Raw genomic sequence first — 42,384 nt, forward strand, 5'->3', positions numbered from 1 at the left:
CCCGCCCGGCTGGTACGCCCAGCAGGTCCAGCGGTCCGCCTTCCCCGACCGCTACGACGAGCGCATGCCGCAGGCACAGGCGCTCTACGACCGCCTCGTCGCGGCCGCACCCGATCCCGCCCGAGACGACGCGAACGGAGTCGCCGTGTCCCCCGCACCCGCCTACAGCGAACTGGACCGGATGGGCGACTCGCGCTCGTCGCGCAACGGCGCCGTGATCCGGAACTTCCTCCTGCACACCGAGGAGGGGAACAGCACCGCGGAGCGGCTCGCCGCATACTGCAACGACGCCGCGCACAGCGCCAGCTACCACTACACGGTGCGGGACGGCGTCGTCTGCGACGTCGTCGACACCGACTTCGCCTCGTGGAGCGTCCTCGCCGCGAATCCGTACACCATCAACCTGTGCTTCGCGGGCAGTCACGCCGGCTGGACCCGCGCGGACTGGCTCGAACGCCGCGGGGACATCACGATCGCGGCGTGGCTCGCGGTCGCGGACGCCCGCAAGTACGGCTTCGCCACGACCGTCATCGCGCCGCCGTACCGCGTCACCGACGGCATCAGCGACCACCGGTACGTGACCCGCGCCCTGGGCATCGGGTCGCACACCGACGTCGGCGACGGCTTCCCCTGGGACCTCTTCGCCGCCGACGTCGCCGCGTTCACCGGCGCCGGCGCGCCCGTGGGCGACGCGCAGGCCGACGGTGCCGCCGCTCCGGCCGCCGCGGGTCCGGCGCCCGAGCCCCCACCGATCGCCGCCGCGGCGCGGGCCGAGGCGGCGATCGCCGCGGCCGCCGCCCGGGACGCCGACTGGCTCGGCGCGCGGCAGGACCTCGTCGCGGTCGCCTGCCCGGACGGGCGCGGCTGGTTCGCCGCCTTCCAGGGCGGCGCCGTCTACTGGACCGCCCTCACGGGCGCGCACGCCGTCCCGGCCCGTCTGCTCGAGTCCTATACGACGTACCAGCGGGAGAACGGGCCGCTCGGATACCCGGTCGTCGACCACACCGAGCTGCCCGAAGGTCAGGTCGAAGCCTTCGAGCGGGGCGTGCTGTACCGGCGCCGGGACGCGGTGCAGGGCTTCTTCGTGACGGGCGTCATCGGCGCCCGGTGGGCCCGCGACGGCTACGAGAAGGGTCCCCTGGGATGGCCGATCTCGTCCGAGATGAAACTCGCCGACGGCGGGGTGCGGCAGGACTTCGAGCACGGGCGGCTGTTCTGGTCGCCCGATGGAACCACGGTGGTCGGCGCGGCCGCCGCCGCCGACCCGGGCGGCGCAGTCGGCGCCGCTCCGGCGGCCTGAACGGAAGAGGTGGAGATCATGGAGGAGAACAGGAGTCGGATCCTCCCGCGGAGGATCCCCGATTCGGTCCGGCGCGCGCTGTACGCGACCGCGGGTCCGCTCGTCACGCTGCTGGCCGCGGGCGGCCTCATCCCGGGGAACCGGGCCGCGGCCTGGACCTCGCTGGTGATCGCGGGCGTCACGCTGCTCATCGCGGTCGTCAACTGCGAGTCCCGCTGGCGCAACGCCGTCTACCTCACCACCGCCGCGCTCCAGGCGGTACTGCAGGGGTACGGCATCGGCACCGATGCGATGTGGGCGGCGATCAGCGGCATCGTGGTCTCGCTGCTGGGGATCGGCCTCGCCGCGGCGTTCACCCCGTCGGGCCTGACCGAGGAGAACCGCACCGCACCACCGCGCGCGGTGCCGGTGGGATAGCCGGGGAGGAAACGACGAAGGCCCGGATCGCAGGATCCGGGCCTTCCGTTGTACCCCCGATGGGATTCGAACCCACGCTACCGCCGTGAGAGGGCGGCGTCCTAGGCCGCTAGACGACGGGGGCTAGAACTGCTGCCGATGCGCACGAGACGCCTCGACGATGCCGATGAAGGTAGCACACCTGCACCGAACGTACCCCCGATGGGATTCGAACCCACGCTACCGCCGTGAGAGGGCGGCGTCCTAGGCCGCTAGACGACGGGGGCTAGGACTGCGCCCTCCGCACGCGGAGGGCGCTGTCACGCTGGCCTACCAGGACTCGAACCTAGAATGGCTGAACCAGAATCAGCTGTGTTGCCAATTACACCATAGGCCAATGACTCGTCTCGAGGTCGTTTCCGACCTCGTTTTGAGCCGCGATCCAGCTTACCCAGCCGCACTGGGAACGCCAAATCGCCAGGTCATCCCCTACTGCGGGGCGCCGCCGTCGGCCGGCACCAGCGCGCGGGCGGCCGCGAGGCGGCCCAGGGTCCGCTCGCGGCCGAGCAGCTCCAGCGACTCGAACAGCGGCGGGCTGATGGGCGAGCCCGTGACGCCCACGCGGATCGGGGCGTAGGCCTTGCGCGGCTTGAGCTCCAGCTCGTCGATGAGCCGGCCCTTCAGCGCCCCCTCGACGGCCTCGGTGGTCCAGTCCGTGAGCCCCTCGAGCGCGGCGATGCTCTCGTCGAGCACCTGGCCGGCGTCGGCCTTGATGTTCTTGGCGGCGGCCGCGGGATCGACGGCGAAGTCGGCCTCGTCCACGTACAGGAACTTCAGCAGGTCCCAGGCGTCCGAGAGCACCACGATGCGGGTCTGCACCAGCTCGGCCGCGGTCGCGAACTCGTCACCCAGGCGCGCACCGTCGACGAAGCCCCGCTCGACGAGGAAGGCGCGCAGGCGCCCCTCGAAGTCCGCGGGCGCGAGCAGGCGGATGTGCTCGGCGTTGATCGCATCGGCCTTCTTCTGGTCGAAGCGCGCCGGGTTGGAGTTGACCCGGTGCACGTCGAAAGCGGCGATCATCTCGTCGAGGCTGAAGACGTCGTTGTCCGGCGAGATGCCCCAGCCCAGCAGGGCGAGGTAGTTGAGCAGCCCCTCGGGGATGAAGCCGCGGTCGCGGTGGTGGAAGAGGTTCGACTCGGGGTCGCGCTTGGAGAGCTTCTTGTTCCCCTCCCCCATGACGAACGGGAGGTGCCCGAACTCGGGGGTGCGCTCGGCGACGCCGATCTGCTCCAGCGCCTCGTACAGCGCCAGCTGCCGCGGCGTGGAGCTGAGCAGGTCCTCGCCGCGCAGCACGTGCGTGATCTTCATCATCGCGTCGTCGACGGGGTTGACCAGGGTGTACAGCGGGTCGCCGTTCGCGCGGGTGAGGGCGAAGTCCGGGACGGTGCCCGCAGCGAAGGTGGTCTCGCCGCGCACCATGTCGTTCCAGGTGAAGTCGTGGTCGGGCATGCGCAGCCGCACGACGGGGCTCCGGCCCTCGGCGACGAAGGCCGCCTTCTGCTCGTCGGTGAGGTCACGGTCGAAGTTGTCATAACCGAGCTTCGGGTTGCGGCCGGCGGCGACGTGCCGCGCCTCCACCTCCTCCGGCGTCGAGAAGGCCTCGTAGGCGTGGCCGCCGTCGACGAGGCGCCGCACGACGTCCAGGTGCAGGTCCTTGCGCTCCGACTGGCGGTACGGACCGTAGGGCCCGCCGACCTCGGGCCCCTCGTCCCAGTCGAGTCCGAGCCAGCGCAGCGACTCGAGGATCGCGGCGTAGCTCTCCTCGCTGTCGCGGGCGGCGTCCGTGTCCTCGATGCGGAAGACGAAGGTGCCGCCGGTGTGTCGCGCGTGGGCGAAGTTGAACAGTGCGGTGCGCACCATGCCGACGTGCGGGGTACCGGTGGGCGACGGGCAGAAGCGCACGCGCACGGCCCCGGGCGCGGCGGCGTTCGACGGTGCGGCGGAAGACTCAGTCACGACGTCCAGGGTAGTCGCCGTGCGCGGCGCACCCGCTCACGAGTGCGCCGCGACCAGCGCGCGGATCTTCTCCAGCTGGAGCGCGGAGACCTCATCGGCGCGTTCGTCCTCGGCGAAGACGTTGGAGCAGATGATGGCTTCCTCGCGCGCGAGGAAGCCGGAGGCGCCGAGCTGTGCGAACAGCTGGTCCCAGTCCACGTCACCGTCGCCGATGGTGAGGTGCTGGTGCACGCGCACGGCGTTGCCCGGCGGGTTGGTGATGTACCGCAGGCCGTGCGACCGGTGGTGGTCGAAGGTGTCGGCCGCGTACACGGCGCCGAGCCGCTCCCCCAGCTCCGGGATCAGCGACGCGGCGCGGTCCCCGTAGTGGAAGGTGTGGCTGCCCACGTACACGAAGCCGACGGCGGGGGTGTCCAGCCCGCGGATGATCCGCCAGGCGGCCAGGCCGTCCTCGACGAAATCGTCGGGGTGCGGGTCGATGTTGAGCGTGACGCCCTCCCGTTCGAGGAGCGGGACGAGCTCCTCCATGCTCCGGTAGAAGCCGGCCTCGGACTCCTCTGCGCGCTCGGGCCGTCCGCTGAACTCGGTGTTGATCACCGGGACCTCGAGCTCGGCGGCGATCGCGATGATGCGCCGGAAGTTCCGCACGGCGCTCTCGCGCTGCGGCTCGTCGGGCCACGAGATGCGCTGCACGGGCAGCAGGGAGGTGATCCCGACGCCTGCGTCGGCGGCGCGCTTACGCACCCGCGCGAGCTGCGCCCGGTCCACCCGCGGGTGCGCGAAGAACGGGATGAAATCGGCGTGCGGGGTCAGCTGGATCCACTCGTATCCGGCCTTGGCGGCCACGTCGAAGAAGTCCTCGAAGTCGTGCGTCGAGTGGTACGGCGTGGGATCGAGAGCGATGCGAACCACGGTGCCCCCCCTAGCCGCGCTCGGCGTAGAACGCCGGCATCTCCGGGAGCTCGACGGGCACGGGGCCCGTCGTCTCCAGTGCCTTCACCCCGGCCGCGCAGCACACGGCCACCTTGTAGCCGTCGAACGCCGAGGGGCCGGCGATGGTGCCCGCCTTGGCGGCGTCGACCCAGGCCTGCACCTGTCGGTCGTAGGCCTCGCGGAACCGCGTGGTGAAGTCCGCGTGGTCGGCGACCGAGAACCGGCCCCGCTGCCACATCTGCAGCCCCGCGGGCTCGCCGATGCGGGCGACGCCCTGCTCGAAGACCGCCTCGGTCTCGACCTGGTAGCCGAAGTCGATGGAGACGTTCATCTCGACGTCGACGAGCACGCCGTTGTCGAGCTCCATCAGCACGAGGATCGGCTCGCGCAGGTGCTCGGGGCTCCGCGAGTTGCGGCGCGGGTACTTCACCTCGACCGAGGTGACGACACCACCGGCCAGCCACGGCACCACGTCGAACTCGTGCACCACGGAGTCGTTGATGAGCATGGTCTGCACGTAGCTCTCGGGCACCGACGCGTTGCGGTGGCGGGCGTGCAGCATGACGAGCTCGCCGGCGGGCTTCGCGGCCACCACCTTTCGCAGCTCCTCGTACTCGCGGTCGAAACGCCGCATGAAGCCGACCTGGATCAGCTGCCGGCCACCGGCCATCTCGGCCTCGACCACGCGCCAGGAGGATTCGGGGTCCTGGGTGAGCGGCTTCTCGCACAGCACGGGCAGCCCCGCGGCGAGGACCTTCAGCAACGCCTCCTCGTGGAACTGTCCGGGGGTGGCGACCAGGACGGCGTCGACGACACCCGACGCGAGCGCCGCGTCGAGGTCGGCGAAACCCGCCGCGCCGGGGGCGAGTTCGAGCGCGGCGGCCCGGCGGGCCCCATCGGGCTCGACGACGGCGGAGACGGTCGCCCCCGCGATGGTGGTGGCGATGCGCTGGACGTGATCGGCGCCCATCATCCCGGCGCCCACAACGGCGACGCGAAGGTCAGTGCTCATCTCAGGGCTTCTCTCTGTGTGGATCCTGCGTGGATGTCAGTGCGTGCGGGTGAGCGGGTGGCAGCCGAAGATGTGCTGCCGGGTGCGGGTCGCGATGCCCGCGGGGAGGTCGATGTCGCAGCCGGGCATGTCCTGCTCGACGATGGCGAACAGGTCCGGGTTGATCCGTAGCGCCGCCTCGATGACGGGGGCGAAGTCCGGGATGCCGTTCGGCGGCTCGACCATGATCGCGGACGCCGCGTCGGCGAACGGGGTGTCGTTCTTGAGCACCTCCCAGATCAGCGCCGGGTCGATCTGCTTGAGGTGCAGGTAGCCGATGCGCTCCGGATGACGCTGCATGAGCGCGACGTTGTCACCGCCGTAATAGGCGAAATGGCCGGTGTCCAGGCACAGGTTGAGGTACCGCGGGTCGGTCTCGGCGAGCAGGCGCTCGACCTCGCCGGTGGTGCCGACGTGGCTGTCGGCGTGGGAGTGGAACTGCTGCTTGATCCCGTACTCCTCGGCCAGGGCCTTGCCGAGGCGGTCGTGGCCGGCCGCGAGGGCCTTCCACTGCTCGTCGTCCAGCGTGCGCGCCTCGAGGGCCTCGCCGGTCAGGTCCGAGCGCCACAGGTCGGGGATCACGACGATGTGCTCGGCGCCCAGGGCGCCCACGAGGGTCGCGACGTCGCTCACCTGCTGCCAGGCGCGGTCCCACTGGTCGGCGCCCTTGTGGAAGCCGGTGAAGATGGTGCCACCGGACAGCTCGAGGTCGCGCTTGTCGAGCTCGTCGCGCAGGCGCTCGGGATCCGTCGGCAGGTACCCGTACGGTCCGAGTTCGATGTAGTGGTATCCGGCCTCGGCCACCTCGTCGAGGAAGCGCTCCCACGGTGTCTGCCGCGGGTGGTCGGGGAACCAGACGCCCCACGAATCGGGGGCGGTGCCGATGCGCAGGCCCTCGGTATGGGCGGCGGAGGAGGCGGTGGTGCCCAGGGTGTCGGTCATGGCGGTGGTCCTTACGTCGGATCTGGAAGTGGGTGGAGCGCAGCTCAGCCGAGGAGGGGCCGCTGCGCCTTCTGCTGGTCGAGGTACTCGGCGCGGGCGGTGGCGGTGCTGTCGATCGAGGAGACCTCGGCGACCGGGACGTCCCACCAGCCGTTGCCCTCGGGGGCGTACACGAAGGGGTCGTTGTGGATCTGGATCACGGTCGGCCCCGACGCCGCCTTGGCGGCGCGGACGGCCTCGGTGAGCTCCGCGACGGAACCGGGCCCTGGCGCGATGTCGATCACCCGGGCGCCGTAGCTGCGGGCGTTCGCCGCCAGATCGACGGGCAGGAAGCCGCCGCGCTCGAGATCCGGCGCGGGGACGCCGGTGGACTCGTCCGCCGTGCGGTACCGGGTGCCGAAGCGCTGCGAGCCGACGGTCTCCGAGAGGTGGCCGATCGAGGCGTAGCCCTGGTTCTCGACGATGACGACGATGAGCTTGATGCCCTCGGCGACGGCGGTCACCAACTCGCTGTTGAGCATGAGGTACGAGCCGTCGCCGACCATGACGACGACGTCCCGGTCGTCGCCGAGGGCGAGGAGACCACGCTTGGCCCCGAGGCCGCCGGCGATCTCGTATCCCATGCAGGAGAACGCGTATTCGACGTGGTACCCGAGCGGATCCCGCACGCGCCACAGCTTCTGCAGGTCACCCGGGAGGGAGCCGGCGGCCTGGATGATCACGTCGGCCGGATCCATCGCGGCGTGCACCGCGCCGATGACCTCCGGCTGGCCCGGCAGATCGGCGCCGGTGGGCGCGAGGGCGACGTCGACGACGGCATCCCAGTCGGCCTTGGCCGCAGCGGCCGCGGCGACGGACTCCGGGGGGACGCGGTAGTCGGCGAGCTCCGCGCGCAGCGCGGCGAGGCCCTCGCGGGCATCGGCGATGAGCGGCAACTGGGAGCCGTGCTTGTAGGCGTCGAAGGAGGCGACGTTGAGGTTCACGAAGCGCACCCCGGCGTCCTGGAAGGCCGTCCGGCTCGCGGTGGTGAAATCGCTGTACCGGGTGCCGATGCCGATGATCACGTCGGCCTGCGCCGCGATCGCGTTCGCGGCGGCGGTGCCGGTGGCGCCCACGCCGCCGAGGTTCAGCGGATGGTCCCAGGCCAGCACGCCGCCGCCCGCCTGCGTGGTCCCGACGGGGATCGACGTGGCCTCCGCGAACCGCCGCAGCTCGTCCTCGGCGCCCGCGTAGAGCACGCCGCCGCCCGCGACGATGAGGGGACGCCGCGCGTCGCGGATCGCGGCGGCGGCGCGGGCCAGGGGGCCGCGCTCGGGCAGGGGCCGGCGCAGGTGCCATTCCCGGTCGGCGAGGAACTCCTCGGGCACGTCCACGGCCTCGGCCTGGACGTCCTCGGGCAGCGCGATGGTCACGGCGCCGGTCTCCGCGGGGTCGGTCAGCACGCGCATCGCAGCGAGCGCGATGGAGAACAGCTGCTCGGGCCGCTGCACGCGGTCGAAGAACTTCGACAGGGGACGGAAGGCGTCGGAGACCTGCAGGCCGATGTCGTGCGGATGCTCGAGCTGCTGCAGCACCGGGTCCGCGACGCGGGTGGCGAACGTGTCGGAGACCAGGAGCAGCGCGGGCAGCCGGTTCGCGGTCGCGAGCGCCGCACCGGTGAGCATGTTCGCGGCGCCCGGGCCCACGGAGGCGGTGCACGCGTACGTGCCGCGCCGGCGGTGCATCCGGGCGTAGCCGACGGCCTGGTGCACCATCGCCTGCTCGTTGCGGGCCTGGTGGTAGGGCATGAGGCCGGGGTCGGTCGCGGCGGACTGCAGCAGCGCCTGCCCCACGCCGGCGACGTTCCCGTGGCCGAAGATGCCGAAGGTCGCGGGCACGGTGCGCTCCCGCACGGTACTCACCGTTCCGTCGGCGAGCACCGTCTCGTCCACGGTCCACTGGTGCGCCAGGAACTCGATGAGGGCCTGGCCCACGGTCATCCGCCGGGTGCTCATCGCTCGTCTCCTTCGGTCGGTGCGGCCGCGTAGGGCAGCCGCGGGTCGGGGGCCTGTGCGGGCCAGGTGTCCCGCAGCCATGCCTGGCGCGGGTCGTCGCTGATCAGCCAGACCCGTTCGGGGTCGGGCCCGGCCATGACGTTGAGGTAGTAGAGGTCGTACTCGGGTGCGGCCATCGCGGGGCCGTGGTAGCCGTAGGGCACGAGGGCGATGTCGCCGGTGCGGACGAGCGCGTTGGTGTCGATCTCCCCCGCCGCCGACGAATACGTGACGAAACTGCCGAAGGCGTCGGCGGTCTCGGGCACGGTCCCGGCGGGCAGGCCGCGGGCGGGGGCCGCCTCGAAGTAGTAGATCTCCTCGAGCCGGGACTCGTGGCCGGCGACGTGTTCGTCGTGCTTGTGGGCGGGGTGGCTGCTCCAGTTCCCGCCGGGCGTGATCACCTCGCACACGATGAGTGCGGCCGCGTCGAGCGCGCCGGGCGTGCCGAAGTTGTGCACCTGCCGGGTGTCCCGGCCGGCGCCGCGCACCTCGACGGGCACCTCCCCCGCGGCCACGTGCCGCGTGGGGCGGCGCTGCGAGGTCGGGGCCTCCGCGATCGCCACGCGCGCGGGACCGCGGAGGGTGAACCCGCCACCGGCGCCGACGTACAGGACGTCGGTCGGTCCGTCGAAGACGGAGGCCCGCCCGGGGAGGTCGACGACGGTGCCCCCGTCGAAGCCCGCCGCCGCGGCCGCGTCGAGCTCGACGACGACGCCGCCCGACAGCGGCACGACGATGCGCTCGATGTCACCGCCCGGCAGCGTCATCGGTTCCGCGCCGAGGTCCGCGACGCGGATCCCGGTGTGCGCCCATCCGGGGAGGGAACCATCGACCACGGATTCCCATCCGTCGCGCGCCAGGGCGCCGCGGGGATGGAACCACTCGTTGGGCGTCGTCGCCATCGCCGTCCTCTCTCGTTCACGTCCTCGCGGACGATGTTGCTGCCGGAATGAAGTTCGCGTCAGTCGTTCTGGGGGAATCCCAGGTCGACGCCGCCGTGGCTGGGATCGAGCCACCGGCTGGTGATCGCCTTGAGCTGGGTGAAGAACTTCACGCCCTCGGCGCCGTGCGCTTTGGTGTCGCCGAACATCGAGTCCTTCCAACCGCCGAAGCTGAAGGTGGCCACGGGGACCGGGATCGGCACGTTGATACCCACCATCCCGACGCGGATGTCCTTCTGGAACCGGCGCGCCGCGCCACCGTCGTTGGTGAAGATCGCGGTGCCGTTGCCGAACGCGCCGGCGTTGATGAGGTCCACCCCCTCCTCGTACGAGGCGACGCGGACGATCGCGAGCACGGGCCCGAAGATCTCCTCGGTGTACACGCGCGAGGTGGTGGGCACCCGGTCGATCAGGGTGGGGCCCAACCAGAAGCCGCTCGCGTCGCCGTCGGGGTTCACCTCCCGGCCGTCGACGACGACGTCCGCGCCGTCCTCGAGCGCGACGTCGATGTACGAGGCGACCTTGTCCCGGTGCGCTTCGGTGACCAGGGGCCCCATGTCGCAACCGCGGCGGCCGTCACCGATCCGAAGACCGGCCATGCGGGAGGTGATCTCCGCGATCAGGGCGTCCGCGACGGGCTCGACGGCGACGACGACCGAGATGGCCATGCAGCGCTCACCGGCCGAACCGAAGCCGGCGTTGATGGCGGCGTCCGCGGTGAGCGCGAGGTCGGCGTCGGGCAGCACCAGCATGTGATTCTTGGCGCCGCCGAGCGCCTGGACGCGCTTGCCGCGCGCGGTGGCGGTCTCGTAGACGTACCGGGCGATCGGCGTCGAGCCGACGAACGAGACGGCGGCGACGTCCGGGTGGGTCAGTAGGCCGTCGACGGCCTCCTTGTCACCGTTGAGCACGGTGAAGACGCCCTCGGGCAGGCCGGCCTCGCGCCACAGCTCCGCGATCCAGATCGCGGCCGACGGGTCCTTCTCGCTGGGCTTGAGCACGACGGCGTTGCCGGCGGCGATCGCGATCGGGAAGAACCACGCCGGCACCATGGCCGGGAAGTTGAACGGGCTGATCACCGCGACCACGCCGAGGGGCTGGCGGGTGGAGTAGACGTCGATCCCGGTGGAGACCTGCTCGCTGTACTCGCCCTTGAGGTGATCGGCCATCCCGCAGGCGAATTCGACGACCTCCTGGCCGCGGCTGATCTCGCCGAGCGCGTCGGAGAGCACCTTGCCGTGCTCGCTGGTGATGATCTCGGCGAGCTCGCCCTTGCGGGCGTTGAGCAGCTCGCGGAACGCGAACAGCACCGACTGGCGCCTCGCGAGGGAGAGGTCCCCCCAGCTCACCGAGGCCTGCTTGGCGGACGCCACGGCGGCGTCGATCTCGGCGCGGTCGGCAAGGGCGACGCGCTTGGTCACGACACCGAGCGCGGGGTCGTAGACGTCGGCCGTACGGCCGCTGGTGGACGGGTACTCGGCGCCGTCGATCCAGTGCGGGACGACGGTGAGGGTCTCGGTGGTGGTCATGGAGCGGGCTCCTTCGCGGAGTGGTGCGGGTGGTGGGTCAGGCGCCGTGCACGAGGCCGGCGGCGGTGTCGACGGCGGCGGTCACGTCGCCGTCGCGGGGGTAGAGCAGGGTGCGGCCGACGACGAGGCCGTGCACGCCGGGCAGAGCGAGGGCCTTGGCCCACGAGGCGTAGACGGCCGCGGGGTCGCCACCGGGATCGCCGCCCAGGAGCAGCGTGGGCAGCGTGGTCGCCGCCATCACGCGCTCCATGTCGTCGACCACCGGGAGCTTGAGCCAGCTGTACGCGGAGGTGTTGCCGAGCCCGGAGGCGATCGCGACCGAGTTGATGACGGCATCGGTGGAGAGGTCGTTGCCGATCCTCCCGTCGGTGCGCCGACTCATGAAGGGCTCCAGCATGATCGGTAGCTTCGCTGCCGCCGCGGCGTCGACCGCGCGGGCCGTGGCCTCGAGCGTGGCGACGGTGCCGGGGTCCTCGAGGTCGACGCGCACGAGCAGCTTGCCGAAGTCGAGGCCCGCGCGCCGCATCGCGGGCACGTCGTAGGCGGTGTACCGGTCGTCCATCTCGAACGCCGCCCCGCGCAGGCCGCCGCGGTTCATGGAGCCGACCACGATCTTGTCGTCCAGTAGACCCAGTAGGGCGAGGTCCTCGATGACATCGGGGGTGCCGAGCACACCGTCGACCCCGGGCCGGGAGAGCGCGAGCGCCATCCGCTGCAGCAGCTCGTACCGATCGGCCATCGCCATCGCGTCGGAGCCGACGCCCAGGGCGCCGCGGGCGGGGTGGTCCGCGGCCACGATGAGCAGCCTGCGGTCACCGCGCACGAGGGGGCGACGGAGCCGCGCACCCAGTACGTCGGCGATGGCGTCGGGGTTCTCGTGCCGAGCGGCGCGCAGGCGGTCGAAATCGGCTGCGCCGAGCGGACCGGGCGTGGTGACGGTGGGATCAGACATGGTCGGCGCCTCGTTCCTCGATGACGGTCTCCACCTCGGCGGTGGTGGGCATGGCGGTCGAGCATTCGCGCCGCGAGGCGACGATGGCGCCCGCGACGTTGGCGAACCGGAGCACGCGCTCGAGCGGCCAGCCGGCGAGCAGGCCGTGGCAGACGGCGCCGCCGAAGCCGTCGCCTGCGCCGAGGCCGTTGATCACCTCGACGAAGTGCGGGGCGACCTCGACGCGCTCGTCGCGGGTCTTCGCCAGGACGCCCTTCGGCCCCTGCTTGACCACCGCGAGTTCGACGCCGCGCTCGAGCAGGGCGTCGGCGGCGCGATCGGGCTCGGTCTCGCCGACGGCGACCTCGCACTCCTCGCGGTTGCCGATGGCGACGGTGACGTGCTCGAGGGCCTTGCCGACCTCCTGGCTCGCGACCTCGGCGGACTCCCAGAACATCGGCCGGTAGTCGAGGTCGAGCACGGTCAGCGGCGCGCGTCCGCGCGCGTTCCACGCGGTGTGGTGCGCGGAGCGGCTGGGCTCGCGCGACAGGCCGGTCACGGTGGCCCAGAAGATCTTCGCCGACCGGATCGCGTCGAGGTCGAGCGCGTCGTCGTCGAGCATGAGGTCGGGCGCGATCGGGTCGCGGTAGAAGTAGAGCGGGAAGTCGTCGGGCGGGAAGATCTCGCAGAAGGTGACGGGGGTGTTCAGGCCCCGGACCTCGCCGACGTAGCGGTCGTCGACGCCGAGGCGCAGCAGCTCCTGGTGGACGAAGCGTCCGAACGGATCCGCACCGGTCGCCGTGATGACCGCGGACCGTCGGCCGTGGCGGGCGGCGGCGACGGCCACGTTGGTCGCGCTGCCCCCGAGGTACTTGCCGAAGGTCTCGACCAGGTCGAGCCCGACACCGTCCTGCAGCGGGTAGATGTCGACCCCCACCCGCCCGATGGTGATCAGGTCGAACGGCGCACCGTGCGTACCGGCGTCAGTCATGTGGGAGGCCCTCCTTAGCCCTGGTCCCGAACGAGACGTGGATCACTCCCGCTCATTTGTCCTGTCAATCTAACAGAAGATACCGACAATCTTCAATAGGCTCCTAGCTGCGAGAACTCCGCTCTTGTTGCCGACTCGCCCGCTCCGCAGTTGGCCCGGTCGGACGAACATGACCGACATATGTGCGGACATAAGGCGTGTCGTCGGTCAAGGCGCGATTGTACGAACAAACGATGATCAACGTCAGCATTTCCAGCATCGGTGCACTAGACTGCATCGCATGTCGCCTGCCCCGGTCTCGGTCGAACTGGACCGTACGAGTCCCGTACCGCTGTACTACCAGCTGGCACAGGCCCTCGAACGGTCCATCCTGAACGGCGAACTCGTGCCCGGGGACCGGATCGAGAACGAGATCGACCTCGCGAAGCGGCTGACCCTGTCCCGCCCCACGGCGCGGCAGGCCATCCAGGCCCTCGTGGACAAGGGGCTGCTCGTGCGCAAGCGCGGCGTCGGCACGCAGGTGGTGCGCAACGAGGTGCACCGCGCGGTCGAGCTCACGAGCCTCTACGAGGACCTCATCGCCGCGGGCCAGACCCCGTCGACGGAGCTGCTCGACTATCGACTGGGCCGGCCCGACGAGGAGATCGCGGACGAACTGGGCATCGAGCACGACGCGCAGGTGGTCTCGATCCGCCGCCTGCGCAGCGCGGACGACGTGCCCCTGGCGATCCTCACCAACTACATCCCCGCCGAGCTCGCTCCGGCCCCGGACGAACTGCAGAGCAAGGGCCTGTACCAGTGCCTGCGCGGCCGCGGCATCACGATCGCCCAGGCGCAGCAGCGGATCGGCGCGCGGATCTCCGACGACGACGAATCCCGGCTGCTCGACGAGCCCGCGGGCGGCGCCGTGCTCACCATGCAGCGCGTGGCCTTCAACGAGTCCGGCACCGCCATCGAACTGGGCCGGCACGTGTACCGCGCCTCCCGCTACTTCTTCGACGTCTCGGTGTTCAGCCGCTAGCCGTCCACCGCCGCGAGATTGGGCGGCACGACGATCTGGATCGCGGTGGGCCGCGGCCGGTGCGGACCGTCGATCGCGCCGTGGAAGGCCATGATCGCGTGTGCGGCGCCGCGCATGTCCGCCCGCAGATCGTGATGCAGCACCGCCGAGATCCGGCCCGCCAGCAACAGCTCGCGATTCGATTCGGCCAGGTCGTGACCGATGAAGCCGCTGTAGGACCGCCCGGCGTCGTCGAAGGCGCCGATGATCCCGCGGTTCCCGCCTCCGGGCGAGTAGACCGCGGCGATGGCGGGCTCGCGAGCGAGCACCGCCGCCACCTCACGACGGCTCACCGCGTCGAGGCCGCCCGTGTCATCGATACCGACGATCCGCCGCACCGGATCGGTCCGGAGGATCTCAGTGCGGAAACCCGTCTCCCGCTCCTCCTCGCCCCGGAACAGCCGGCCACTGGTGACGACGAGCAGCGCCCCGGTGGACTCCCCCACCCACTGTGTGACGAGGTGCGCCGCCGTTGCGCCGGCTGCACGGTTGTCCATGCCCACGTACGCGATCCGCGTGCTCTGCGGGACGTCGGTGACCACCGTGACGACGGGGATCCGGCGCGCGGTGAGGCGCGCGATCGCCGCCGCGACCGCGGGCGTGTCCGGAGCCTTGAGGACGACGCCGTGGCTGCCGCGGCGCGCGATGCCGTCGAGCTCCCCGATCAGTTCCTCGTGCCCCCAGGACTCGCGCACGTGATAGCGGGCGCGGAAGATCGCGGGGCGCAGGGTGGGGAGCTCGGCCTCCAGCGCGGCGCGGGTGAGATCCGAGAAACGACGCGGCGTCTCCATGACGAGATCGAGCATGAACCGCCGCCCCGACAGCCGCAGCTGCGAGCGCTGCCGGTCGAGGTCCGCGATCGCCTGCCGGACCTGCGCCGCCGTCCCCTCGCGCACCCCGGCACGGCCGTGCAGTACGCGATCGACAGTGGCCTCGCTGACGCCCGCCTGCCGCGCGATCTCGCGGACCGGGTGGGTGTGCGCCACTGCAGACCTCCTCGCGCTGAGGGATTCTTGAGGGATTTCCGGACTATCCGGAACCCCGACAGCTTGCCACGATGAAACCGGGGCCGGGCACCGATTCCCCACTCCCGCTTCACATCGACGTCAGGACGACCGATATGTCAACAACCTCACCACCGCGGTCCGGCGCGCCGGCCGCATCAGCGAGGCCGACTGCCGCCTGGAGGAGTTCACGGCGCAACTCGAGACCGAGACCGACCTCGCCCTCTACCCCTACGCGGACCGGGCGGTGCGCGGGGTCCTCTGCTACGGCGCTGCGGCCATCGAGGCCGCGGGCGATCCGGACGCGCGCGACGAGCTGTCCGACGAACTGGCACGGGCGCTGCTCACGGGCCCCGGCATCGTCGTCTTCGACGGCGCCTTCGACGAACGGCACGGCCTGCACACGTCGACCGAGTTGTTCACCACGATGATCGCCGAGCAGCGTGCGATGGGTTCCGGCGGCGGCGATCACTTCGCCGCGCCGGGCGCCAACGACCGGATCTGGAACGCCCTGCAGAAGCACGCACTGCGCGCCCCGGCGTCCTTCGCCCGCTACTACGCCAACGACGTCCTCGCACTCGTCGCGACCGCGTGGCTGGGCCCGATGTATCAGGTCACCTCGGCGATCAACGTGGTCAACCCCGGCGGGACGGCGCAGTCCCCGCACCGCGACTACCACCTCGGCTTCATGGAGCCCGAGACCGCGAAGCTCTTCCGGCGGCACACGCACCTGCTGTCCCCCGCGCTCACGCTGCAGGGCGCCGTCGCGCAGGTCGATATGCCCGTCTCGTCGGGCCCCACGCTGTACCTGCCGTACTCGCAACGCTACGAGCCCGGCTACCTGGCCTTCAACCTCCCGGAGTTCCGGGAGTACTTCGAGGCGAACCACGTGCAGCTCCCGCTCCGCGCCGGCGACGCGGTGTTCTTCAACCCCGCGCTGTTCCACGCCGCGGGCTCGAACCGGTCGGCGGGCATCCGCCGGATGGCGAACCTGTTGCAGATCAGCTCGGCGTTCGGCCGTGCCATGGACGCCGTGGACCGGTCCGCGATCCTCCGGGCGGTGTACCCGCAACTGCAGACACTCGCCGCGGCCGGAGATTCCCGCGCCGTGGAGAACCTGGTCGCGGCCTCCGCCGAGGGATACGCGTTCCCGTCGAACCTGGACCGGGACCAGCCGCTCGGTGGCATGCACGGCGAGACGCAGGCGGAGCTGACCCGCCGGGCGCTCGACGCCGGCCTCTCGCCGGACGCCTTCGCGGCCGAGCTGGCCGCTCTCGACGAGCGGCACCGCCCGTGACCGCGCGGCCCGCCGATCTGGCGGACAAGGTGGTGCTCGTGTCGGGCGGCACCCGGGGTGTGGGTGCCGCGGTCGTCCGTGAGGCCGCCGCCGCGGGGGCCCGCGTCGCCTTCACCGGGAGGGACGCTGCCGCCGGAGACGCACTGCGCGCCGAACTCGCGGCGGACGGGGTGGAGGCGCTGTTCGTGCGCGCCGACGCCGCCGATCCGGCGCAGGCCACAGGGTCGGTGGACGCGGTCGTCGAGGGGTACGGCCGGATCGACTGCCTGTGCAACGCGGCCGGACTCACCTCGCGCGGCACGCTCACGGAGACCACGCCCGAGCTCTTCGACGAGCACATCGCGATCAATCTCCGGGCGCCCTTCTTCACCATGGCCGCCGCGGTCCGCGACATGCGGGCGCGGCACGCCCCCGGCACCGTCGTGAACATCATCTCGATGTCGGCGCACGGCGGGCAGCCCTACCTTGCCCCGTACGTCGCGGCCAAAGCCGGGCTGATCGGACTCACCAGGAACGCGGCCCACGCGCACCGCTTCGACCGGATCCGGATCAACGGTCTCAACATCGGCTGGACCGAGACGGAGGGCGAGGCCCTGGTGCAGAAGCGGTTCCACGACGCCCCCGATGACTGGGCCGAGCGCGCGGGCCGCGAGCTGCCCGCGGGCCGCCTCGCCTCCGCCGCGGACGCGGCCGCCGCGGTGGCCTTCCTGCTCTCGGATCGCAGCGGCGTGGTCACCGGCTCGGTGATCGACTGGGACCAGCAGGTCTGCGGCGCATACGACTGAAACTTGCACCTCAACAGTATTTGACCGAACATATGGACATGATGCGCTTCGATGTGCGCCTCCGTCGGCGCGAGGCCTCGAGCTTCAGCCGCCCGCTCGCGCTCCTCGTGGCGGGCGCGCTGTTCCTCGAGAACCTCGACGGGACTGTGCTGCAGACCGCCGCGCCGGCGGTCGCCCGCGACTTCGGGCTGACCCCCGCGGGGATCAGCCCCGCGATCGTCGGTTACCTCCTCGCGGTGGCCGTCGCGATCCCCGCCGCGGGGTGGATCGCGGAGCGGTACGGCACGCGGCGCGTCTTCTTCCTGTCGGTCGCCGGCTTCACCGCGGCTTCGGTGGCCTGCGCGCTGGCACCGGACCTGCTGTGGCTGTGCCTTTTCCGCATCGGGCAGGGAGCGGCCGGTGCCCTGATGATCCCCGTCGGCCGGATCGCGGTGCTGCGGTCGGTGCGCGCCACCGATCTGCTCGCGGCGATGGCCTACCTGACGTGGCCGTCCCTCGTCGCGCCGGTGATCGCGCCCTTGCTCGGAGGCGTCATCACCGACGCCCTGGGGTGGCGGTGGATCTTCGTGCTCAACGTGCCGATCGGCGTGGCGCTGGCGATCGGCGGCGCGTTCCTGATCCCGCAGAACGACGCGCCGATCCGGTCCCCGCTCGACCGCTGGGGCTACCTCGCTACCGCGGGCGCGGTCGTGTGTCTGACCGGCGGCGTCGAACTGCTGCACGGCGGGCGGGCGGCGACGGTCGCCGCGCTGCTCGTGGCCGCCGTCGTCCTCGCCGGGACCGCGGCCCGCGGCATGACCCGGCGCGCGCACCCGCTGTTCGACCCCGCGGTGATGCGCATCGCGACCTTCCGCGCCGGCAATGTGAGCGGATCGGTCTATCGGCTCGTGATCACCGGGGCGCCGTTCCTCTTCGTGCTCCTCTTCCAGGCCGGGTTCGGTTGGACCGCCGCCGCGGCGGGCGCGATGGTGACGGCGGTCTTCGTCGGCAACCTCGGGATCAAGCCGCTCACGACGCCGATCATCCGGATGCTGGGATTCCGGCGCACCCTGGTGTGGTCGATCGTCGCGGGCGCGGCCGCGCTGCTCACCTTCGCCGGGATCGGCGCCGCCACACCGACGCCGGTCATCGCCGCGCTCCTGGTGTTCTCCGGGGCCGTCCGGTCCATCGGCTTCAGCGCCTACAACACCGTCATGTTCGCCGACGTTCCCCACGACCTGCTTCCCACGGCGAACAGCCTGTCCGCCACGCTGCAGCAGGTGGGGACGGCCCTGGGCATCGCCGCGGCGGCCGCAGCCGTGCGCCTCGGTACGAGCCTGGCCGGGCCGGACGCCGTCGAACTCGGCTACCGGATCGCGTTCCTGCCCTTCGCCGCCGTGCTCCTCCTGCCCCTCGTCGGAGCACTTAGGCTCCCGGCGACGGCCGGCGAACACGCCACTGCCCGGCGGTGACGGACCCGGTCACGCCCGGAGGTCCACCACCGCTCCGGTACGCAGCGATTCCGCGGCGGCGTCCGCGAGCAGCAGGGCCGCCCGGCCGTCGTCGAACCCGGGCGATGCCGCGCCGCCGGTCTCGGTCATCGTGACGAAGGCGTCGAGCTCGGCGCGATAAGCCGGGGTGTAGCGGTCCAGGAAGAAATTCAGCACCGGTCCCGCAGCACCGGTGTACTCAGCTCCGGAGAAGCTCACGGAGGTCGCGTGCTGGTTGGCCGCGCTGAGCGCGCCCCGCGCGCCGAAGGCCTCCAGGCGCTGGTCGTAGCCGTACGCACAGCGCCGGGAGTTGGTGATCGTGGCCAACTGACCGCCCGCTCCGCGGAGGACGACCATGGCGCCGTCGACGTCGCCGGCCGCGCCGATCTCCGCGGACACCAGGTTCGATCCGAGCGCCGACACGGCCACCACGTCGCCGAGGAAGAACCTGGCCAGGTCGAGATCGTGAATCATCATGTCCCGGAACAGTCCGCCCGAGGAGGCGATGTAGTCCGCCGGCGGCGGCGCGGGGTCACGACTGACGATGGTGAGTTGCTCCAGCGGGCCGATCTCACCCGCGCCGACCCGGCGGCGGACCTCGGCGAACGAGGAGTCGAACCGCCGGTTGAAGCCGAGCATCACCCGGCGCGTGAGATCGCCGAGATCGGCGCGGCAGGCGTCGACCCGGGCGATGTCGAGGTCGATGGGCTTCTCGCACAGTACGGTCCGGCCCGACCGGACCGCGCGAGTGAGCAACTCGACGTGCGTCGGGGTCGGCGAGGCGACGACGACGGCGTCCACGTCGTCCGCCGCGAGGACCTCCTCGACATCGGTGGTCCAGGAAGCGCCGTAGCGCTCGCCGACCTCCTTCGCCGCCGCCGCGATCGGGTCGAAGACCCGGGTCAGCTCGGCACGGTGGCTCACTGCGACGGAATCGGCGTGCACCCGCCCGATCCGTCCGCAGCCCAGCACCGCGATGCGGGTCCTGCTCATCGCACCTCCTCCATGCTCTGCGCTGCGCGCAGCGTCTCGACGGCCGGCGCGACGGATTCGGCGGCCTCTCCGTGCGTGCGCTCGCGGAGGCTGTCGGTGAGCAGTCCGATCTGCACGTCAGCCTCCGATCCCGGACGCGGCCGGCGCCGAGAGCCCGAACAGGCCGCGACGCCGCACGAAGGAGTCGTCCGGCACCCCGATGTCGGCGAGGCCCGCCACGCCCGAGGCGAAGAGGGCACCGTCCAGCGGGAGGGGCACCGTCGCGCCCAGGGCGCCGGACGCGTACGCGGCGACCGTGATCTCGAGGATGTGGCGGGCCGCGGCGGGGTCGACGACGGGCGCGCCGCCACCGGCGATCGCGTCGGCGAAGTCGAGCACGGTGTCCCGCATCGACGCGGCGATGAGCGGCTCCAGTTCGGCGCCCGGCGGGAGGTCGACGGTGCGGGTCCCGGACTCCGTGGTGACGGTGAGGGATTCGAACGGGGCCCACGGCATCGTCCCGTCCGCCCGGTAGTGCGCGACGGCCCGGCCGCGGTCCCCCTCGACCGCGATGCCGCCCTGGCCCCTGCCCCAGGCGATGTTCACCAGCGCGACGCGGCGACCGGCTTCGAGGCGGCACAGTGCGAGTCCGTCGACGGCATCGCCGTCGGTCGCGCTGTCGACGAATGCGGAGACGCGTTCCGCGCGGGCGCCGAGGAGGGCCTCGGCGAGGTACACCCCGTGCAGCATGTCGACCAGCACGCCCCCTCCCGCCTGCGCGGGATCGTGCCGCCATGTGGGCCTGTAGCCCGCCGCGCCCGGCAGGTCCTTCACGCCCAGCATGTCGACGCGGGCGGTGCGGATCTCGCCCAGCTCGCCGGAGTCGATGATCGCCCTGAGTGCAATCACCTCCGGGAAGAACAGGTAATTGGCGACCACCGCGAGCACCGTTCCCGTCTCCTCGGCGGCGGCGCGCATGGCCTCGGCGTCCGCGGGAACGGCGGCGATCGGCTTCTCGCACAGCACATGTTTGCCGGCGCGGGCGGCGGCGACCGCGACGTCGCGGTGCAGGTGCTGCGGGGTGCACAGGTCGAGCGCGTCGACGTCGTCGCGGGCTAGCAGTTCGGCGACGTCCGCGTGCACCTGTTCGGGAGCGAGTCCCGCGGCGGCGCGGCCCAGTTCGAGCCGCTCCGGGGTCGGATCGGCGATACCGACGATGCGGAACCGGTCGTCGGCGGCGAGGTACGCGGGGATGTGGAAGCCCAGGGCGATGTTGCCGCAGCCCACGAGGGCCACGCGGATCGGCTCGGTCATGTTCCTCCGAATCGGGTCGGTCGGCCTACAGGCCGGGGAGTTCGACGGGCTCGCCGCGCCGCGAGGCGAGCGAGCGGGTGGCCGCCTCGGCGATGGCCTGCGCGCGCAGGCCGTCGACGAGGCCGGGGCCGAAGGGCGCACCGGTCTCCAGGGCGTCGACGAAGTGCTCGAGTTCGGCGGCGTAGGTGGGCAGCACGCGTTCCAGCCACCCGGGGTGCATGCCCGCCGTCCGCCCGGCACCGTCGACGTATCGGACGACCGACGACGTGCGGTGACGACCGGACTCGGCCATGCCGTGCGCGCCGAGCACCTCGATCCGCTCGTCGTAGCCGTATCCGGTGCGGCGAGCGCAGTCGATCTGGACGAGCGCGCCGGTCGTCAGCCGCAGGGTGATCGCCGCGGTGTCGACGTCGTCGTAGGCGGCGATCCGCGGGTCCGCCAGCGCGGATCCGGCGGCGTACACCTCGGTCGGTTCGGCGCCCGCGATCCAGCGGGCCAGGTCGAAGAAGTGGACGGCCTGGTCACGCATCTGGCCGCCGGACACCACGATGTACTCCAACGGGGGCACCGCCGGACCGCGGGAGGTGAGCTGCAGCAGCGCGACCTCGCCGATCTCGCCGGCGTCGACGAGCCCCTTGAGTTCCGCGTGGTCCCGGTCGAATCGGCGGTTGAAGCCGATCATCGCGCGACATCGGCGCTCGTGGGCGTAGCGGGCGGCGGCCACGGCGCGGTCGAGCGAGAGGTCGATCGGCTTCTCGCACAGGACCGCCGTGCCGGCGTCGGCGGCGCGCCGCAGGTGCGCGGCGTGGGTGTCGGTCGACGACGCGACGAGCACGGCGTCCACCCGGCGGCGGTCGAAGACCTCGACGGGATCAGTCGTGGCGCGTGCGCCGTACCGCCGCGCGACGGCGGCCGCGCGCTCGCCGTCCGCGTCGCACACGGCGACGAGGTCCACCTCGGGGTGGGCGGCGAGGTTCGCGGCATGCCGGCTGCCCATGAATCCCGCACCGATCAGCGCGATGCGTTGCACGGGTACTCCTTTCTGGTCGGGGTAGTCCTCGGGTCGGGTCGTCAGGCGTCGACGGTGACGGTGCTCCCCGCCGCGTCGGACGCGACGGCGGCCTCGACGACGCTCAGGGTGCGCACACCGTCGCCGGCGTCCGGGAGGTCCGCCAGATACGGGGCCGGGTCCTCGCCGATCGCCTCCGCGAGGAGGGCGTGCGCGAAGTCGCGGTAGAGGTTCGCGAAGGCGAGGGCGTACCCGTCCGGGTGTCCGGCCGTGAACCGCGCCGCGGCGAGCGCGGCGGGGCTCGCCCCGGGGCCGGCTTTGGTGAGCAGACGATCGGGCTCGCCGTCCGCGCGCCACCACAGGGTCTCCGAGGTGTCGTGGTCCCAGGCCAGGCTGCCGCGGTCACCGTAGACGGTGACCGCGAGACCATGGGTCGCACCGGCGGCCTGCGAGGTGCTCCAGCAGCGGCCGCGGGCGCCGCCGTCGAAGCGGAGGGTGAGGTGGGCGTTGTCGAAGGCGACGTGCTCGGGGTCGACCCGTGCGAGTTCTGCGCCGACCGCCGTGATGCGCCGACCGGTGACGAATTCCGCGAGGTGCAGCGCGTGGGTGCCGAGGTCGGCGATCAGCGCGGTGACCCCGCCTTCCGTCCCGTCCACGCGCCACGCGCCGGGCGGGGTGCTCGCCGCGTACATGCCGCTCGCGAACCTGCTCTCGACCAGGGTGATCCGCCCGAGGTCGCCCCGGGCCACCATCTCCCGCGCCTGCCGCACCATGGGATAGCCGCTGTAGCAGTGGGTGAGCATGAGCCGCCGACCCGACTCCGCGACCGCGGCCGCGACCCGGCGGGCGTCGGCGGCGGTATCGGTGAGGGGCTTCTCGGAGATCACGTGGAACCCGGCCGCGAGGAGATCGCAGGCGATCTCGGCGTGGCTCGACGGCCGGGTCGCGACGATCACCGCGTCGACACGGTCCGCCCGCGCGGCCTCCCCCGCGATGAGCGCGCGGTGGTCGGCGTAGGTGCGCTCCGCCGGCACGAGCCACGACCGCGCCGTAGCCGCGTTGGTCTCCGGGTTGCGGGAGAAGCTGCCCGCGACCAGGTCCCACAGCCCGTCCGCGCGGAGGGCGATGGCGTGCGTCTCGCCGATGTAGCTGCCGATCCCGCCGCCGACCATCGCGACGCGCAGCCGCCGGCCGAAGCGTTCGAGGAATGTCGCCGTCACGCACTCACCTGCGCAGTTCGTGGCTGAGGGTCTCGAGCTCGTCGCCGCCCGCCATCTGCGAGGTCAGCTCATCGAGGCTGATCTCGTCGTAGGTGCAGTCGAGCTTCTGCCGGCCGCGATTGAGCAGCACGAAATGATCGCCCACCATGTACGCGTGGTGCGGGTTGTGCGTGATGAAGACGACGCCGAAGCCCTGGTCCCGGGCCGCCGTGATGTACCGCAGCACCATGCCGGACTGCTTGACGCCGAGCGCAGCCGTCGGCTCGTCGAGGATCAGTACCCGCGCGCCGAAGTAGATCGCCCGGGCTATCGCCACGCACTGTCGCTGGCCGCCGGACAGCGAACTGATGGGGGCGTCCACATCGGGCAGGTCGATGCCCATCTTGAGCAGCTCCTCCTTCGTCGTGGCGCGCATGGTCTGCACGTCGAGGCTCTTGAGGAAGCCCGAGCGCAGTTCCTGCCCGAGGAAGAAGTTGCGCCACACCGGCATCAGGCCCACCACCGCGAGGTCCTGGTAGACCGTGGCGATGCCCTTGCCGAGGGCGTCCTTCGGCGAGTCCAGGGTGGTGGCCGCCCCGTCGACGAGGACCTCGCCCTCACTGGGCTTGTGCAGTCCCGCCATCGTCTTGATGAGCGTCGACTTGCCCGCCCCGTTGTCGCCGAGCACGCAGGTGACCTCGCCGGGGAACACCCGGAGGTTGATCCCCTTGAGCGCGATGATGTTGCCGTACTGCTTGCCGACGTCCTTGAACTCGATCAGCGCGACCTTGTCATCGCCGGTCTCGGGACTCTCGGTCCGAATGTCGTCCGTGGTCATCGGGTCACCTCTTCGCGGCGAAGTTGCGGAATGCGTTGTTGGCGATCACGGCGAACAGCAGCATGATGCCGAGGAAGAACTTGAACCAGTCGGGGTTCCAGCCGGCGTAGACGATGCACTGGTTGACCATGCCGAAGATGAACGCGCCGATCATCGCGCCCACCGCCGTACCGTAGCCGCCGGTGAGGAGGCAGCCGCCGATGACGGCGCCGATGATGTACAGGAACTCGTTGCCGACGCCCTGACCGGACTGCACGGTGTCGTAGGCGTACAGCAGGTGCTGCCCGACGAACCAGGCGCAGAAGGCCACGAACATGAACAGGCCGATCTTCACCTTGGTCACCGGGACGCCCACGGCCCGTGCCGAATCCTGGTTGCCGCCGACGGCGAAGATCCAGTTCCCGACGCGAGTGCGCATGAGGACGTAGGTGGCGACGACGGTGAACAGGATCCACCAGAGCACCGTCACCTTGAGGCCGACGCCGAAGACGTGGATCGTCGACGAGAAGACGGCCTGCGCAGAGGGGAAGCCCTCCATGTCCGCGATGGTCGGGGTGGCGACCTGGCCGGTGACCATCTTGGTGACCGCCAGGTTGATGCCGGTGAGCATGAGGAACGTGGCCAGCGTGATGAGGAAGCTGGGGATTCTGGTCCGCATCACCATGTAGCCGTTGAAGGCGCCGACCGCCAGCGACAGGCCCAGTGCGAGGAGGGATCCCACCCAGGTGTTCAGGTGGAGGTTGTAGGCGAGCATCGACGCCGCGAGCGACGAGAAGGTCACCGCCACACCGGTCGAGAGGTCGAACTCACCGCCGATCATGAGGACGGCCACCCCGCACGCCATGATGCCGATCGTCGAGCTGGCGTAGAGAACGGTGGCGAAGGCCTCCGGGCTCCGGAAGGGCGGGGCGACGATGAGGAAGAAGATCAGGATCGCGATCGCGCCGATCAGCGCGCCCACCTCGGGACGGAGGATCAGCCGCTGCAGGGGCTTCTGCTTCTTGACGCGCTCGTCGGTGACAGGCGTGTGCGTGCTGAGGTCGAGGGCCTCGTCGGTGGTCATCAGCGGGTACCGCCCTTGGCGAGCTCGGCGACCTTGTCCACGTTGGTCTTGTCGATGAACGCGGGACCGGTGAAGACGGCCTGCCCGCCGCCGATGGTGTTGCCGTTGATGATCTGCAGCCAGAGCGAGTCGATGGCGAGGTAGCCCTGCAGGTACGGCTGCTGGTCGACGGCCCACGCGACCTTGCCGTTCTGGATCGCTCCGACGAGCGCAGCGTTGGTGTCGAAGGTGACGATCCGCGGCTTGGCGCCGGCGCCCTCGACCGCCTTGGTGGCCGTGAGCGCGAAGGGCGCGCCCAATGCCACCACGGTGTCGATGCTCGGGTCCTGCTGCAGCTTGGCGTTGACCTTCGACTGCACGTCGGTCATGTCCTCACCGTTGACGTAGAGGTTCTCGACGGTGCCGCCCCCGAGTCCGGTCCGCACGCCGGCGCACCGCGATTCGAGCTGGACCTGGCCCTGCTGCTGAATGATGCAGATGGCCTTCTTCGCGCCCTCCTTGGCGAGGCGCTCGCCGACCGCGACGCCCGCGGTGGTCTCGTCCTGGCCGAAGTACTGCTGGATCCCCATCCGCGCGTAGTCGTTGTAGCCGGCGTTGAACGCGGACACCGGGATCCCGGCCTTCTGGGCGTTCTGCACCACGGCCTGGAACGCGTTGGGCGTGGAGAGCGTGAGCGCGATCCCGTCGACCTTGCTGTCGATCGCCGCCTGCACCAGGTTCGCCTGGTTGGGGGCCTGCGGGTCGTTGGAGTAGCGGAGAGTGACGTTGTCCTTCTTCGCGGCCATCTCCGCGCCCTTGCGGATGAGGTCCCAGAAGGTGTCGCCCGGCTGCTGGTGCGTGACCATGGCGATCGTCAGTCGCTCGGTGCCCGCCGAGCCGACCCCGGCGCCGCCGTCGCCGGTGTCGCGCGGCGCACCGCCCGTGCTCGAGCACCCCACCACCGTGATGAGCGCGGCCGTCCCGGCCGCCGTCGCGGCGAGCAGGGTACGGAGCCTCCGCGGCCGCTGCGTGGTCTTCTTCATTGCTGTGTCCCTTCGACCTCACCGAGTGAGACGACCCACTCGCTGAGCTGAATGTAGTACAGATCACAGCGCCTGCCTAGTGTTTGTTCAGACATACGCACATTGCCGCGATCTCGCGACTCAACCGGGTGGTGCGGTCGTGCCCCGCACGACCAGTCGCGGTGCGAGAACACGGCTCTCGCGGTCACGCGCCGCAGCGCCGCCCTCCAGCCCCATCCGGTCGCACAGGAGAGCACCCGCCTGGCTCCCCACGTCGAAACTGCGGTCGTCGACCGTCGTCAGCCCCACCAACCAGGTCGAGGCCAGCGAGGTGTCGTCGTAGCCGACGACGGACAGGTCGCGCGGGACGTCCAGCCCGCGTGCCCGGGCGGCCCCGAGCGCGCCGACGGCCATCACGTCGTTCGCGGCGAACACCGCGCTGATCCCGGGGTCCGCGGCCAACAGTTCGGTCGCGGCGCGGAAGCCGGCCTCGTCCGACGCCTCGCCGCGCCACGCGGCGTCGGTCACGGCCGCGCCCAGGCGGGCGGCCTCGGCGGCGAACGCCGCGCGGCGCACGTCGCCCGCCCCACCGCCGGCGCACACCTGGCCGAGAACGCGATGCCCGAGCTCCACGAGGTGCCGCGCGACGAGCCGCGCCCCTTCCGCATCGTCGTTGGCGACCGCGTCGAACCGCGCGTCCGCCACCGCGCGGGTGCCCGCGACCACGACCGGCGGCAGCGCCGCACCGTCGCGCGCGAGGAGCGATCGCGGAGGGTCCATCCCGAGCACGAGTCCGTCGACCCGCATCGCGAGCATGGACTCGACCGGATCCTCGGCCTGGTCCGCGGTCGCGACGTCGACGACCGCCAGGCGGTAGCCGGCCGGGCCCAGCGCGGCGTGCAGGCCGCGCACGAGGTCCACGAACCAGAGGTTCGTGTAGTCGTCGATCAGGACGCCGACGGTGCGCGTGCGCCGGGCGGCGAGGTTCGACGCCGCCCGGCTGGGGCGGTACCCGAGGTCGGCGATCGCCTCCTCGACGGCGCGGCGCGACGCCTCCCCGACGCGCGGCGACCCCTGCAGCACCAGCGAGACCAGGGACTTCGACACCCCGGCCCGCGTCGCGACGTCGTAGATCGTCGGCCGCTTCCCCGTCATGCCACCCCCTCTTGACAGGACATACGAACATTGCTCATGATTGTTGGAGCGCTCCAACTCACATCGACACTAGGTCGTGACGGAGCTCACAGCAACCCGAAGGAGGAACATGCACGGGAACAGCATCGGCGTCGCCGTGATCGGCGCCGGCATGGCCGGCAAGGCGCACGCCGCCGGCTACCGATCCGCCACCGCCGTCTACGGCCCCGGACTGCCGGACGTACGCCTGGTGTCGATCGCCGACGCGTACGAGCCATTGGCGCAGGACACGGCTCGCAGGTTCGGCTTCGAGCGGCACGACACCTCCTGGCAGGCGATCGCCGCCGCGGACGACATCGACGTGGTGAGCGTCGTCGTCGCCAACGCGCTGCATCGGGAGATCGTCGACGCGCTCCTGGCCGCGGGCAAGCACGTGCTGTGCGAGAAGCCCCTGTCGGACACCCTCGCCGACGCGCGCGCCATGGTGGCCGCCGGGGACGCGGCGGCCACCGCCGGAGTTCTGGGCCGCATCGGGCTGACCTACCTCCGCTCGCCGGGTATCGCCCTGCTCGGCGAGGTGGTGCGCAGCGGCCGCCTCGGTCGCCTCATCAATTTCGACGGCGCGTACTGGACCGACTACGCCTGCGACCCCGACGGCCCCATCAGCTGGCGGTTCAAGGGCCCGGCGGGCTCGGGCGCCCTCGCCGACATCGGCAGTCACCTCACCTACATCGCGGAGCTCTTCGGCGGCCCCGTCGCCACCGTCCGCGGCGCGACCCTGCACACGGCGCATCCGACGCGGCCGAGGCCGCTCGGCCGCGTCATCGGCCACGAGCACGGCGCGGTGAGCGAGGAGCGGGAGGTCGTCGAGAACGACGACACGGCAGGCTTCTTCGTCGATTTCGCGGCGGGCGGGATGGGCGCGCTGCAGGTCTCGCGCGTGGCCGCCGGGCACCCCAACACCCTGAAGTTCGAGGTCTTCTGCGAGCGCGGCTCGGCCGCCTTCGACTTCCGCAACCCCGGGCAGGTCCAGATCGTGTTCGCCGACGGCGACCACGCCCTCGGCGGCCCGCGGACGGTGACGCTCGGCCCCGACCACCCGTACTGGCGCGGCGGCCTCGCCATGGACGCGCCCGGTGTGGGGATCGGCCAGAACGACGGCTTCGTCTTCCAGGCGCGCGCCTTCCTCGAGGAGGTCGCAGGCCTGCCGTCCGCCGAATCGCTGCCGCGCAACGCGGACTTCGCCGACGGCCTGCACAACATGGAGCTCATCGACGCGGTCGCGCGGTCCGCCGCCGCCGGCGGTGCCCCCGTGGACGTGCCCGTACTCCTCCCCCAGTCCTGACACCTCCGACGGAGAACCTCATGAAACTCGGCCTGTACAACGCCGTCTACCACGACCGTCCGCTGCCCGAGGCGCTCCGCGCGATCGCCGACGTCGGCCTCACCGGCATCGAGCTCAACACCGGCGGCTTCCTCCCGCCCGTGCACGTGCCGAACATCGCCGACATCCTCGCCAGCGACACCGCCCGCGACGACTACCTCGGGATCTTCGAGGGAACCGGCGTCGCGATCGCGGGGCTGAACTGCAACGGCAATCCCCTGCACCCGAACCGTGCGATCGGCGGCCGGCACGCCGACGACATCCACCGGTCCATCCGCCTCGCCGCCCGGCTCGGCCAGGACCGTGTGGTCACGATGTCGGGTCTCCCCGGCGGCGACCCCGGTGCGGCGCACCCGAACTGGGTGGTGAACGCCTGGAACTCGGCCGCGCTCGACGTCCTGGACCACCAGTGGGAGATCGCCGCCGACTTCTGGCGCGAGACCGACCGGCTCGCCGCGGATCACGGCGTGAAGGTGGCCCTCGAACTGCACCCCCAGAACATCGTCTTCAACAGCGCGTCGGTGCACGAACTGGTGGACCGGACGGGCTCCACGCACCTCGGCGTGGAGCTCGACGCCTCGCACCTGTTCTGGCAGCAGATGGATCCCGTGGCGGTCGTTCGGCACCTCGGCGACCTCGTGGTGCACGCCGCTGCCAAGGACGTGCGCATCAACCCGCAGTACGCGGCACTGAACGGCGTGCTGGACAACTCCTTCCGCCGCCTGGGCCCCGACGAGGCCCGCACCAACCTCGGCGGCGACGAGTGGGCCAACGAGTGGCCGAAGCAGTCCGCGTGGGACTTCGTGGCGCTCGGCAAGGGGCACGACGTCGCGTACTGGACCGAATTCCTGCGCGCCCTGCACGAGGTGGACCCGGACATGCTCGTCAACATCGAGCACGAGGACACCGAACTGGGCCGCGAGGAGGGCGTCGCGGTCGCGGCCGAGGTCCTGCTCGCCGCGGACGTCGCGCTCACCGCGTCGCTCGCGGCGTGACGGACGACGGTGCCGACGGTCCGCGGACCGTCGGCACCGTGCGCTGCGGGGAGCTACCCCAGCGCGATCCAGCGCCCCTCGTCGACCGAGCGGGTCATGGCGTCCAGGGCACGGGCGCTGCGCACCGCGTCCTCCACGGTGGCGCCCTCCGGGACGCCGGTGACGATGGAACGCAGGAAGTGCTGGGCCTCGATCACCTTGAGATCGTCGTAGCCCATGGGATTCGCCGCACCGGGCTGGAACGCGGCGTAGTCGCCGCTGCCGGGTCCCACGTGCACCGTCGACACGGGCTGGTCCTGGAAGTCCGTACCGAGGGACGCCTCGAGCTCGCCCATGCGCCGGTAGTCCCAGCGCACCATGCCCGACGTGCCGTGGACCTCGAAGCCGTAGGAGTTCTGCTCCCCCACCGCGACCCGGCTCGCCTCGAGCACGCAGCGCGCCCCGGACGCCAGCCGCAACTGCGCCGACAGGTAGTCCTCGTTCTCGACGGGGCCGCGCACCCCGGAAGTGGCGAGTTGGTGCCCCGAGGTGGCGCCCGTTGGCTCGGATCGCTCGGGGATGAAGATTGCGGTGTCCGCCACCAGCGCGTCGATGTCGCCGAGCAGGTAGGTCACCAGATCGACGCCGTGGGAGCCGAGGTCACCGAGCACGCCGTTGCCGCCACGGTCCCGCTGGTAACGCCAGGTGAGGGCACCGTCGGGATGCGCGGCGTAGTCGCTGAACAGCCGGAATCGGGCGTGCGTGACGGTGCCGAGCCGGCCGTCGGCGATCATCGCCCGCGCCGCCCGCACCGCGGGCGCGTTGCGGTAGTTGAAACCGACGGCGGTACGCCGGTCGTTGCGCACGGCGGCCTCGGCGACCGCGGCGGCGTCCGCCTCGGTCAGCCCGACGGGCTTCTCGATCCACAGGTGCTTGCCCGCGTCGAGCACCGCGACGCCGATCTCACGGTGCAGGAAGTTCGGCACGGTCACCGAGACGGCGTCGACCGTCGGGTCGTTCAGGACGGCGCGCCAGTCGGTGTACGCCGCACCCGCCCCGAACCGGGCGGCGAAGGCCTCCGCGCGCCCAGGGACGTCGTCCGCCACCGCCGTCAGCACAGGCACCGCCGGACCGTCCGGGTAATGGTGCGGCACCCGGGCGTACGCCTGCGCGTGCACCCGCCCCATCCAGCCCATCCCGATCACGGCCACCCGCACCGGGGTCTGATCCTGCAGCGTCTCGTCGTGCATCGTGTGCCACCTCCATCGTTTACCGCCGAGCGAACACCGTCAGAATGCCACGCATTCCGCTATATGTCCTAACATTCTTTCAATCTTGGCGAACTACTTGTCAAACAGGCTCGCAGTCTGGTGTGATGTTCCTCACGCGGACAGCGGGAAGGACTTCGACAATGACACACGGAAGCACCAGCACGCCGGAGGGCGGAACAGCACTGCCGCCCCTGCGACCCGGCCCTCACCAGCGGCGGATGGACCTGGTCGCGGTCGTCGCGACCTTCGGCGGACTGCTCTTCGGGTACGACACCGGCGTGCTCAACGGCGCACTGGAGCCCATGAAGCACGACCTGGGGCTCACCACCACGACCGAAGGCCTGGTGGTGAGCACGCTGCTCATCGGCGCCGCGGTCGGCGCGCTGGTCTGCGGCCGACTGGCGGACGCCATCGGGCGGCGGAAGACGATGATCATCCTCGCGGTCGTCTTCTTCGTCGGCACCCTCGGGGCGGTCTTCGCGAACGATCTGGCGGTGATGCTGCCCGCCCGGTTCGTCCTCGGTCTCGCGGTCGGCGGAGCCTCGGTCGTCGTCCCCGTCTACCTGTCCGAGCTGGCGCCCACCGAACGTCGCGGCGCCCTCGGCGGCAGGAACGAGCTGGCGATCGTGGTCGGCCAGCTGCTCGCCTTCGTCATCAACGCGATCATCGCGCGCGTGTGGCCCCCGCTCACCGACGCCAACCCGGACGGCCACCCCGGGGTGTGGCGGATCATGCTCGCGGTGTGCGCCGTGCCCGCCGTCTTCCTGTTCCTCGGCATGCTACGGATGCCCGAATCGCCCCGGTGGTACATCTCCAAGGGGCGCGACGACGAAGCGCTCGCAGTGCTGATGCAGGTCCGCACCGAGGATCGGGCGCGCGCCGAGATGGCGGAGGTCGAGCACCTCGCCCGGGAGGAGGAGGCAGCGCAGACGGGCGGCTGGGCCGACCTGGCCATCCCGTGGGTCCGCCGCATCATGCTCGCCGCGGTGATCCTGGCGATCGCCCAGCAGCTCACCGGCATCAACTCGGTGATGTACTACGGCACCGAGATGCTCAAGACCGCGGGCTTCAGCGACAGCGCGGCCCCGATCGCCAACATCTTCATGGGCGTCTCAGCGGTGATCGGTAGCGCCGTCTGCCTGTTCGTCCTCATCGACCGGGTCCCCCGGCGCACGCTCATCATCACGGGCATGATCGGCGTGACCGTCTGCCACGGCCTCACCGTGCTGTCGGCGTTGATCCTGCCCGAGGGCAAGATCCAGGCCTACGCGGTCCTGATCTTCGTGGCCCTGTTCGTGCTGGCCATGCAGACGGCTCTCAACGTGCCGGTGTGGGTGTGCCTGTCGGAGCTCTTCCCGCTGCGGCTGCGCGGCTTCGGCATGGGCCTGTCGGTGCTCGTACTCTGGCTGACGAACGCGCTCGTCGGGCAGTTGTTCCCCACCCTGATCAAGGTCGGTGGCATCGTCGGTACGTACGGCACGTTCTTCGTGGTGTGCGCGCTGTTCGGTCTCCTGATCTACAAGACCCTGCCCAACACGAGCGGCCGTTCGCTGGAGGACCTGGAAGAGTCCTTCTCCCGCGGCGACTTCCGCTGACCGGATCGCTTACGACACGAGGAGAATCATGACCATCATCGTCGCGGTCCCCGGCACTACCGAAGGCCCCGTCGCGCTGCGCGCCGGCGTCGAGGAGGCGAAGTCCCTCGGCACCGATCTCGTTGCCGTCAACCTCGGCATCACCACGCTCGACGTCTCGGGCGTCGACGGCGAGGTGCCGATCACCGTCGTGGAGCGGACGGGACGCGGCGACCGCGACCCCGTCGACGCCGTGCTGGACGAGATCGACGAGCGCGGCGCGACCCGCCTCGTGATCGCGGTCCGCCGCCGGTCGTTGGTGAGCAAGGCCGTTCTCGGCAGCGTCAGTCAGCGTCTGATCCTGAATTCGCCGATCCCCGTGCTCGCCGTCAAGGCCGACTGAGCAGCTGCCGGTCGGTCACGTGCCGAGCCGCCGTCAGCGGTCCTCGGCGAGGCTGGTCAGCGTGCCGATGCCCTCGACGGTGACGGCGACGTGCTGGCCGGCGGTGATGGGACCGACGCCCTCCGGGGTGCCGGTGAGGATCACGTCGCCCGGCAGCAGGGTCATGACCGACGAGATCCACTCGACGATGTCGCCGATGGAGTGGATCATCAGCGACGTGCGCGAGTCCTGCTTGATCTGGCCGTCGAGCTCGGTGTAGATCCGCGCGTCGGACGGGTCGAACTCGGTCTCGATCCACGGGCCGAGCGGGCAGAAGGTGTCGTAGCCCTTGCCGCGGGTCCACTGACCGTCGTGGCGCTGCTGATCGCGCGCGGTGACGTCGTTCGCCACGGTGTAGCCGAGGATGACGTCCTTCGCGCGAGCCGCGGGGACGTCGCGACAGGGCTGGCCGATGACCACGGCCAGTTCGCCCTCGTAGTCCACCTGCTCGGAGCTGCGCGGCAGCTTGATCGGCGCCAGCGGGCCGATGATCGAGGTGTTGGGCTTGATGAAGATCACGGGGTCCTTGGGCGCCTCGCCACCCATCTCCGCAGCGTGGGCCGCGTAGTTCTTGCCGATGCAGACCACCTTGCTGGCGAGGATCGGGGCGAGCAGTCGCACGTCGTCGAGCGCCCAGCTGCGGCCGGTGAACTCCGGTGTGCCGAAGGGGTGCTCGGAGATCTCGCGGGCCCGGGCACCGTCCTCGGGGTCTCCCTCGATGGCCGCGAACGCGACCCCGTCACTGCTGGCGATTCGTGCAAGGCGCATGCCGCGAGCCTACCGTTCGACGCCGATACTTCGATCCACTAGGCTTCGTCTCAAATAGTAAGCATGATGTCTCACTAGTTGGGAGTAGCGATGGAGATGTCCGCCGCCCGCCGCTGGTGGATCCTGGTGGTCTCGATGACCGCCGCGATCACCACGACCGCCGCGGTGAACTGCACCGCCTTCCTCCTCCCCGAGCTCATCCAGGGCGGCCTGAGCCCGCAGCGCGCGGGACTCTTCGCCGCCGCCGCCCCCGCCGGGCTACTGCTCACCACGATCCTCTGGGGCGCGATGATCGACCGCTACGGCGAGCGGCGCGTCCTCCTGATCAGCATGTCGGGCTCCGCGATCGGGCTCGCCGGCACCGTGGCCGCGTTCGCCGCGAACGCGCCCCTCGCGGTGAGCGCCGCCGGCCTGTTCGTCTCCTCCGCCATGGCGGCGAGCGGCAACGGCGCGAGCGGCCGCATCGTGGTGGGCTGGTTCCCCGCGTCCAGCCGCGGGACGGCGATGGGGATCCGGCAGACCTCGCAGCCGCTGGGCATCGCGCTCCTCTCGCTCACGATGCCCCTCCTCGCGAGCCGCGCCGGACTGACCGCCGCGATGCTGGTGCCGCTCGCGGTGGCGGTCGTCTCCGTCGTGCTGGTGTGGTTGTTCATCGTCGATCCGCCGCGGCCCGGAACCGGCCCCGCGGCGGTGGAGGCCCGGACGAACCCGTACCGCGAGGATTCCTTCCTGGTCCGCATCCACGCCGTCTCGCTGCTGCTCGTGCTCCCGCAGGGCGCGATCTGGACGTGGGGCATCACGTGGCTGATCGTCGGGCTGCACTGGGCGCCCGCGACCGCCGGGCTGCTCGTCTCCGCGAGCCAGCTGCTCGGCGCGGGCGGCCGGATCCTGGCGGGCGTGTGGTCGGACCGGCTGGGATCGCGGACCGCGCCGATCAAGTGGATCGCGCTGGCGGCCGCCGCATCGATGGGTGGCCTCGGCGCGCTCGCCGCGGTCGGCTCCCCCGTCGCCGTCGTGGTGCTCCTGGTCGCCTCGGTGGTCACCGTCGCCGACAACGGGCTGGCGTTCACCGCGATCGCCGAGAAGGCGGGCCCGTACTACAGCGGTCGCGCGCTCGGGATCCAGAACACCGGGCAGTTCGTCGCCACGACGGCCGCCGGGCCGATCCTCGGTGCCCTGATCCACGCGACGAGCTTCGGCGCCGCCTTCGCCATCGTGGCCCTGGCCCCGCTGCTCGCCTACCCGCTGGTCCCCTCCGACGCGAAGCCCGCAGAACTGCCGGAGGAGGCACCGTCGGGCACCCGCACGTGACTTAACAGCGTTAGCCCAGCGCGACACGCCCAAAAGAGCAGGGCTCTACTGCTGTTAAGTCAGGAATGCCCGCCCCTGGCGAGCGCAGGGGCGGGCATTCTCGATGATCGTCGGTACTACGCGGCGAGAGCGGCGGCGATGCGGTCGCCGACCTCGGTGGTGCGGATCGGGGCGTCGCCGCGGGCGGCGAGGTCCGCGGTCACCGCGTCCTCGATGCGCTGCGCGCCCTCCGCGTTCCCGAGGTGCCGCAACAGCATCGCGGCCGACAGGATGGCCGCGGTGGGGTCCGCGACGCCCTGGCCGACGATGTCCGGGGCGCTGCCGTGCACGGGCTCGAACATCGACGGGTTGGTGCCCGTCGCGTCGATGTTGCCCGACGCGGCCAGGCCGATGCCGCCGGAGATCGCGCCGGCCTCGTCGGTGAGGATGTCGCCGAAGAGGTTGTCCGTGACGATGACGTCGAACCGGGACGGGTCCGTGACCAGGTAGATCGTGGCCGCGTCGATGTGGCTGTAATCCACGGCGACGTCGGGGAACTCGGTGGCCACCTCGTCGACGGTGCGCTGCCACAGCGAGCCGCCGAAGACGAGCACGTTGGTCTTGTGCACCAGCGTCAACTTCTTGCGGCGCGTGCGCGCCAGCTCGAACGCGAAGCGCACCACGCGCTCCGCGCCGAACCGGGTGTTGACCGAGGTCTCGTTGGCGACCTCCTGCGGGGTGCCGACGCGGATCGCGCCGCCGTTGCCCGTGTAGGCCCCCTCGGTGCCCTCGCGGACCACGACGAAGTCGATCTCGCCCGGGTTCTTCAGCGGCGACTCGACACCCGGGAAGAGCTTCGACGGGCGCAGGTTCACGTGGTGATCCAGCGCGAACCGCATCTTCAGCAGCAGGCCGCGCTCGAGCACGCCGGGCGGGACCTTGCGCGGGTCGCCGATGGCGCCGAGCAGGATCGCGTCGTGCTCACGCAGCGACGCCAGATCCTCGTCGGTGAGCAGCTCACCGTTGCGCTCGTAGCGGCGGGCACCCAGGTCGTAGTCGGTGGTCTCGATCTCGCCGACCACCGCGCGCAGCACCTTGAGCGCCTCCGCCGTCACCTCGGGACCGATGCCGTCCCCACCGATCACCGCGAGCTTCACGACAGGTCCACCTGAGCGATGGTGGTGGCGGCGACCGCGTCCGCGATCGCCTGCTGCACCTGCGCCGGGACGGCCTGGCTGACGCGGAGCAGCACCGTCGCGCCGGAGCCCTCGGCGTCCTGGCTGAGCGCCGCGGCCTGGATGTCGATGCCGGCGTCGCCGAGCAGCGTGCCGATCTTGCCCAGCGAGCCCGGCTGATCGCCGTAGGCGATGAACAGGTTCAGGCCCTCGGCGCGCAGGTCGAAGTTGCGGCCGTTGATGTTGGTGACCTTCTCGACGCGGCTCAGGCCCGACAGGGTGCCCGCGACGTTCTGCACGGTGCCGTCGCCGTACACGGCGCGCACGTCGACCAGGCTGCGGTGGTTGGGGCTCTCCGAGACCTTCTCGAGCTCGACGGTGACGCCGCGCTCCTCCGCCAGGGCGGGGGCGTTGACGAAGGTGACGGCGTCCTCGATGACGGCGGAGAACAGGCCGCGCAGTGCCGAGAGCTGCAGGATGTCGACGTTCTCGCTGGCCAACTCGCCGCGGACGGTGACGCCGATCTTCTCCGGCAGCTGTCCGGGCAGGCCGCCCAGCAGCACGCCCAGCTTGCGGGTGAGCTCGAGCCAGGGCGCGACCTCCTCGTCGACCGCGCCGCCCTTGACGTTGACGGCGTCCGGGACGAACTCGCCGGCCAGGGCCAGGCGGACGCTCTTGGCGACGTCGGTGCCGGCGCGGTCCTGGGCCTCCGAGGTGGAGGCGCCGAGGTGCGGGGTCACCACGACCTGCGGCAGCTCGAACAGCGGGCTGTCGGTGCAGGGCTCGGTCTCGAAGACGTCGAGGCCGGCGCCGAAGACATGGCCCGAGGTGATCGCGTCCGCGAGGGCCTGCTCATCGATGAGGCCACCGCGGGCGGCGTTGACGATGACGACACCCTTCTTGGTGCGGGCGAGCGCCTCGCGGCCGATCAGGCCCTTGGTCTCCGGGGTCTTCGGGAGGTGCACCGAGATGAAGTCGGCGCGCTCGAGCAGCTCGTCCAGGGTGAGCAGCTCGATGCCGAGCTGCGCGGCGCGGGCCGGGCTCACGTAGGGGTCGTAGGCCACGATCTTGGTCTCGAAGGCGGCGAGGCGCTGCGCGACGAGCTGACCGATGCGGCCCATGCCGACGACGCCGACGGTCTTGCCGAGGATCTCGACGCCGTTGAACGCGCTGCGCTTCCAGGTGTGCTCGCGCAGGGTCTTGTCCGCGGCGGGGATCTGGCGGGCGGTGGCGAGCATCAGCGCGACGGCGTGCTCGGCGGCGGTGTGGATGTTCGACGTGGGCGCGTTGACCACGAGGACGCCGCGCTCGGTGGCGGCGGGCACGTCGACGTTGTCCAGGCCGACGCCGGCGCGGGCGACGATCTTGAGCTTGGTGGCGGCGGCGAGCACCTCCGCGTCGACGGTGGTCGCGGAGCGCACGAGCAGCGCGTCGGCCTCGGGGACCGCGGCGAGCAGGGCGGGGCGGTCGGGGCCGTCGACCCACTTCACCTCGACGTCGTCACCGAGCGCCTCCACAGTCGACGGTGCCAGCTTGTCGGCGATCAATACCACGGGACGGGTCACTTGCGCTCCTCATTCACGGTGCCGGTTGCAGGGTCAGCTTAGTGACCTGCGTCGGCGGCCTTCCCCGCCGGGTTGCCGGGAGCCTGCGTGCCGAAGATCCGGCGCACCGCCAGCGCCACCTCCACGTCCAGCCGGTCGTCGCCGATCTCCCGGCCCCGGCGCGCCACCGCGCGGCGCACCCGGTACTTCACCGAGTTGGCGTGCAGCAGCTGCTGCTCGGCCGTCGCCTTGAAGCTGCCGCCGGTGCGCAGGAAGATCTCGAGGGTGCTCCGCAGCCGCTCGTCGGCGGCGGACCCACCGGTCAGGTCGCCGAGCACCCCGTCGGCCCACGCCCGAGCGGCGCCCACGTCGTGCGCGACGAGCGCGGCCAGGCCCACGCCCGGATCGGTCGCGACGAGCAGCCGCGCGTCCGTCGCGTCCGCGACGCGGCGCACCTCGCGCGCCGCCCGGTTCGTGGCGCGGAAGCCCTCGACGCCGCCCCGCGGCGGCCCGAAGACGACGCGGGGCGCATCCGGGTCGGCGGCCGCGAACGCCCGGGCGGCGACGATCGCCGCCTCGCCGTCGTCCACCGGCAGCCACGCCCACGCGGTGAGGCGGTCGACCGCCACGGTGAGCGGCGGCGCGGCGGCGCCCGCGGCGGCACCGAGCTCGCGGAGGAAGCGTTCGATCCGCTCGACCTCGTCGACGCCCTCGGAGTACCACACGACCATGCCGATGTGGTTGGCGCGCAGCGGGTACCGGATGCTCGCCGATGCGGCGGCCACGCTCGGCACCTCGCCCTCGAGCACCTCGAGGACGCGCACTGTTCGCGCACCGCTGCGGGCGTCCACCCACGCCGCCCGCTCGGCCTCGTACTCGTCGAGCACGCGCCGGGTGACGACGTCGTTGTAGTCGAAGGACCACCCCACCACCCAGCGCAGGGCCGCCTCGCGGAGTTCCTGTCCCGCTTCGGGGTCCGCATCGAGCGCCTCGCCGATGAGGTCGATCATCGTCTGCTGCCCCAGGTAGTAGGCGCGGACCAGCGAGGTCGCGGCCATCCCGCGCTGCGCCACGCGACGGGGGTACTCGAGCGCGGCGAGCGGGACCTCGATCCGCTGCACCGGCACGTCGAGGACGACCGCGTGGGTGACGTTCTCGACGTTGGCCTCGACGCTCGCGGCCAACGAGCCGAAGATCGCCTCGTCGGCGCGCAGGTCCGGAAGGTCGGCAGCGATCCGTTCCGTCATGGCGTCGGCCACCTGCTGCCGCGACGCGGCCCCCAGCACCCGGGCGATCAACTTCCGCGGCGCATCCGACTCCATCGTCAAATTCTAGCGCCGTCACAGGGATGGAGTCGCATGAATTCGTCCTCCGAGGACGAAATCCGCGTCACATGTCGTCGCCGGTGGACGATGTGACCCCGATCACGACCGCCCTACCGTGAAAGCACCCACCGGACAAGGAGCCACCGTGACCTACGAGTTCACCACCTTCGCCCACCTGCCCGCGATGCGCGCCGCCGCGGCGCCGCACGCGCCGGCTGTCGCCGACGACGCGATCGACCTCGACAACGCCGCCTTCGACGCCGCGGTGCGCAGCGCGGCCGCCGCGCTCCGCGGCGCCGGAATCGGCCGCGGCGATGTCGTCGCGGTGAAGCTGCCCAACACGGCTCTGCTCGTGGTCACCCTGTTCGCGGCGTGGCGCCTGGGCGCCGCCGCGACCCCGATCAACCCGTACCTGGCCGGGCCGGAGGTCGAGTACCAGGTGCAGGACGCGGGCGCCGCGGTCCTGGTCACCGACGCCGACGCACCCGCCGGAGCCACGGTCATCCCCGCCGACTCCCTGCTCGGGCACGCCCCGGACACCGCGGAGCCGGCCGCGGCACCGTCGGACCTGGCCCTGCTGATCTACACCTCCGGCACCACGGGGCGCCCGAAGGGCGTGATGCTCGACCACGCGAATCTGGTGGCGATGAGCGAGATGTCCACGGCCGCCTTCGCGTTCGACGAGAACGATCACAGCCTGCTGATCCTGCCGCTGTTCCACGTCAACGCGATCGTGGTCTCGACGCTCAATCCGCTGCGCGGCGGCGGCCGCCTGACGATCGCCGGCCGGTTCGACCCGCGCACCTTCTTCCAGGTGCTCGAGGAGACCGGCGCGACCTACTTCTCCGCGGTCCCCACGATCTACACGATGCTGGCGGGACTGCCGCCCGAGGTGCGGCCCGACCTGTCGAAGGTGCGCTTCGGCGTCTGCGGCGCCGCGCCCGCGAGCCGGGAACTGCTCGAGGGCTTCGAGGCCCGCTACGGGTTCCCCCTCATCGAGGGCTACGGCCTGTCCGAGTGCACCTGCGCCGCGACGTGCAATCCCCTCGACGGCGTCCGCAAAGTCGGCAGCGTGGGGGTGCCACTGCCCGGCCAGCGGATCCGGATCGCCGGGCCCGACGGTGCCGACGTCCCGGTCGGGGAGCCGGGCGAGGTGCTGCTCGCCGGACCGAACATCATGCGCGGCTACCTCGGCCGGCCCGACGAGACCGCGAAGACGATCGTCGACGGCTGGCTGCACACCGGCGACGTCGGCGTCCTCGACGAGGACGGCTACCTGCGCCTCGTCGACCGCGCGAAGGACATGATCATCCGCGGCGGGGAGAACATCTACCCCAAGGAGATCGAGACCACCGTCTACGGCGTCGACGGCGTGGCCGAGGCGGCCGTCATCGGCAGGCCCGACGCGAAGTACGGCGAGCTGCCGGTCCTCTACGTCTCCGCCGCGCCCGGCGTCCGGCTCGACGTCGACACCATCGCGGCGCACGCCCGCGCCCAGCTGGCGAAGTTCAAGCAGCCCGTGTCGATCACCGTGCTCGAGTCGCTGCCGAAGAACCCCGTCGGCAAGATCGACAAGCCTTCCCTGCGCCGGCTCGACGCCGCCTCCACCCAGCCCGCCTGATCCGCCTCCCCCGTAAGGACTCTCATCATGGGATTCATGAAACCCGACCTCCCCGAGGTCGACCCGGCCGAGTTCAACACCCGCCCACTGCAGGACCGGCTCCGCTTCGCCACTCAGCGCTGGGTGGATCACGGCTTCGGCACGCAGAAGGTCGCCTTCGTCATCTACGTCGTGAAGCTGGTGGTGCTGTACGCCTTCGGCGGCGTCCTCATCGCCACCGCGACGTCCGGTCTGCACTTCTGGGAGGTGTCGGCGTGGTGGAACCAGCCCATCGTCTACCAGAAGCTGGTGCTGTGGACCACCCTGCTCGAGGCCATCGGCGTGGCCGGCGCCTGGGGGCCGCTGACCTTCAAGATCAAGCCGATGACCGGCGGGATCCGGTTCTGGGCTCGCACGGGCACCATCCGGCTGCGCCCGTACACGTGGGTGCCCGGCACCGCCGGAACCCGCCGCACCGCACTCGACGTCGGCCTGTACTGGCTGCTGCTCGCCTCGCTGGTGGTGGGCATCGCACTCCCCGGTGTGATCGTGACCGACTCGTCGCCGTACGAGCTCGTCGCGCCGTGGCTGATGATCGCGCCCGTCGCCCTGCTCATCCTGATCGGCCTGCGGGACAAGACGATCTTCCTCGCCGCCCGCGGCGAGCAGTACATGCCGGCGCTGATCATGTTCGGGCTGCTGCCGCTGCTCTCCTTCGCGACGATGATCGTCGGGCTCAAGCTGCTCATCGTCGTGGTCTGGGTCGGCGCCGGCATGTCCAAGATCGGCAAGCACTTCATCAACGTCATCCCGGTGATGGTCTCCAACTCCCCCTGCATGCCCTTCAAGGGCCTGCGCCGCGCCCACTACCGGAACGCCCCGCACGACCTGCTGCCGTCGCGGCTCGCCCGGTTCATGGCCGAGGGCCTCGGCACCTTCGTCGAGATCGTCGCGCCGCTCATCCTGCTGTTCTCGATGAACCGCACCGTCACCGTGATCTGCGCCGTGTTCATGGTGTGCTACCACCTGTTCATCATCTCCACCTTCCCGCTGGCGGTCCCGCTGGAATGGAACCTGCTCTTCGCGTACACCGCGTTGTTCCTGTTCGTCGGGTTCCCCGCGCAGGACGGCTACTCGGTGCTCGACATGTCCCCGGCGTGGCTGATCCTCGTCGTACTGGCCGCGCTCCTCGTCTTCCCGGTGCTGGGCAACATCCGTCCCGACAAGGTCTCGTTCCTCCCCTCGCTGCGGCAGTACGCCGGTAACTGGGCGACGGGCATGTGGGCCTTCGCACCCGGCGCCGAGGAGAAGCTGAACCGCGTGCAGCGGCAGACCACCAACACGGTCGACCAGTTCGTGGCGACCGGCGTCGACCGCGCGTGGGCGGAGACGCTCATGAACATGGGCCTCGGCTGGCGCGCGATGCACAGCAACGGCCGCGGCCTGTTCTCGACGATGCTCAGCCACGTGCCCGACGTCGAGCAGCGGACGCTGCGCGAGGGCGAGCTCGTGTGCAACACCCTGATCGGCTTCAACTTCGGTGACGGCCACCTGCACGACGAGACGCTCGTCGCCGCGGTGCAGGAGCAGGCCGGGTTCGAACCGGGCGAGCTGATCGTCGTCTGGGCCGAGTCGCAGCCCATCACCCGATTCAGCCAGGACTTCAAGATCATCGACGCCGCGCTCGGCGTCGTGGCCCGCGGCCGGTGGAGCGTCACGGAGTGCGTGACGACCCAGCCCTGGCTGCCGGACGGGCCCGTCGCCTGCGAGATCACCTGGTCAGCGGACCACGGCCGCTTCCCGCTCGGCACCGGGCTAGGCTCGCGGGC

General features: G+C 71.3%; 36 protein-coding genes and 3 tRNA genes. 13 read left to right on the forward strand and 26 right to left on the reverse strand.

Features of this window, described 5'->3' with window-relative positions:
• On the forward strand, positions 1-1,300 hold a 1,300-nt coding region (locus ACNAYW_RS14975), incomplete at its 5' end, for an N-acetylmuramoyl-L-alanine amidase (RefSeq protein WP_415850478.1).
• Between the two features lie 18 nt (positions 1,301-1,318).
• Positions 1,319-1,717, forward strand: coding sequence for a phage holin (locus ACNAYW_RS14980; protein WP_415850479.1), 399 nt, complete (start codon positions 1,319-1,321; stop codon positions 1,715-1,717).
• A gap of 51 nt (positions 1,718-1,768) precedes the next feature.
• Here the strand turns inward: ACNAYW_RS14980 and ACNAYW_RS14985 are convergent.
• The 12 genes from ACNAYW_RS14985 to iolC all read right to left on the reverse strand — a co-directional run bounded on the left by ACNAYW_RS14985 (position 1,769) and on the right by iolC (position 13,063).
• Positions 1,769-1,841: transfer RNA gene (locus tag ACNAYW_RS14985), tRNA-Glu, on the reverse strand.
• 69 nt (positions 1,842-1,910) lie between these two features.
• Positions 1,911-1,983, reverse strand: a tRNA-Glu gene (locus ACNAYW_RS14990).
• Between the two features lie 38 nt (positions 1,984-2,021).
• A tRNA-Gln gene (locus tag ACNAYW_RS14995) sits at positions 2,022-2,093 on the reverse strand.
• A gap of 92 nt (positions 2,094-2,185) precedes the next feature.
• A complete protein-coding gene (gene gltX, locus ACNAYW_RS15000) occupies positions 2,186-3,712 on the reverse strand; it encodes a glutamate--tRNA ligase (RefSeq protein WP_415850480.1) in 1,527 nt (508 codons plus the stop codon).
• Positions 3,713-3,748: 36 nt separating this feature from the next.
• Positions 3,749-4,624: a sugar phosphate isomerase/epimerase family protein gene (locus ACNAYW_RS15005; RefSeq protein ID WP_415850481.1), complete on the reverse strand. Its 876-nt coding sequence runs from the start codon at positions 4,622-4,624 to the stop codon at positions 3,749-3,751.
• Between the two features lie 10 nt (positions 4,625-4,634).
• Positions 4,635-5,657, reverse strand: a complete 1,023-nt coding sequence (locus ACNAYW_RS15010; RefSeq protein ID WP_415850482.1) for a Gfo/Idh/MocA family protein — start codon at positions 5,655-5,657, stop codon at positions 4,635-4,637.
• Between the two features lie 36 nt (positions 5,658-5,693).
• On the reverse strand, positions 5,694-6,638 hold the full coding sequence (locus ACNAYW_RS15015) for a sugar phosphate isomerase/epimerase family protein (protein ID WP_415850483.1): 945 nt from the start codon (positions 6,636-6,638) through the stop codon (positions 5,694-5,696).
• A 44-nt stretch (positions 6,639-6,682) separates the two neighbouring features.
• Entirely contained in the window at positions 6,683-8,632 is a 1,950-nt protein-coding gene (iolD, locus tag ACNAYW_RS15020) for a 3D-(3,5/4)-trihydroxycyclohexane-1,2-dione acylhydrolase (decyclizing) (protein WP_415850484.1), read from the reverse strand.
• Entirely contained in the window at positions 8,629-9,573 is a 945-nt protein-coding gene (gene iolB, locus ACNAYW_RS15025; RefSeq protein WP_415850485.1) for a 5-deoxy-glucuronate isomerase, read from the reverse strand. Before iolB ends, iolD begins: the two co-directional genes overlap by 4 nt.
• A gap of 59 nt (positions 9,574-9,632) precedes the next feature.
• On the reverse strand, positions 9,633-11,141 hold the full coding sequence (locus ACNAYW_RS15030) for a CoA-acylating methylmalonate-semialdehyde dehydrogenase (protein WP_415850486.1): 1,509 nt from the start codon (positions 11,139-11,141) through the stop codon (positions 9,633-9,635).
• 37 nt (positions 11,142-11,178) lie between these two features.
• Complete coding sequence (locus tag ACNAYW_RS15035; RefSeq protein WP_415850487.1) at positions 11,179-12,093, reverse strand: Cgl0159 family (beta/alpha)8-fold protein; 915 nt, start codon at positions 12,091-12,093, stop codon at positions 11,179-11,181.
• A complete protein-coding gene (gene iolC / locus ACNAYW_RS15040) occupies positions 12,086-13,063 on the reverse strand; it encodes a 5-dehydro-2-deoxygluconokinase (protein WP_415850488.1) in 978 nt (325 codons plus the stop codon). The genes ACNAYW_RS15035 and iolC overlap by 8 nt, the downstream gene beginning before the upstream one ends.
• Before the next feature lie 280 nt (positions 13,064-13,343).
• On the opposite strand from iolC, the gene ACNAYW_RS15045 reads away from it, so the two are divergent.
• The gene (locus ACNAYW_RS15045) at positions 13,344-14,084 is read left to right on the forward strand and encodes a GntR family transcriptional regulator (protein WP_126196929.1); all 741 of its coding nucleotides are present in this window, start codon (positions 13,344-13,346) and stop codon (positions 14,082-14,084) included.
• On the opposite strand, the gene ACNAYW_RS15050 is transcribed toward ACNAYW_RS15045, so the two are convergent.
• A complete protein-coding gene (locus ACNAYW_RS15050) occupies positions 14,081-15,109 on the reverse strand; it encodes a LacI family DNA-binding transcriptional regulator (protein ID WP_415850489.1) in 1,029 nt (342 codons plus the stop codon). The genes ACNAYW_RS15045 and ACNAYW_RS15050 overlap by 4 nt on opposite strands.
• A gap of 175 nt (positions 15,110-15,284) precedes the next feature.
• Here ACNAYW_RS15050 and ACNAYW_RS15055 point away from each other — a divergent pair, with 175 nt between their 5' ends.
• The 3 genes from ACNAYW_RS15055 to ACNAYW_RS15065 are packed head-to-tail and all read left to right on the forward strand — an operon-like array spanning position 15,285 to position 18,660.
• Entirely contained in the window at positions 15,285-16,424 is a 1,140-nt protein-coding gene (locus ACNAYW_RS15055) for a phytanoyl-CoA dioxygenase family protein (RefSeq protein WP_415850577.1), read from the forward strand.
• Positions 16,421-17,209, forward strand: coding sequence for an SDR family oxidoreductase (locus ACNAYW_RS15060; protein ID WP_415850490.1), 789 nt, complete (start codon positions 16,421-16,423; stop codon positions 17,207-17,209). The genes ACNAYW_RS15055 and ACNAYW_RS15060 overlap by 4 nt, the downstream gene beginning before the upstream one ends.
• A 38-nt stretch (positions 17,210-17,247) precedes the next feature.
• Positions 17,248-18,660, forward strand: a complete 1,413-nt coding sequence (locus ACNAYW_RS15065) for an MFS transporter (RefSeq protein ID WP_415850491.1) — start codon at positions 17,248-17,250, stop codon at positions 18,658-18,660.
• 9 nt (positions 18,661-18,669) lie between these two features.
• Here ACNAYW_RS15065 and iolG read toward each other — a convergent pair whose 3' ends face one another.
• The 8 genes from iolG to ACNAYW_RS15105 all read right to left on the reverse strand — a co-directional run bounded on the left by iolG (position 18,670) and on the right by ACNAYW_RS15105 (position 27,229).
• Positions 18,670-19,671, reverse strand: a complete 1,002-nt coding sequence (iolG, locus tag ACNAYW_RS15070; protein WP_415850492.1) for an inositol 2-dehydrogenase — start codon at positions 19,669-19,671, stop codon at positions 18,670-18,672.
• Between the two features lie 117 nt (positions 19,672-19,788).
• Positions 19,789-20,964, reverse strand: a complete 1,176-nt coding sequence (locus tag ACNAYW_RS15075) for a Gfo/Idh/MocA family protein (protein WP_415850493.1) — start codon at positions 20,962-20,964, stop codon at positions 19,789-19,791.
• A 25-nt stretch (positions 20,965-20,989) separates the two neighbouring features.
• Positions 20,990-21,994 carry a Gfo/Idh/MocA family oxidoreductase gene (locus ACNAYW_RS15080; protein ID WP_415850494.1) on the reverse strand — a complete coding sequence of 335 codons (1,005 nt, stop codon included), beginning with the start codon at positions 21,992-21,994 and terminating at the stop codon, positions 20,990-20,992.
• Positions 21,995-22,035: 41 nt separating this feature from the next.
• Positions 22,036-23,193, reverse strand: coding sequence for a Gfo/Idh/MocA family protein (locus ACNAYW_RS15085; RefSeq protein ID WP_415850495.1), 1,158 nt, complete (start codon positions 23,191-23,193; stop codon positions 22,036-22,038).
• 4 nt (positions 23,194-23,197) lie between these two features.
• Positions 23,198-24,010 (reverse strand): ATP-binding cassette domain-containing protein, encoded by an 813-nt coding sequence (locus ACNAYW_RS15090; protein WP_415850496.1) that lies wholly within the window; start codon positions 24,008-24,010, stop codon positions 23,198-23,200.
• A 4-nt stretch (positions 24,011-24,014) separates the two neighbouring features.
• The gene (locus ACNAYW_RS15095; RefSeq protein ID WP_415850497.1) at positions 24,015-25,073 is read right to left on the reverse strand and encodes an ABC transporter permease; all 1,059 of its coding nucleotides are present in this window, start codon (positions 25,071-25,073) and stop codon (positions 24,015-24,017) included.
• The gene (locus tag ACNAYW_RS15100; protein WP_415850498.1) at positions 25,073-26,095 is read right to left on the reverse strand and encodes a substrate-binding domain-containing protein; all 1,023 of its coding nucleotides are present in this window, start codon (positions 26,093-26,095) and stop codon (positions 25,073-25,075) included. The genes ACNAYW_RS15095 and ACNAYW_RS15100 overlap by 1 nt, the downstream gene beginning before the upstream one ends.
• Before the next feature lie 120 nt (positions 26,096-26,215).
• A complete protein-coding gene (locus ACNAYW_RS15105) occupies positions 26,216-27,229 on the reverse strand; it encodes a LacI family DNA-binding transcriptional regulator (RefSeq protein ID WP_415850499.1) in 1,014 nt (337 codons plus the stop codon).
• A gap of 109 nt (positions 27,230-27,338) precedes the next feature.
• On the opposite strand from ACNAYW_RS15105, the gene ACNAYW_RS15110 reads away from it, so the two are divergent.
• Both ACNAYW_RS15110 and ACNAYW_RS15115 read left to right on the forward strand, forming a co-directional pair.
• Positions 27,339-28,553, forward strand: a complete 1,215-nt coding sequence (locus ACNAYW_RS15110; protein ID WP_415850500.1) for a Gfo/Idh/MocA family protein — start codon at positions 27,339-27,341, stop codon at positions 28,551-28,553.
• 20 nt (positions 28,554-28,573) lie between these two features.
• Positions 28,574-29,587 (forward strand): sugar phosphate isomerase/epimerase family protein, encoded by a 1,014-nt coding sequence (locus tag ACNAYW_RS15115; RefSeq protein ID WP_415850501.1) that lies wholly within the window; start codon positions 28,574-28,576, stop codon positions 29,585-29,587.
• Positions 29,588-29,640: 53 nt separating this feature from the next.
• Here the strand turns inward: ACNAYW_RS15115 and ACNAYW_RS15120 are convergent, their stop codons facing one another.
• Positions 29,641-30,816: a Gfo/Idh/MocA family protein gene (locus ACNAYW_RS15120; RefSeq protein ID WP_415850502.1), complete on the reverse strand. Its 1,176-nt coding sequence runs from the start codon at positions 30,814-30,816 to the stop codon at positions 29,641-29,643.
• 161 nt (positions 30,817-30,977) lie between these two features.
• On the opposite strand from ACNAYW_RS15120, the gene ACNAYW_RS15125 reads away from it, so the two are divergent.
• Together ACNAYW_RS15125 and ACNAYW_RS15130 are read left to right on the forward strand one after the other, a co-directional pair.
• Positions 30,978-32,432 carry a sugar porter family MFS transporter gene (locus ACNAYW_RS15125; protein WP_415850503.1) on the forward strand — a complete coding sequence of 485 codons (1,455 nt, stop codon included), beginning with the start codon at positions 30,978-30,980 and terminating at the stop codon, positions 32,430-32,432.
• Positions 32,433-32,460: 28 nt separating this feature from the next.
• Positions 32,461-32,814, forward strand: coding sequence for a universal stress protein (locus ACNAYW_RS15130; RefSeq protein WP_415850504.1), 354 nt, complete (start codon positions 32,461-32,463; stop codon positions 32,812-32,814).
• 33 nt (positions 32,815-32,847) lie between these two features.
• Here the strand turns inward: ACNAYW_RS15130 and ACNAYW_RS15135 are convergent, their stop codons facing one another.
• Positions 32,848-33,621 carry a fumarylacetoacetate hydrolase family protein gene (locus tag ACNAYW_RS15135; protein ID WP_068521507.1) on the reverse strand — a complete coding sequence of 258 codons (774 nt, stop codon included), beginning with the start codon at positions 33,619-33,621 and terminating at the stop codon, positions 32,848-32,850.
• Between the two features lie 90 nt (positions 33,622-33,711).
• Between ACNAYW_RS15135 and ACNAYW_RS15140 the strand changes: the two genes are divergently transcribed.
• Positions 33,712-34,932, forward strand: a complete 1,221-nt coding sequence (locus ACNAYW_RS15140; protein ID WP_415850505.1) for an MFS transporter — start codon at positions 33,712-33,714, stop codon at positions 34,930-34,932.
• A gap of 116 nt (positions 34,933-35,048) precedes the next feature.
• On the opposite strand, the gene ACNAYW_RS15145 is transcribed toward ACNAYW_RS15140, so the two are convergent.
• From ACNAYW_RS15145 to ACNAYW_RS15155, 3 genes are read right to left on the reverse strand one after another with little or no spacing between them, the layout of a single operon-like run.
• The gene (locus tag ACNAYW_RS15145) at positions 35,049-36,068 is read right to left on the reverse strand and encodes a 3-isopropylmalate dehydrogenase (RefSeq protein ID WP_415850506.1); all 1,020 of its coding nucleotides are present in this window, start codon (positions 36,066-36,068) and stop codon (positions 35,049-35,051) included.
• The gene (gene serA, locus ACNAYW_RS15150) at positions 36,065-37,651 is read right to left on the reverse strand and encodes a phosphoglycerate dehydrogenase (RefSeq protein WP_415850507.1); all 1,587 of its coding nucleotides are present in this window, start codon (positions 37,649-37,651) and stop codon (positions 36,065-36,067) included. The genes ACNAYW_RS15145 and serA overlap by 4 nt, the downstream gene beginning before the upstream one ends.
• 38 nt (positions 37,652-37,689) lie before the next feature.
• Positions 37,690-38,952, reverse strand: coding sequence for a helix-turn-helix domain-containing protein (locus tag ACNAYW_RS15155; protein WP_415850508.1), 1,263 nt, complete (start codon positions 38,950-38,952; stop codon positions 37,690-37,692).
• 187 nt (positions 38,953-39,139) lie between these two features.
• Between ACNAYW_RS15155 and ACNAYW_RS15160 the strand changes: the two genes are divergently transcribed.
• Positions 39,140-40,576: a class I adenylate-forming enzyme family protein gene (locus ACNAYW_RS15160; RefSeq protein ID WP_415850578.1), complete on the forward strand. Its 1,437-nt coding sequence runs from the start codon at positions 39,140-39,142 to the stop codon at positions 40,574-40,576.
• 27 nt (positions 40,577-40,603) lie between these two features.
• The coding region (locus tag ACNAYW_RS15165; RefSeq protein WP_415850509.1) for a DUF3556 domain-containing protein at positions 40,604-42,384 on the forward strand (1,781 nt) is incomplete at its 3' end.

Source organism: Tsukamurella ocularis (assembly GCF_965138335.1).
Classification (GTDB): Bacteria; Actinomycetota; Actinomycetes; order Mycobacteriales; family Mycobacteriaceae; genus Tsukamurella; species Tsukamurella ocularis_A.

What these genes read in the sequence shown, in the direction of transcription:
- ACNAYW_RS15010 (WP_415850482.1), bottom strand. Translation starts at nt 5,657, where the DNA reads ATGAGCACTGACCTTCGCGTCGCCGTTGTGGGCGCCGGGATGATGGGC.
- ACNAYW_RS15135 (WP_068521507.1), bottom strand. Translation starts at nt 33,621, where the DNA reads ATGCGCCTTGCACGAATCGCCAGCAGTGACGGGGTCGCGTTCGCGGCC.
- ACNAYW_RS15030 (WP_415850486.1), bottom strand. Translation starts at nt 11,141, where the DNA reads ATGACCACCACCGAGACCCTCACCGTCGTCCCGCACTGGATCGACGGC.
- ACNAYW_RS15095 (WP_415850497.1), bottom strand. Translation starts at nt 25,073, where the DNA reads ATGACCACCGACGAGGCCCTCGACCTCAGCACGCACACGCCTGTCACC.
- ACNAYW_RS15110 (WP_415850500.1), top strand. Translation starts at nt 27,339, where the DNA reads ATGCACGGGAACAGCATCGGCGTCGCCGTGATCGGCGCCGGCATGGCC.
- ACNAYW_RS15100 (WP_415850498.1), bottom strand. Translation starts at nt 26,095, where the DNA reads ATGAAGAAGACCACGCAGCGGCCGCGGAGGCTCCGTACCCTGCTCGCC.
- iolB (WP_415850485.1), bottom strand. Translation starts at nt 9,573, where the DNA reads ATGGCGACGACGCCCAACGAGTGGTTCCATCCCCGCGGCGCCCTGGCG.
- iolD (WP_415850484.1), bottom strand. Translation starts at nt 8,632, where the DNA reads ATGAGCACCCGGCGGATGACCGTGGGCCAGGCCCTCATCGAGTTCCTG.
- ACNAYW_RS15105 (WP_415850499.1), bottom strand. Translation starts at nt 27,229, where the DNA reads ATGACGGGGAAGCGGCCGACGATCTACGACGTCGCGACGCGGGCCGGG.
- ACNAYW_RS15160 (WP_415850578.1), top strand. Translation starts at nt 39,140, where the DNA reads ATGCGCGCCGCCGCGGCGCCGCACGCGCCGGCTGTCGCCGACGACGCG.
- ACNAYW_RS15035 (WP_415850487.1), bottom strand. Translation starts at nt 12,093, where the DNA reads ATGTCTGATCCCACCGTCACCACGCCCGGTCCGCTCGGCGCAGCCGAT.
- ACNAYW_RS15015 (WP_415850483.1), bottom strand. Translation starts at nt 6,638, where the DNA reads ATGACCGACACCCTGGGCACCACCGCCTCCTCCGCCGCCCATACCGAG.
- ACNAYW_RS15130 (WP_415850504.1), top strand. Translation starts at nt 32,461, where the DNA reads ATGACCATCATCGTCGCGGTCCCCGGCACTACCGAAGGCCCCGTCGCG.
- iolG (WP_415850492.1), bottom strand. Translation starts at nt 19,671, where the DNA reads ATGAGCAGGACCCGCATCGCGGTGCTGGGCTGCGGACGGATCGGGCGG.
- ACNAYW_RS15115 (WP_415850501.1), top strand. Translation starts at nt 28,574, where the DNA reads ATGAAACTCGGCCTGTACAACGCCGTCTACCACGACCGTCCGCTGCCC.
- ACNAYW_RS14980 (WP_415850479.1), top strand. Translation starts at nt 1,319, where the DNA reads ATGGAGGAGAACAGGAGTCGGATCCTCCCGCGGAGGATCCCCGATTCG.
- ACNAYW_RS15045 (WP_126196929.1), top strand. Translation starts at nt 13,344, where the DNA reads ATGTCGCCTGCCCCGGTCTCGGTCGAACTGGACCGTACGAGTCCCGTA.
- ACNAYW_RS15155 (WP_415850508.1), bottom strand. Translation starts at nt 38,952, where the DNA reads ATGGAGTCGGATGCGCCGCGGAAGTTGATCGCCCGGGTGCTGGGGGCC.
- iolC (WP_415850488.1), bottom strand. Translation starts at nt 13,063, where the DNA reads ATGACTGACGCCGGTACGCACGGTGCGCCGTTCGACCTGATCACCATC.
- ACNAYW_RS15125 (WP_415850503.1), top strand. Translation starts at nt 30,978, where the DNA reads ATGACACACGGAAGCACCAGCACGCCGGAGGGCGGAACAGCACTGCCG.
- ACNAYW_RS15140 (WP_415850505.1), top strand. Translation starts at nt 33,712, where the DNA reads ATGGAGATGTCCGCCGCCCGCCGCTGGTGGATCCTGGTGGTCTCGATG.
- ACNAYW_RS15120 (WP_415850502.1), bottom strand. Translation starts at nt 30,816, where the DNA reads ATGCACGACGAGACGCTGCAGGATCAGACCCCGGTGCGGGTGGCCGTG.
- ACNAYW_RS15065 (WP_415850491.1), top strand. Translation starts at nt 17,248, where the DNA reads ATGATGCGCTTCGATGTGCGCCTCCGTCGGCGCGAGGCCTCGAGCTTC.
- ACNAYW_RS15075 (WP_415850493.1), bottom strand. Translation starts at nt 20,964, where the DNA reads ATGACCGAGCCGATCCGCGTGGCCCTCGTGGGCTGCGGCAACATCGCC.
- ACNAYW_RS15090 (WP_415850496.1), bottom strand. Translation starts at nt 24,010, where the DNA reads ATGACCACGGACGACATTCGGACCGAGAGTCCCGAGACCGGCGATGAC.